Genomic DNA, 52746 nt, shown 5'->3' with positions numbered 1-52746 from the left:
CTGGCCTACACTCATGAGCGTGGCGACGCCGTCCTTCATCACCGGCAGGACATGTGTCCGCGACGGTAAAACCTCGGGTGTCAGCTCATCGATGCGGATCAGCGGGTATTCGACATCGCTCATCTTACGACCTCGCCGAGAAGTGCATCCAGAGATCCTGCGTATAGTCGCAGGCGACGGTCGAGGAGAGCCTATAGCGGTCGAGGTCGATCGCCGGCACATCGGAGATCGACAGCTGCGGAGGCGTGCCGACCGTCAGCGCCATCAGCATGTAATCGCTGTCGGGGCGGTCCGCATTGTTGACGAACTTGGCGGGATAGTAGCTGTGCGACGTCGGCCTTCTCGCCCAGTTCATCACATGGACGCAATCTGCGAAGGTCGGGTTGGAGTCCGAAGGCCGCAGGTTGGTTGCGTGGAGCAGCTGGTCGAGGGCGAGCGTCGCCTTGTTGGCAAGTTTGGTGATCGTTGCCACGTTGCTGGCATTGGTCACGATCCTTGCGATCAGCATGTCGTCGAAGCTGCTGTCGAACCCGACATGGCCTTCGGCCAGTGCGCCTGCATTATAGGCACCATCAGCGAGATCCTTGAGAGCAAGGCCGGAGCCTGGCGTCCAACGCAGGTGATAGGTCTTGTTGGCGGCAGTCGCAAAATCGGTCTGGACGGTGGTGACCGCATAGATGCCGCGATGCAGGAAGTCGTAGCTAGGTAGCACCCGTACCGTACCCGTCGACGGCTGTGTCACCTCCAGCCTGCCGTCGGCGGTAAGCACTTCGGGGAAAATCGGCAGGCGTCCGCGCGCCTGGGTCATCAGAACGTAGTTCGGATCCCCCTCCCCACCGGTAGCGGCCGCGATCAGTGCGTTGATCGCCTGCAGCAATTGCGTCAGGTCGACGTCTGAAGGCGGCAATCCCGCAGCCGTGATCACGGCCATGATCTCGCGCTGCGGATGCTCTATGGCTGCCGCTGGAGGGACGGATCCTCGCACGGCTGCCGCGGTGTTGCGGTCGACATAGGCGGCATTCGGATCCGGATTGCCGTAAGGTGCTTTGTATTTCATGACCGATCCTTAAAGGGGGACAAGCAGGGGGTTGCCGTGTTCGTCGGCAAAGGCATTGCCCGCGCCGTCGGAAAGTATGCCGTACGAGATCCATGGCTCGAGCACGGGAATGCTCCAGGCGGGCGCCATCTGCCGCAACAGGCAGAGGATCTGCTCCGCAGCTCCGAGATCGAACAGCGCGTCGTAGCCACACTCACTGAGGCTGACCTCGAAATAGCTGATCGCCGTATTTCGGATCCGGACGATCCAGTAGATTTCCTCGATATAGCTGCCGACAGTGTGCCGGCCGCCGCATTCGGAAAATCCGCATTCGAACATCGCCGGCTCTTCGATCTCGATTTCGAAACCGTAGTCGAGCGCCAGGCGCACGAAGTCTTCCGGATGATTGACAGCCGCCGCCATCACCTTGCGGCTAAGTGCCGTCATCCGCTGCGCCGTCGTCTGCTCGACGCCGGAAAAGCAATCATCCGGCAAGCCGTACTCCGCCTCCCACTCGTCGAGCGTCTCAGTGATGCCCTGGACGGTCGCCTGACGCGCGAGGGAAAAAGCGCGCCCATAGAGCCATACGAAGGGATCGAGCATCACTCGGGTGAAGCGCGCGAGTGTCGAACTGAGCGGCATGGCCTGCCCGTCCGGCGACCCCCAGGCGGAACCCTGCGGCCACAGAACTAGCGCTGCCGTGATCAGATCGTCGTTGGTGGGGGCGGCAAGCGGATCCTCGGGCGCCGGCAGAGCAGGACCGCCGATCGGGTCGCGGGCCGCACGCGTAACCGTGTTGAATGCCGGGTCACGCGCCATAGGTCACCGAGCCCAGCACCGGAAACTCGCCGTTGGTGAGCGTCACATCGTCGAGCGGCAGCGAAAGAACGTGCCGCTTCTCGCCGGATGCCTGCGAGATCGCTTCCGTTATCCACGAGCGAGACAGGGTGAAGGTATAGCCAGGTATCCCCGGCCGGCACTTCTCGAAAAACATGGCGGTGATCGCCGTCTCGATCGCATCGCGCACCGTCGCCGTATCGTTCGCCAGCCCGTTAATCACAAGATCGATCGGCCTCGGCGTCGGAGCGACGGCGACGCTGTCGTCGACACGGATCAGGCGCTCCGCATCGATCGCAGCCTGCACGACAAGCACATCGCCCGCTGTCGGTATCAGGTTCGGCCGCCCCTTGAACAGGAAGAAGACGGCGACAAAGCCAGGCGACAACGGCCGTCGGAAAGCCCACGCCTTGATCGCGCCGGGAACATCGAGAACGATCCCCTCGTAGTCAGTCAGCCTGCCGCCACCCGGTGGGTTGCGCTTGCGAAACAGCACCCGAGTTCTCAGGCTGTCGGTATCCTCAATGTCGGCGCCGCCGCCAAGCCCGTCGCTCCCCACGAGGAATTCTTCCTGCAAATCCGGCCAGAGCACCGGATCAGAGACAGTCAATATCCCGTCCGCATCCCGATTGGTCTGCGATCCTGTCGCCTCTGCTTGCACCGAGAAGGCGACCGCCCCGTAAAGGCCGGATGTCGCCGGGGTGACGGAGACGTAGGTTTGCGTTCCCGAGGCAAAGCGGATACCCGCCGGGAACGTCATCGACGGGGTCGCCAAGCCGGAGATTGTACCTGAGGCTGGCGCCGCGGGCTTTCGGTAGATCCCCACGTCGCTCGCATGAAGCGCCAGAAACGAGCCGGTCGCCGTCCGTGCAAATAGCTGCTTGGCGAGATACGCCATGCGCAGCTCGAACTCATGCGCAAGCCCGGCAAGCACCTTGCCGGTCACCGTCACGAAGTTGTTCTTGAGCGCCGAATCCGTGCCCGGCATATATTGCCGGAAAGCGCCGCGGACGCGGGAGGATGCGTCAGCGAGCGAGCGGATATTCCACGCCATGGACCTGTCTCCAGAGAAGTTCGAATTTACGATCGTAGATCAACGACCCGCTGCGGCCGTAGAGGCTCACCTGGTAGTCGACCCGATTGCCCGGGCGATCGACGGTCACCGCCACGTCGAGCGAGACAACGGCGCCTTGGTCGATGATCGGCTGCAGAGCCTCGCGGACATAGTCTTCCACAACGACCTGGATGCCCTCGAAGATCGAAGTTCGGCGCAGCAGCCAGAGGCGTGAGCCGAGCGGCGTTTCACCCTCCGCAAGGTCGAAGCTGTCGCCGATCCAGCCGCGGTTCTGGTCGCCTTCCCGCAGCTCTTCCGGCTCGACGCGGCGGTCGGTCATCAAAGAAATAAGAACCTGCGTCGCCAGGCCCTGTTCGGAACGGAGGTCACCGGGCGCGTCCGGGTCCGTCAGCGCGTTGACGATGATGTCGCCGGCCTGACCATCCCAGCCGATATCCGGGGCGCGGTATGGTTCACGCTCGTCGTCGACCGGGATGATCTTGAGCATGGTTTATTCAGCCGGCGTGAAGTCGAGGTAATAGGACTTGCCCGGCTCGAACTGAACCGCGGCGTTCGGGTTGTCGACGTTCATGCGCAATTCGCCCCAAGGGGTCGCCTTGGTGAAGCGGCCGTCCTCGGACTGAATGTCAGCGGAATAGACGGTATGCAGGAAGATGGTCGCGCCTTCCTTGCCGGTGCACATAAATTTGGCCCGAACCGTGGGCCTTGACTGTTCGCTCATGCGACTTCTCCTTTGATTAAGCGGAACGGCCGCTCGTCCGATCGAAGCGGGAATGCCCCGCTCAATGGCTGTGATGGTTGGTATTGCCACCCTCGTCGATGATCGAACCGGTGGCATGAATGTTCCCGTTGACTTCAAGGTCACCGTTGATCGTCGCGTTTCCGGTCAGGGTCCATGTCCCGGCCGTGATCGTGATCGACCGGCCAGCTACGTCCACGACGATCCCGTCACCGACCAGGCGGATGATGTTGCCGCCCGAGTCGTAGATCGCAGATGCGCCGGCAGGCAGGCCGGCCGGGCGATGCGTCGGATGCTCGCCACCGAGAACAAAGGCATGGTCAGGCCGCCCGGTTGGCGCTACGAGCAGGGCCTTTGCGCCCTTGATCGGGTTCGACATGAACCCGTGCGGCTCGATCCGATGCACCCGGGTGTATTTGTCCGAAAACAGCCCCTGCCCCGAAACGAACTGCTGGCCGCCCTTCTCCTCGATCGATCCGTCGAGTTCGATCCGCGCGCCCCTCATTGCTCGTTGTACTCCGCCACGATCTTGCCTGGCGCCGAGTACGATGCCGCCGTCTTGCCGCGCGGGTTATCACCACCAAGGGATCTGGGATCTGCGAGCGACAGCGTCGCAAGAGTGCCGTCCGTATCGTTCTGAATGAACGTGACGCTCTTTATGATCATCGTTCCCTCAATACCGAGCCAGTCGTCGAAAACGTCGACCAGGTAATTCGCCTGCCACAGTTTGCCCGCCGCGTCGCGCCACCCGCTGACGGGAATGCTGGCGGTCACCGACTGGCCGGCTGCCCTGTTCGACGCCCACTCGGCCCGCTTTTTGAGGCGATCCACCGTGACTTCGCCCTCGTGCCAAAGGACCAGCGGACGATGGCGGGGAATGCCGGGATCCTTCGCCGTCGCCTCCGGTCGCAACTGAGCCTTGCCAACGCCGTCGCTGGATTGGCCCCGCACCTTCACTTCGCTGTAGCGGTCCCGCTCCGTAAAGCTCGCCGACGCACCGACACGAATATTGACACCGCGCTGCAGGCGGCCCGCGTGCATCCCGTCAGGTTTCGTCGAGAGCTTCAGCCGGCCCTTCTCGGTGTCGTGGATAAGAATTCCGCGACCTCTGGCCCGCCTCTCGATCGTTGCGAAGGGACTCTCTCCGGGAATGAGGCGATGGACAGGCTCCGCCGGGAATTTGCCGTCCGCCTCGATGCCGACGCCGAACTTGTCGAGATCCTTGGCAATCGCCGCGATATCCATGTTCACCCATTCGCCGGTCGGATGGTCGGCGCTGCATTCCACCATGTCGATCGTCTTCGAAAAGATCGTCACGCCCAACGTCCGCATGTCCTGCGAATAGCCGGTATTGATGTCCCGCACGAACCCAGTCAGAACCAGGTCGCCGCTGGCCGTCAACGTGACGGGCTGTCCGATCGACACGGGAACGCCAGAGCCGGTAATGACGCAATCAACCGAAGCCGAGCGCGCGGCCTCCTCGGCAGAGACCTCTATGCTGACCTGCTTGATCGGCGGCAGGCCAGAGGCAACTACATTTTCCAGCATGGTCATTTTGCCAACGCGTCGAAGCCAGCGGGCATAAGCATGGGAGTGCCGCTGCGGGCGATGTCGACAAGCCCCTGCGCCCTCGCCGCGTCCCCATAGAGCTGGTACGCAAGAAACGTCGAGGGCAAGGATATGCCCGTCTCGACCCTCACGACCGGAACGCCGTTGGCCGCAATGTCGGAGATCACCCGAACCGAGGTCGCAACCACCGAGGAAATCCAGCCGAACAGGTCCGCACCGTCCGGCCCCAGAGATGAGGCGACGGCAAGTGCGGCGGCGCCTGCGTCAGCCACCCTCGAACGGGCAGCACGCGCGGCGGGCCTGGACGGCCAGGCAATCCTCGCGCCAGCGATCGACAAGCCGATGGCAACAAGCACCGCGGCAGCATCTCGCGTATCCCCCGCATCGACCTCAGGTGCAGCCAATCTCCCGAAATCGTCAGGCGACGAGGCGCTCTCCGCTATTGCGCGCATGATCGAAAGCGTCTCACCCGCAAGATCGGGCGGATCGAGTTCGAACCCTGACGTGATCCTCCGCGTGGTATCGGCAAGATCGATCGCATCGCCCATAAGGGCCGTCGCCAGATCTCCTAACCATGACAGAATGACATTGCGGTCGACCGCCATCAAAAAATACCTCCGAAGCCGGGAACGGCGAGTGGCAGTCCCGACACGAATACGGAGATGACATCTCCGGCGGAAAGCGAGGCACCTGCCGTGTTGGAAACCGGCACGGCACGGAAATCGAAAGCAATGTAGCCAGCCCTGTCCTTGTCGCGCATGCGCCGGAAGTTCTCCACATAGGCCATCATTCCACCGTCGAGCGGCAGGGTAAGCCGGCCGGGACCGGCCGAAAGGCAAGCCGAGACGAATGCGCGGGAACGACTGTCTGAATCATCTCCGATCAGATAGCCTGTGACGTCGATCGAGGACGTGGAAAGCCCCATCTCCTCGATCAACGTGACACGGCCGCCAGCGTATTCATGCAGCGCCAGCCGCTTCCCGCCGCTGAGATCGTCACTAAGGACCCAGAACGACACCCCTCTGAAGGAGGCCGCTCGCAGGGACCGTGCCCAATCACGCATGTCTTACCCCTAAATAGGTCCGCTACCCGCGGGACGATTGGCGCTCGGAGGCATGGAACGCCCCGGATCACCATTAGGCTTCGGCAAGGTGCCGGTTGCCGCTGCGGCCGCCGTCACGTTGAGGGAACCAAGTTTAATGGCCGCTTGCAGGAGCTTGTCTGCGGCGGACGTGATCGCCGCACCGACATCGACGCCGGCAACTTTCAGGAAGGCAGAGCTTTCCTCGATGTGTTTCCCGGCCTCGCGACCGCCCTCGGCAACCTTCTGTCCGGCCTCATCACTCGCTTGCTTGTATGCCGAGGTGTCGATCTTCAATGCTTCCTTGACCTCGTCTTGTGACGGAACACGGAAGAAATTTTTCACGGCATCCGGTACCGTCGGCACCATCGGAGCGATAACAGTGGGCGGGCGGACCAGATCCGGTGGAAGGCCTCGGAGCTGCGGCGGCAAATCTGGATAAGGCGATGGCCGTGGGGTCGGGATGGGAATAGATGAAGGCGATTCCTGCCGCCGCGAGGGCAGTTCAGGGCTTGCCGACATGGGTCCCTTGTCGCTATGAGGGGACGAACGCCATCCGCCCTCGTAGGCTGCGACGCTCGCTTCGTCACTACTGGAGAGCGCCCCGAAGGGAAGATTGCGGGCGATCCACGACTCTCGCTCCCAATACCCCATTCCCCGCTTCTCAAGCGTCTGCCTTAGCGCCTCGCCGTAATCGATGTCCGCCGAAACCGCGTCCATGGCGGCAGATGCAGGCTTCGCGATAGCGCCGCCGAAACTGCTTTTCAGCTTCTCCCAGCTCACGGACATCTTGTCGATCTTCGCCTGAGTATCTCCCAGAACCTTGCCAAGATCGCGAAAGACGGTCCCGCTGACGTCGGTCGAATTCATGATCTGCATAAACCTCTGCAGGCTCTCTTCCGATGTGATCAACGACTGCATGCCAAGCCGAAACTCCTGGTCACTAAAGAGCAACGGCAGCTTGCTCATGTCGCCCTTGATCGCTTCCTGGGAAATTCTGACGAACGCGGAAACGGTATCTTCACCTGCCTTGCGCGCAGCCTCCAGCTCCTTCCGGAGGTTGATGCCAAAGTCCTTGAACTTGTTGGCGGTCTCTTCCGAATAGATCTTGCCGAAGATGTTCTGGGCCTGCGTAGCGGCGCTGGATGCGTCCCCGGTGTCCTCACGGACAGTCTGCAGGATTGCGACGAGCTTCTTCAGGCCCTCCTCGCCCGAGTATCCAAGCGACGCGAAACTGTTCGCCAGGCCCGGAATGTACTGCGCCATATCTTTCAACTCGAACTGGCCGGCCTTACCGCCCACCACCATGATGTCAAACGCGCGTTGCATTTGATCGGCGCTGATCTTGAGCGCAGACGCGGCCTTCATTCCCGTGTTCGCGATGTCCTCGGTTGCGGCGCCCGTAGCCTGAGCGGTCGCCAGCACAGAAGGCAGGAAGGCCATCGCCTCCTTTAGGTTCATGCCCGATGCAACGAGTGTGTCGAGCGCGGCTATAGCCGGCTGAAAGTCGCTGAATGCCATGTCCTTAGACATACCCTTCAACGCACCCAGGGCCTCTTCGATATCCTTAGCGGATGCATCGGCGGTGATGCCGATTCTTGTCATCTGTCGCTCGAGCGCCGCGAAATCCGTCAGTGCCGCCTTCGCGCCATATGCCAGCACGGCAGGCGCTGCATAGCGGGCAATCGCCGCGAAGGTGGCGGCCGACGTCCGGGCAAGCACCGTCTGCTGGCGATTGAGGGCGGATGCCTGCCGGTTGATTTGCGCCATCTTCCCGGCAATGCTGGAAAACAGATTGCCGGTATTGTCCCGGCCGCTGATCTTCAGCCTGGCTTCGATTTCCCGGTTCATCCGTGTTCCCTGTGATGTTCGACGAGGCGGTTAATCCACCAGAACAGATCCGTGAGCGTCATTCTTCCGACGTCTGCAGCGCGCCATCCGAAGCGGAAGACGAGGACGTCTGCGAACTGGAGCGCATCGGATCTCCGATAAAAAAATCGCAGACGGCAGCCTTCAGCCGGATCGCGTCAATCGTTCCCAATCCGGAAAGGTATTCGTATCCCGGTTGCCTCACCAGGATCTGCATGTAGGCATCGACCCGTTCGGGATAGGTAAGCAAAGCTTGCCCGCCGGGAACCGGCTGCCACTCCTGTGGCTCGCCGATCCCCGACATGAAGATCTCGTTATAGGTGGGCTCCCGCAGCGTCACGCTGCTGAATGTCGCGCCCCCGGCGGAATAGGTCCGTGTCAAGGTTACGACCTTGTCGACCATCAGTTCGAGCCTTTGCTGTAGTCACCGTCGAGTGACAGGCCGGAGACTTCGCCGTTGAGGCGATTGATCTGCGGCCGGCCGACGAAGAACGCATTGGTCATGTAATGCGTGATGCCGGTGAATTCCTCGACGAGCGTGGCGTTGAACCGCGGACCGTTCATCAGCTTCTCGTAGTCGAAACCACCGTCGGCAACGACGATCTCGATCTTCGATGCCTGCGGGGTGGAAACGCGATCGGTCGAATTGTCCTGGTTGGTAACGGAGGAAATTTCCTGCCGTGTCGGGGAAACGTTGAACGTTCCCCGGAGCGAGATGAGTTCACCGCTCGAAAGGCGGAGACTCATCTTGCCGCCAAAATCCTTGCCCATGTCTGGCTCCTAGATCGGTTTGTTGGATTGATCAGCTGAACTGGCTGTAGACGCGCGCCAGGCCGGCGAAGATGTCCAGCGGGTTGGTGAAGTCGAGCAGCAACGTGATGTTGACGCGGTCGGCGTTATCGCTGTCCCGCACGACCCTCATGTCGAGCAGCGCCCTCTCGGAGTTCTCCAGCACACCCGCCATCCGGCGGTAACTGTGATAGAGCGTCGCCTTGATGTCCGACGGCGTGGTGATCGCATCGAGATTGGCTGGATTGTCGTCGGCGATTGCCTTGTTGGAATGCTCGAAGGCGAGATCCGCGCGGAACTTCTTCAGCGCATAGGTGATCTGGTAGACCTTCTGGATATCCCGGAAAGTAGTGTCCGGCGCCCCGTTCGTCGTCTGCTGATGCGTGATGACCTTGTCGATCGTCACCGCACCGTCTCGGCTCACGGACCAGGTCGAAACACCGTTCTTCAGCAGGGCTTCGCGCGTGGCATAGTCCATCCAGTAGTTGCGGTCACGCGGCGGGCTGATGCCCTGCACGACAAGGCCGGTCTGGTTGCGCGAGACATCGCCGTTGGCGCCGCCTCCAGACCACGGCGCGATCCGCCCGGCGTAAGCCGCGACCCAGAGATAATCCGGCTCGGCAAACCCGCCCGAAGTGAAACGCGGCACCATCGTCAGGTGCCAGTTGTCATGGGTCAGCGCCGAGGTCGCGAGGTTCGACGACGTGTCCGTCTTCGGATAGAAGACATGGCCGTAGAGCTGCTGCGCGTAGCTCCAGCGACCGGACACCTCATTGAGGAATGTCTTGAAAAGACCAAGGTTGGTCCCGTCGCCGAACGCGCTGACGATCATCTCGAAGGGGTCGTCGTTCATGGATGCCAATACCGCTGCGACGGACGGCACTCCGGCACCCGGCGTCGTGGTCGCGAACGTCAGGATACCCTTGAACAGGTTGCTGCTTTCGAGCACGGGAACGTAGATATCGAGACCGGTCGCGTAGGCGCCGGCATGACGGGCCGTGATGGTAACGACATTGGTCGCAGCCGTCGCGGTGAAGGGCAGCGACAGCTTCGAGGCTGGATTGAAATAGGCGTTGATGGCAGCCGCCAGCGCGGTCGCGACGGCGTTGGCACTGGTTCCTGCGGCGACCGAAAAGGACACCTGCTCGCCAGCGATTTCCAGCACAGCCTGGCCGCCTGCGGCGGGCACGCTGCCGATGGTGATCGTGCGGACTTCCGCCGTTCCGGTTGCGGCCACCCGGCCAATCCAGATTTCCTGTGCAGGCGCATTGACGCGCGTCCGCTGGAACATGCCCTCCAGCATCGATCCCGCGCCAACAAGAAGGCGGGCATCCTGGATGGTGTTGCAGAGTGCAATTCCGCCTTCGGCAAGAGTGCCGGTATCGAGGCCATGACCGAACAGGATCAGACGGTTTTCGGTCTCGAATGCACCGCCTGACGTGACGTCGAAGGCCAGCAGAGGTGCCGTTATGTTCGCGGGAATGTTGCTGACCATTACTTGCGGCCTCCTTTGCCGGCGCTGTCTTCGGTTTCGCGAGCCTCCACGAGATCGCCGTCGAGGACGAGACGACGCTCGAACGGGTTCGCGTCATCGATCGGCCGGCCGTCTTCAGGCCAGCCGCCAGGGATCTTCCGCCCCGGCGCGGGAACATAGTTCTTTGTCATGGGAGATCCTCCGGCCGACGGCCTTTCAGGTTTCACTCGTATTTTGGGCATCGATCTGCCCGCCGGTGAACGGCACAAGCGGTTCTCCGGCGAAGATGGCGGCGAGCTGTCCGAGCTTGGCCTTGGCGTAGCTGGCAGCCGGCAGCGCCTCATAGACACTGCGGATCGGCTCAGGTAGGCCGCCGGCGTCCATGTCGAAGTCGTCGTCGCGGATCTCGAGATGGAACCGCATGGTCACCCGCTGCCAGCGCAGACCGAGGGTCGGAACCGCGAAGGTCTGATATTCGACACGGACGATGCGCTTGACGAGCCGGCGCCAGATCCCGCCCGCTTGGCTACGTTCGAGCAGCATTCTCACCTGGGCACACAATGCCATCAGAACGATCCGCGCTACAGGATCGGTATCCGCCATCGCGTCCGCGAATTGCTCGCCATCCTCCTGCGCCGCTACAGCCAGTTCGGCGACGACATCGAGGACGGCACTCGCATCCGTGTCACCGACTGATGACAGGTCCCCGCGAAGCGAAGCCGAACTTTCCGGAGTATAGAGCGCGACGACAGGCGTGTAGTCCTGGTCCCGATCGAGATCCTCGAGTGCGGCCGCTCGGCTATCCAAGATCCTCTTGCCAGCAAGGGTCGGCAGGCTAGTTCCCGCTATAACCCTTGCTGTTGGGCATAGGATTTCGACGGCGAGAAGCCGGACAGCTTCAGCTGAAAGCATGATCAGGCCTTTATGAGATACCAGGCGGGACGAGCGGAGCCGTCCTCTTCCTTCGCGGCGATTTTCCACTTGGGGGCACCGCCCATCGGCCCGACCAGGTCGTTCCTTCGCGGCAGATACTGCCAGGCCGAGATGCGAGCAGTCAGCACTGCGTCATATGAAACGGTGCCATTTCGCACGCCCATGTCAGAAGACTGATGACGTGGCAAACGATCGCTCGGAGGCTCAAGATCGATTGTCCCCTTGAAGTCGAAGGAAACGCGATCCGGATCATCGGCATCCGGATGATTGGATGTCAGGCCGGCTTTGCGCGGATGCAGCGTCAGTTCGGTATAGTCGAAGATTTCGGCGCAGGCCTCTTCCGTGAATGCCCGCGCCGTTTCCCAGTCGATCATGAGCAGTCAGCCCTTCAGCGTTGCCAGCGCTGCCTGCGCATCGGAAAGCTCCTGTTCGGCGTCGGCCTTGGCGGCGATGTCATCGGCGGCTGCCGTGACCTTGGCCTCGGCGTCGGCGACGGCCTTCTCTGCGGCCACCATCGCTGCAGCGCCCTTGCCCTTCCTGTCGTCCTTGGCGGGCTTCTCGACGTCCTTCGCATAGGCGAACTTGTCGTCGATCAGATGCTGAGCGTAGTCGGCGGGGACTTCGATTGCATCATGCGGTGGAACGTGTACGTCCTTGTCCTTCTTCATGATCGCCGCTGGGATGATGCCGCCTTTGACGAAGGCAATTCCGATCTTCGATGCCATGACCTGTCTCCTTTTCCTGTTGCCGGAGGCCTGCAACAGCAGGCGACGGGAAACAGGAAGCCGGGCCAAGCCCGGCTCCCGCCTTGGTTCCTGATCGGAACAATCAGGTGAGCGTCAGCTTGCGAAGCACCTGCGGGCGGGTGCAGAGCGAAATTGCGTTCATCTGCACTTCGAGGTCGTAACCCTTGCCGTTGCGCTTCTCGATCGCGCGGGAATAGAACGGCAGGCCGGGCGTATTGACCGTCTCGTTGTAATCCGCCGGCGCGAAGCGGGTGATGAAGAGTTCCGGAACGCCTTCGACGACAAGGCGGCCTTCGTTGGCGGCGATGTAGGGCGCCCCGAGATCGGCCGTTGCCTTCGCGCCGGTCTTGTACCGCTCCCAGGTCGCGCCGCCGAAGTTAAACACGTCAGGCACGTCCTGCTTCAAAAGAACCGCCCCCGTGTTGATGACGAAGGTTTCGCGGACCTTCGGATGCATCCACAAGGCCTTGTGGAAGTCGCGGCCGGTGAAAACGCGGATACCGGTGTACTGTTCGTCGAGCGCATCTTCGACGCTGTAGACGACATCCTGGAAGAGCCCGGGAACGTTGGTCGCATCGCTATCAAGCTCAAGCGAAACGGCGGCAGGCACGGCAATACCGAAGGCTGCATAGAGGTCGATCAGCACCTTACCGGACTTCGACGTGACGTTCCCCTTGATGCCGCCGACGCGCTGATGCTCGAGCGTCATCGTCAGGTCGCGGGCATGGCGCTGCGCCTTGCGGTTGACGCGGCCTTCGATGGTTTCCAGCGTGCTTTCCGTCCCGAATTCGCGGACGTTCTGCACCTCATCGGCGGCAATGCTATCGTCACGCTGGTAGTGACTGACTTCGAAAGGAATCTTCCGGCGGTTTTCATCGTCTGTAGTTTCCCCGGGACCGCCGCGGGCGCTCGGCTCGACCAGTGCGAGCTTGCCATCACGAAGCTCGACGGAAACGATCGTCGTGGTGACGCTGTCTTCCTCAAAGAGGCCGGAGGCGCCGATCTGGCCCGGGCGATAGGGTTCTGAGTTGACGGCGGACGTCAGGCTTTCAAGACTGAACGGGTCGCCGGAATGGGCGTTGGGTGCTGGCATGGAGGCGCTCCTTAACGTGCCTTGATGTTGACGGCGCGAAGCTGGGTAAGCTTTGCGTTGCGCTTGGTGTCGTCGTCGACGGAGGAATGGAAGACCAGCATTGGATCCTTCACCTCGGCATCGTTGGCGACGACGACTGCATCGACGTCGGCGCTGGTCGCGTCGACGCCATACGCGAGGACGGCGATTGCGGTTTGGGAGCCGTCCGCGCCGGTGGCGGGGGACGGAACGTATTTGCTGGTCGCCGCGAGCTTGGCGAGCAACGTGCCTGGATCCAGTTTGCCGGAACCGGAGGCGATGGTGACGACGTCACGCGAGAGCGTGCCGGGAAGCTCGGTCAGGATGAAACCGAGATCACGAGGTCCTTCAGTGGCTGCGGCCATGGATCAAACTCCCTTTGCGGCTGCGCGGCGCGATGCGAAGATCGCGTTGCGGTCGATGGTTGCCTTTGGAGCGCCGGTGCTGGCAGCCTGGGGCTGCGCAAGACCGGCAGCCGCAAGACGCTGCTGCTCATAAGCCCCCGCCTCCTTGCCGGTCTTGGCCGGCTCGGGTGCGGATGCGGCGACGTTGGCAGTCACGAAGGCCGTGACGGCCTCCGCCGACATGTCCGGCGACTGCTGTGCGAGGTCGAGGGCTGCGGCCATGCGCTTGCCGTCGCCCTTGATGCCTTCGGCGCCCATGATGGCGCCGAGGCGTTCCGTTGCGGCCTTGAAGCCGTCAGCCTTGCCGCCGGTGGTCGCCGTGGCAATTGCCGTAGCCAGCTCGGCGCTCGCAGAGCCGGCCGGGGCATTGGATGGGGTCGTCATACTTGACTCTCCGGTTGGTGCCCCCGACGGAGGCGTTTCTAACGAGGGCGCTTCCGCGTCCGGCGTAATCCCTTCATCAAGGGAATGAAATTCCGCCGACGGCCGCACGGCAGCCAGGACGGATGCGATCAGACTGTTCATGATTTCAGCTCCGGTTGACGGCCTTGACGAAGGCCTCGAAAGCTACGGTCGGATCGCCGATGGCATCGACCAGGCCGAGTGCGACGGCATCCTTTGCTTCGAAGGCGTCTGCCTCCGTTGCGAGTGCCTTGGCCTTGGTGACGCGGCCGCGGCGACCCTTGGCGACCACCTCAGCAAACTTGCCGCGCATCGTCTCGGCCTGCTGCTCCCAGCGGGTGAGCAGGTCTTCCGGAAGCGGCTCGTAGGGATTGCCTTCGGCCTTCTTCTTGCCGGCGCGGACGATTGTCACCTTGATGCCGGCATCGTCGAGCGCCTGCGAATAATCGGCGTGCAGGATGATCACGCCAATCGATCCCGCGCCGCCGAATTCCGGCATGATGACCTGGCGGGCCTGTGATGCGAGCAGATAGCCGGCGGAATAGGCAAAGTCGGTCAGAATCGAGATCGTTGGCATCTCCTTCGACAATTCGGCGATGCCGGCCGCGGTCTCGAAACCGCCATTGACCTCGCCACCGAAGCTGTCGACCTCGAAGGCCGCGCCCTTGATGCGGCCGGCCCTTCCCGCTTGGCGCACAGCGGCGATCTGCGTCTGCAGCCCCTGATAGGATGTCTGCCCGGACTGGGAGCCAAGCCAACCGCCCTTGTGAACGAGGCTTCCCTCGATCGGAATGATCGCGACGTTGTCCACGACATAGAACGGCAGAACGTTGGCCGCCTGATAAAGCCGCCCCGTCCGGTCGCCAAGCTTCCCTGCCGACGGCCGGCCGGACTGAAACGCGACATGCTCGACAGCACCGACGGGGTTGGCGATGACGATCTCGTTTCCGGCGATGCGCCCGCCGAGCCCGTGCAAAAAGGCCTCGGCCTTCCGTTCGTCATACATCAGCGGCGTGTCGAACAGCCGCTGTGCGATGTGTCCGTAAGCAAAGCTCATCTGCGTTTCCTCAGTAGCGGAGAGACCAACGGCGTCCGACGCGGCACTGGCCATTCTTCTGGCGGCAGAGATCATCGAGCCGCAGAATTTCCGCATCGAGCTGCGCCAACGTCGACGATGCGACCTTGATGCGCTGATGCATGACCGGAGAACGAATCTCGCTTTCCTCGATCTGGCCGCCCGATATCCGCTTGTAGCGGACACCGCGCAGCGCCGTCGCAAGGGCACAAGGATCATCGATATCGACCAATGCGCCGTCGATCTTCACCATGGTCGGCATCAGGCGTTTTCCTTGCTCGTCTGACCATCCATCTTGGCGGGTTCGCTCCCGGTCTTGCGGGCGAACGGCGACGGCATCCCGGCATCGATGTAGCGCTTGTGCCAGCGGGCGTTGCTCTCGAAGACCTCTTCGGCATCCTGTCCGTTGGCCGAGGCCTCGACGTCGATCGAGCTCGTGCCGTTGAGCAGGCGCTCGCTCGATGCCTTCGCAGCCTTCTCGTCGTCCGCCGTCGGCTTCGACGGGCCGAGGCAGAGCGCCCAGAGGATAGCGTCGCGATTGGCCTGATAGACCTCGACGCCGCCCTTGAACTGGATTTCGCCCTCGCTGATCATCTCGTCGAGCCAGCTGGAATAGGGCACGAGTACATGCGGCGCCGCGATCCGATCGGTGCGGCGCGTCGCGATCGGCCAGATCGACGCATTCTCCATCATCGTCGAGGCGTAGGTCGCGGCCGTGTAGTCCAGCGTATAGCCGCCGAACGTCACGCCGAGCGCGCGAGCCGTCTCGCGATGCAGCGCGGCTGCGAACGGAAGGTAGTCACGGCCGGGAATTTTGGCGGTTTCGATACCAAGCTTCTCACCAGGTGCGAGATGAGACACACCGGCGCCGGCCCCGATCCTGATCTCCGATTCCGCTGCTTTGTCGAGCTGCGCCTTGAAATAGTTGACAAAGTCGTTGGCGATATCCTGCGCACCGTCCGCGCCGGTATCCTTCAGGCTTTCGAGCGCCTCGAAGGCATCGGCGCTCGGCCGATCGCTCGACAGGATGATCGCATAGATCGTCTGCAGGAACGCCATCTGCGCCGTCGCGTCGTCGAGGTTCTCGGCCATCAGGTACTTGCGGAACGTCGATGCCAACGGCGTGACGCCGCGAACGTCTTCGGCCGAGAACGGATCGAAGGCATGCATGACGAGCTGCCGGCCATCCGCGTCGCGCGCTGCATAGTCGCGTTTGACGACGATCCCGGTTTCGCGCTCCTGAAAGCGGTAATGCGTCGGGCGGCCGTTCGGATCATGAACGATCCCTTGGAAGAGACCCTCCAATTCGTTGGTGTCCTGCACCAGCTTCGAGGGCGATACCAGAAGGAATTTCGTGCCCGATTTGATGCCGTAGCGGCGGCGGACGCTGCGCGGCATGAAACTGACGATGCCGAGGCTCTCACCAAAGGAAAGCCAGTTGCGGATGCCGATATCGGTCATCTGCGGCAGCGTGAACTTGCCGCGAAAATCGCATTCGGCGGCGTTCCACGCCCAAATCTTGAAACGACCCTTTATCAGATTGATCAGGTCAGTCGCTTCTTTCTGGTCGTAGCCGAAGCGCGAAAGGTCCGGCTGCGGATTGAGTGTCAGCTCGACGCCGACAGTGTCGGCAATGATCTGGTCGGCGACTCCGCGCAGGCGGCCACTGTTCTGCATAAGATCGGTCGCGAGCCCTGCCGCACGCCACCAAACGCGGCGAACCTCGTCCCTGTGTTCGCGCAGGGAGGCCGGCCGCGACGCGATGACGCCGGACGGCGTATCACGGAGATAGCCGGCACTCCGGCCCGCCTTCACCCTGACGCGTGGCTTTACCGCCGCTTCTTCCATCGATTTTCAGCTTCCGTTTTCTTTTCAGGTGCCGCAACCGGAGCAGCGGCAGCCGCCGCGGTAGCGGCCATGATTTTGACAGGCGTTGGCGACAACAGGTCGATCGCGATTTCAGGCTCGCGATCGGCCCGCAGTGCAGCCCATTCAGCGGGCGACATGCGAGACAGACCGAGATGCTCGGCGATCGCCATCGCGTAGATCCGGCAATCGAGCCAGTGGTTATCAACCCGGAGCGGCATCCACTCTTCGAAGAGCTTGCCGCGCTGGATCTTCTGCACGAAGGCTTCCGCAGTGATCTGCTTGAAATACTCCTCGCCCAATTCCTTATGGAAATGGCAATATCCAGGTGGGTCCGTCGGCTCGCCTGCAGCCAGTCCCTGCTTGTGCAGGTTGCCGTAGAATTCCGCCTTCAGCGCCCAGGTACCGACCGGCCATGACATGGTGGACCCAAAACGCTTGCGCTTGCCCTTTTTCGTGATGGACTTCCGTTGCGGTTGGCTTATCGCCGGCCTACCACGACCGGGCTCACCCTTTACTGCAAAGGTACCAGGGCGCCGACGGCACCACTCCAACACTTGGTTGGTGCGATAGCCGGCGTCGACCGCGAGGGCATCGAGGCGTCGCAACACACCGTGAGCATCGCCAAACTCCCGCTTGTAAAGCTCATCGAGCAGCAGCCATGCGCCCTCCTGCGGATTATCGGTCGTGCCCGGCAGGTAAACAGCTATCACCGACCAGGTCTGTCGATCTTCCGCGAAGGCGACGGCCTCAAAATAGATGCCGTGTGACTGGATGTCGGCGCCAGCCGTGAATAGCAATCCGCCGGGAGGGATGACCTCAGGCTCGTAATCCTCGCGCCGCTCCATCAGCCTAACATGGTCGGGAGCGTTGCCGCGCATCTGGTATGGCAGCGCCAGCACCAGGTTATGATAGTCCTTTGCGCCGCTTTCGCCCTTGCCCTCAGAGGCGATCTTGTCTTCCGCTATCGCCTCGTAGGACATCATAAGCGACATGAAGGCATCGACATGAAAACCCGGATGCCGATCCGGCCCAGTTAGGGTCGGGATATACCGCCCCGCGCGCACCGCATGAACTCTTTCCGATTCCGAAATCATGTGGGTGCAATGCATGCATTGCATCATCGTGCGGTGCGGATGCGCCCTGTCGATCACGAGATACTGGTCTCGCTGCACCATTTCCCGTCCACATTCAGCGCACCGGATGTACCAGAATCGCTGATCCGACACGCGGAAAGAACGATCGATGCGGCAGTGGCCAGGTCCCTCACCCATTGCATCGCCGCTGTCGAGTTCCGGTGTCGACAGCTCAAGGATCTTGTAGGTTTTCTGCCGGCGGAATGCGGTGAAGCGGCCGAAGAACAGCGTCTCAGGATCGGAGCCATCCGGAAAAAGCTCCCATTTGGAGACTTCGTCCTTCACGCCGTAACGGACGGTCTTGCCGGAAAGGTCCTTCTTCGTGTTGGCATTGCCAAGATAGATGAACGTATCCTGGCCGATTTTCTTGGTGTACGTCGTCGATCCGGACGCATCGACAATCCGCTTGCCTGTCTCTTCCTGCCACTTGTCGATCAATGGCTGAAACTTGCCGCTGTTCAAATCCTGCAGCAGGTCGATACCAGGCGCGCCATACAGCGCGTTATCCGGGCACATCTCGGCGATGTAGAGCATCCAGGCCAGGGCGAGGATTGACACGCCAGTCTGCTGCGCCTTGCGGACCGAGACGCGATTGCAAGGATGCTCCTGGCTCAGGCATTCAGCAATTTCCAGAAGGTATGGCGCGTCTTCGCCCGACCAAAACTCTCCTTTCCGCGAGCCATCGACCAGCACAATGTTTTGCGGCAGCCAAAGCTGAAACGGCATTGGCGGCGTCGGACGAATGCCTTCCGCCAGGCTAATCGACTGAATGCGCAGCGCGCCTGGATGGGCGTTCAAGCGTCTAGATCCTCAATCAATTCGTCCGTCTCTGGCGCTTCGCCGGACAAGGCAACAAGCCTATCGGCGATTGCATTGCCGAGATCGAAAGCGATGGTCCGGAGTAGGACGCGGACGCCGTGGACGCCCTCCTTCGACACGGCAAGTGCGATCTGGTCGGCATTGTTGGGCAAGCGCTTGACGATGTTCTGGATCTCGCGAGCGATGATCCGGTTCGCCTCCTCAAGCTTGTCCTTACGCACCAGCTGCTTCAGGTCTTCTTGATGCTTGATGCGCTCCCGGCCCAGCTTCAGCCACTCGTTCTGCCGGCGCGCCTCGTCGAAACTATCGCTGGGGTCCACCGACCCGGCCCCGGTGCCCGTCGAGATCGACCTGATCGGAGCGGTAGCCTTCGCCGGGTTCACAAAACGCTGGCGATATTCATCGTAGTGCGCGAGTGAGACCTGCAGAACCTGACCCTGATTGCCTCGCACGACTGGCGTGTCAGGCCGCTCTTCAATCAGCTTCTTAACGGCCTTCGAAACGGCCTGTTTCGAAACTCCGTCGCGTTCAGCAATCTGCGCGACCGAATACATGACCAGCCTCTCGTCAGTCATGTCCCTAAGCGCCTCACGTCAACCGTCAACTTCGGGGCGTCAACCTCGTCAACCCCGTCAACCCAATATTTTTACACAAAAATCGGACCGGTTTCCGGGGTCGCCCCGGCCCGCAGGCCAAGGATTGCCTTGTACGGTCCCTTGATAGGGGGGGTGGGGTCCGGGGGTGCAGGCCCCTTCGAACCCCCTCCCTACCTCCAACGAACCTCACCTCATCGAGGAAGGATCTGCCCAAGCTCGTGAAGGAACCGGGGAAGCAGCGCTTCCTCAACCAACTCCGCAAGCACTTTGAGAAACACTTCCGGATTGTTGGTGATATCGTGCGCAGGGTTGGGGCCGAACAGTTCTCGGATGGGCAGGCGTTTCCGGCCTACCCTTTTCAGTACGGCGCGATGGCCACTATCCATCTGCGCTATGAATGCGGAACGGTAGGAGCCCCGGCCTCGAACCCGAACCCCCTTCCCCGTCTGCGTCGCGCCGATCTGGTAGAGTCCGATCCATCCGGACTTCTCGACTATCTCGACAGTATTGCCGCCGGCATTGAATACCGCCGTCGTAAGCTCTCTGACCATTCGCTGTGGGAGATCGGTCCGCTCGGCACTGCGTTTGACGACGCGCGTTCGCGCCATATCCCGCATGCGCCGCATCGCCCGAGCCATGGCCTTGGCTTTGATTTCACCGGGCAGTTTCATGATTGCCCGGGAAAGTGCCTCGATCTCGGAAGCATCGAAACGAAGTTCGGCGCTCACGGCTTGGTCGCCATTACAGCGACGGGGATCATGGCAACCTCCATCGAAAACGAATGTTGTGAGAAGCTTCTATCCGTAGAACACAAAAGGCGACCGTCAGGCCGCCTCGCAATTCATCTGGTCATAGCTTTCGCACTGGCCCTGAATCAGCGCCTCATGTCGAGGCAGTCAGGGCGGGGTCCTACCGGTAAGCAGCTCCGAGATTTCACCTCGTTTGCCGATGATCGAGCCATCGACTCAAAGCCCACACATGGGATCTAGGATTGTCCGTGGCGGATTCATGATCATACTTTTTCGATCTGCGCAATATCGAGATCGATTGGCGTCGATCTTCCGAAGATCGAGACCTCCACCTTCACCCGAAACTTTTCTAGATCCACCGCTGTGACGATTGCTGCGAAAGAGGCGAACGGGCCGTCGGCGACGCGCACCTCTTCTCCGACCATGAAATCGTACTTGGCCGGGACACGATGATCGTACTTTCCCTCATCAGCCATCTTCTTGAATCTAGCTATTGAATCGACGTCAGCCCTCCATGGCGAAACGCCTCCTCCGACCACATCAAGGACGTCCTTCACCGACATAAGTCCCATCACTGCGGCGGGGATAGCGAGGCAATAGACCAGCACGTAGCCAGCTATAACCGGCCTCGCCGCAATTGTCCTAACACGGCCTCTCCGGACGATTTTATAGGGATTGCTCCGCACCACGAGGCTCGTCACCTCCGCTTTGTCGAGCAGTTTTTCCACAGCGAATTCGCAGTTCGGCTTCACCTGCAGACAATACCAGTGGGGTTTCATGTGCGGATAGTCCGCTCTGATTCGCTCGATCACCGGCCGCGAGGCCATCGACAGATGATCGATCCTGATCTTCATCTCGTCGGCGACATGATCACACTTGAGCATCGAAACGCCGCGGATCATCACTTCGCCGCCTTCCTTTCTCGGAATGCTGACGTAACTAGCGATGTCGATCCCCGAAAAGCTGCCCTTCCTATGCTGCATCGTCATCGCCTTTGCCCTCTCTAAGCCTCGTCTCAAACGCTCTCAACGCCTCTTCCACCGCCTCCTCGACATCCTCCAAGGTCTCGAAATCGCGCAGAAGTCGTGGGAACTGCATCCATTCCAAGCCATCCGGTGCGGGCAACCATGGCCAGCAGCGGCGCCTGTGCAGCTCTCGCCATGCATGCCAAATCGGCCCATCGACCTTTACCTTGTCGAAATCCTTGGCCAGCGAGACGATATGCGGTGGAACGTGGAATCGCTTGCGCTGCATCGTGGCTTCGATCAGCCGTACAGCTTCGGGCCAGCCCTGCTTCTCACGCTTGTCCCGCCAGATCATCTCGGTCTTGTCGGGATCTGCCGCGATTATCCGTTCTTCGATCGCATTGAGCTGGATAGGCCTCATGGGGCGCAGGAGCTCGGTCAGCAACAGCCCGCGGCCCGCCCTTGAATATGCGGTGTAGGGCTCTGGGCTCGCTGTTGGCGCAGCTTGCGCCTCAAGCTTCGTCCAGCGCTTTTCCTTGAGGTACTTCGCCGCCGAGCACAGATACTTCCGGCCTGTCGACAGAGCCGCGACCTGGTAAGCCTCCGAACCGTCCAAGGCCTCTCGCCGCTCATCCGGCGAGAGCTGCCACCATTCGCGGCGGGCATCCGGTTCGCTGTCGTTCACCGCCGTTTTCCAGCCAACGAAGAATTTCTTGAATGCCCTCTCGATTGCGCCAGGGCTTTCCTTTCCTTCCTCAATCGCTTCAGCCGCGCGCGCTCTCTCTTCCCGTTCAACAGGAGGCGTTAGAGGAGAGGCGTTAATAGGTGCCGGTCCAGAACCGGCAGGGGGTGCCGACCCAGGACCGGCAGGGGGTGCCGATATACCGGCAGGGGGTGCGGGAATTTCGTGCGGATCGATAGGATCAAATTCCTCTCCATCCTCTTCGTCCCATGCATTAAACGCATCGCTCGGCACCTCGGAATCGTAGATAACCCGGTACCAATGAGCACTGTCCCGGCCGCTGGAACTGACCACCTCGCGACGTTCGACCGCCCCGATCTCGACCAACCTATCGATTGCCGCCTGCACCGTGGAACGTGCGCAGCCCAGCGCCGCAGCAAGTTTCACCTGGCTACGGCGGCACCATCCGTGGCGCGTGTTGGCGTTCCGGCCAAGCATGCACAGCACCTGCAGGTCCTTACCCTTGAGACGCGGGTCGGTGATGATCCACCCGGGAATAATGGAAAGGCGGGGTTCACTCATGCCGCCTCCCTGAGCGCCGCAAGGTGCCCGCAGTTCGCCGCAACGATGGCGGCATAGGGATAGGGAGAGACGGAGTTGCCAACGCAGGACACCTGCACGGATTTCGGGAACGGCACCCACACGGGCTCACCGCCGCCCGCCGGTTCGGCCCATCCGCCATCAATAATGTAATCTGGCGGGAAACCTTGGGCGTTATAAAGCTCCCGCGGCGTCAGCATTCGCATGCCTATGTCGACGATCACAAAGGTCTCGCCGCCGATATCGAGCGTCACGATTTCGCGGTCATCCCAGAAGCCATGTGCCCGCAGGAAGTCCGCGACCTGGCGCGCGCGCGCTATCTGGTCCGCAGTAAATGGCGGGACATCAAGACGAGCCTCGACGTGGCCGTGCCGGTCCTTCGTCGTGATCGTCCGCGTCGGCTGGTTTTCCTCACCGCCATCACCTGTGCCGTAGTAGGCCTGCAGGTAGGGAGCGACGAGGACCGACTTTCCGCCGCCATCGGCGGTGATGGTCGCCGAAGGCTCGTCGATCGCATGTCCAGTCGAGGTTCCGAACTGGCGGGATATGAAGGCGCTGATCACGCCCTGTTGCGCGCCCTTGGCCGTCACGGTCGACAAGGGTTCATCGGCCGCGCGCCCCGGGTTTCCGAGGCCGCTGTGGCCATCAATGTTGTGCTGAGCAATGAAGGCAACCGCCGAGCATACGTCTGCCTTGGACGTGATCGTCGCCATCGGCTCGTCACCGCCACGCGGACGGCTCTGTCCGGCACGGCCACCGCATCCAACGAGCGTCGGGATGATGACCGAGTTCTGGTCTTTCTTGCTTGCCGTGATCGTGTGGTGAGGCTTCTCGACGCTGCGCACCGAACCGCCTTGTTGTGCGTGGGTTAGCACGGGAGCCACGACAGAGAGCCCGGCGCCGCCGGCGGTGATCGTGTGCGTAGGCTCGTCCGCGCCATTGTAGGGCTTCGCCGAGTTCCGCATCGTCATCAGGTGCGGCGCGATCACGCCTAGAGGCGCAGCACCCCCGGGCTTCTTGATGAAGCTGTTCGCCGTGATCGTCGATATCGGCTCCCTGAGATCCTGTCCCGTCGCGCCGGTATTGAACCGGATGACGGACGGGGCGACCAGCGCGTGGCGGTTCTCGCAGGGGATGGTCGCGACCGGATCATTGAGATCATGGGTCCGCTCGGTACGCCTTTCACCATGTCCGTAGTAGCTTACGAGATGCGGAGAAACGATAGCATGCCCGATTCCACCTGCAGTGACGACGCCATAAGGCTCGTCGAGCGGATATTCGCGCCTCCCACCGCTATCACCATGGTTGATACTCACCAGAAACGGTTTCTCCGCATCAAGCACGTATCGCTTCATGCCACGGGCGACGCGGGCCATGGTGTTATCGGCCAGCGGGCGAATAGCTCGCAATCCATGCTTCGCCATCACCTCTGCGCTGCTGTCGAAGATCGACGGGCAAGCGATTGACCAGTCGATGATCTCCGCTGCAGTCCGCCAGGGCAGTTTGCGACCGGCAAGAACCTCCGGATCGTCCGGCGCACCGTGCGTCGGCTCCGGCCAGATGATCTTCTGTCCATCGAAACGAATAATCATGAACAGGCGCTTGCGAATCGTCGGTGCGCCGTAGTCGCAGGCTCGGAGCTCGCGATAGGAGATTTTGCCACCCAGCTTGCGCAGAGCCTTGCACCACTTCTGGAAGGTCTCGCCCTTGCGTTCTGGGTCGGGCATCAAGCCGCGTTCTGTTTCGATCAGCGGCCCAAAGTCTTTGAACTCCTCGACGTTCTCCATGGTAATCACGTCGATCTTGCCGCCGCTTTTCTGGATACGCTCGACCCAGCCAGGAATGATCCACGCGAGATCGCGGATATTGCGCTCGACTGGTTTTCCGCCCTTTGCCTTCGAGAAGTGCTTGCAGTCCGGCGAGAAGTGCATGAGGCCGATATGCCGGCCCGCTAAATAATCGAGGGGATCAACTTTCCAGACATTCTCCGAAAGGTGCAGCGTCTGGGGATGGTTCGCGGCGTGAAGAGCAAGTGCCGCCGGATTGTGGTTGATGGCGATGTCGGGCGAGCGGCCCAACGCCATCTCGATACCTGTCGACGCGCCACCGCCACCCGCAAAACTGTCGACGATCATCGGCGGGATGGTGCCGTAGTCCCGGATCAAAGCGGCCGTACTTGTGTCGCCGAAAAGCGTTCCCGCGTACATGTTCATTCGATTTGCCCCCCCTGTTTCACGGCTTCCCACATCAGGAGCCGCGCGTGTTCGGTCGCCATGAGAACCGTTTGCGGATACCGCCCGTCCGGCAGCCGCCTTGCGTTGTTTTGAGCTGACAGCGCGCCGAGGTAGGCGCGGCCCGCCACGAAACCGGCAAGCTCCAGGATCTCGCCGATCACGAGGTGATCGCGCTGGATGACGCCCATCGGCACGGCAGAGAGCCATTCGGCCCTTGCTTGGTTGCTGGTCGCCTCGGTGAGGATTTCGACGATCGGCAGAAGGTCTCTCACGTGCGAGCCTCCGGTGTTTCACGTTTGCCGATTGCTGTAACAGCTTGATTTTGCTTCCGACGTTCCGTGAAAATCAGATACCGAAGCGGGTCCCGCTGCATCACGCGGCAGAGCGTCAGAAGGCTCGCGGCCGAAAGTACCTGCTCGGTGCAGGCGCGGGAGACCATGGCCGGGTTCAGCCCCGGAAAGCTTGCGGAAGCGCTGCGGGTCGAAAGATTGTTGTCCTTGAGCCACTGCAGAGTGTCGACGGAAAGCCGGGCGCGATCGATATCGGGGATCATTGTATCGGCTCCTGTCCGCCATTGTTGAGGCGCAGGCCGAAGACGGCGGGATCGATCCCGAACGACATCCACAGCTTCAGGCGAGGCAGCGGCCGGTCCAACCGCCCCATCCATGCCATGTTGAATTCGAACTCGGTAACGGCAGCCGCCTTGCGGATGGCGACCTTCGCCGCCCGCTCCTGGCTTCCTCGCGGCGCAGGGAACGCAATGTTCGCGGCATGCGCTACGCGTGCGCGGATGAAGAATTTCAGCATCGCCGGGGAAAAGTCGGGCGTCATGGCCGCACCCCTTCAACCGTCAACACCAGTCCGGTCGCCGCATCGATCCGCAGAAGGTGAGCAGGGCACGTGATTACACCGTCGACCGGCGGATGATCGGCGAGCGGAATGTTGCGATGCGGACAAACCCATCCCCGCCCATCGTGCTTCGCCTGCTTGCCAGCCCATTCGCGGAAATGGCATTGCCAGTTGCCGTTTTTCGAAGTGAGCTCCAGCATCTTGCCAACATGCGGATTGCCGAGCCTGTGACATTTGCGTCTCATCCAGACCGGCTCCGGCAATCCGTCCGGATTCACCCCATTGCCGGTCATCAGTGGTCGGGCCTGAATATCCCGCCAAAACAATTCGAAGCTCGACGGATGCTTGAACGGGGGAGCCCGGACGAAGCGCGGGTCCAGGTGGTAGTGCTCGTGATCGAAGTTGAGGCAATGCCGGTCGTGGTGCTTCGGCCCGATAACCGGAACCGTCGCCAGCGAACCCCGCCACCAGGCCGTGACGGTCGGCACGAGGTAATGCTTGCCGACCTCGACAGGTCCAGTGAGTTGGTCCAGCCGCGTGATCATTCCGCCTCGCTTCCGGTCGGGACAAGGCCAGCATTCTTCAGAAAATTGGCGAAGGCCGCCTCGACGGCGCGACGAGCGAGTGCTTCCGTGTGGAGCGAACCTTCGGACGGACGGCTGCGGCCGGTTACCCAGCACCGCCAGCGCCAGCGAAGTCCGGGCCGCACGGGTGGAAACACCGCTCCCACTGCGATCCCGCCGCTCATGTATCTTTGCCGGGTTGTTTCGATCTCCCACCTCATGCCAGCACCTCTTCGAGCGGCTTGCCGGCGCGGATCTGCTTCGTCATTTCGACGGCGCCGACCGTGGCGATCATGTTCAAACCCTTTCCGGTTGGCAGGTAGAGCCCATCCGCGCTCGCCTCGATGAGGCCCTCGGCCGCGAACGCGCCGATCAATGCCTCGGCGACGCTGTTGCGCAGCCCGACGCCCTTTCGGAAGGAGGTCACATCGAAAGGCTCTAAGGCCTTCATCCAGAGCAGCGCACGGGAAAACTCTTCCTCGACCCGTTCGTCGACAGTCTTGCGCGGCGTCGTGCGGGTGAAATCCTGGTCGGCATCAATGAACACCATGGGCGACCGGTGACCGCCCTCGCCCGGAGGAAGCGAATCCGCCGCCTGGTACTTCTCCCAGTCGACGCGGATCGTCGTCCACGTGCCGTCGCCACTCCCGTAGCTGCCGTCTTCGTTCCGTTCCCAGATGAAGAAGCCGGTATTCATCTGGCTGGAGGCAATGTTCCCCTCCCAGCCGTCCCGATGCATCATCGGCAGGCGCCGGGTAAATACATAGACCCGGCTTGGCGGATGCTCATCCATCACGTAGCGGCGGTCAGGATCATCGAAGCCGCACATGAAATTCAGGTTCAGCAGCGCCGCCATCTTGCCCGGTTTGTGGACGCGAAGCGCGTGCGCGAGGCAATCATTGGCGAGATCGCCGTAGGGCGGGTTGGTGACGATATCCATGCCCTCGGTCTCACCGGGTTCGGACAGCAAGAAATCGCCCACCTGCTGGAGCTCGCCATACTGGGTCGCGATATTTCGGTCGACGAGATCGGAAATAACGGCGTCATAACCGGCCGCCTCCAGCACGCGCAGGATCGCACCGCGCCCGACAAATGGCTCTTTCACCGTGGCCGAAAAGCTTTCCAGCGCCAGCACCGTGCGCGTCGCCTCGGCCGGCGTCTCATAGAGTTGGTCGCCCTTCTCGGCATTGCTGGCGCTACGGGTGCCGATGGCGTGGCCTAGGCCGCGACGGCTGGGCTCCAGCCCCGCTTCGATGCGCGCCTCAATCGCCCGCTCGACGATACCAGGTTCACTTGCCTCAGCGTCGCGGAGCTGGCGCGCGTCGTGCAACTGCTTCTTACTGAGGCCGATATCGTCGAGGTATAAAAGGTTCTCGTCGGAAACCTTTTTTGGGCGGCCCGGCGCGGCAACCATGCCGGCCGCCTGCGCCTCGTCCACCTGGTCAGCGAGCGCGATCTTCGCGTGGCTTTCGATCAGCAGCGCGTCTGCCTGCAGTCGCCGCGCTTTGCCTATCAACGCCTCGCCGGCTCGGATACGACTTGCATAGCTGGCCGCTGCCTTGGCCTGGTCATAAGTCCCTGAAGACAGCATCAGCGCGGTTTGATAATCGCCGTCATTCAGAAGACACCGGGCTCGGTCGACCGTCGCCGCAAGGTCGGACTGGTCGCGGATCACAGCCGGCACCCGCTCCAGCTCCGCCACCGTCGTCTCGACAGTTTCGACGCCTGCGGAAATGGTGACGCGAACATCTTGCATCACCCCGCCCTCCGGTATTCGCGCCAGCCAGCGAGGATCTTCTCAACCGTCGCTTCCGGCACCCCGAGGCCCTTGGCGATCGACGCAGAATCCCAGTCGCCGCGGCTCCACAGAAGCAGCGTCGCGCCGGCGATGGCATCGAGATCTACATCCGTGATCGGCATGGATTTTTCGCGGGCGCAGACGGCCGCGAAGCCGATATCGAACACCTGCCCGGCCCAGACCGACGAGGCGGCTCCACGCGCGGCAGCCTGGCGGTCGAGCGTCTGCTTGGCTCTTTCCGGGACGTTGATGGTCAGGCCGACCAGCTTCTGGATCGATCGGGCCATCTCTCAGCGCTCGCCTCCGAGCTTGAAGGGCACCACAGAAACTCCCCCCGCAGCCATCGCGGCAGCGTGGATGCGGATCAGCTCGTCGACCTGGTCGCGGAGCGCCTGCAGGTCTTTCACCGCCTGGGCCGATTCAGCCCGTGTGACATTGAGATCGGAAAGCGCGATCGCAGCGTTGCGGCCATACTCGGCGTTCAGCCGCTGAAGCTCCGCATTTTCGCGCATCAGGCAGCTGCCGTCCGGACCGCTGGACTCGGGATCGGTGATCTTGCGGCCATGCAGACCGGCCATTACCCGCGTAACGCACGGATCACCGCATTCGGCCTCGAGCCTCAGAATGGCCGGGATCGGCAAGAGCTCGGTGTCGCCATCATTGTTGCAGCGGCCGATCTGGCTTTTCGACAATGACGTGAGTTCCGCCGCGGCTTCGATCCCGCCGTTCTTTTTGATCAGCAGACGGTTCGCGGCTTTGAGCTGGTAGAACCAGGCATTCGTAAGAGAATCTTGCATTGCTGCGTCTCCGGGCAAACGTTTTCCCGCGCTGGGAAATGTTCCCGGCGTTTCCCGTGGTGGGAATTGATCGAAAATGTGATTTCCAGCGGGTCACGAACTCATGGGGGACCGCATGCACGCTCAATCAAAAGGGTATCCGGCCGGAACGGTCCGCAAGACAAAGTCTGTCCCGGCCGGAGGGTGCGTTTCACCTGGGAGGAGAGGTTACGCGCCGGCGGCGAGCAGGGAGGAGCTCCGCTCGCCGATTCGTGAAGAGAAAGGCCGCCGAGATGCGAAGGTCGGGCATCCCGGCGGCAGGTGGCGCCGCTCTTGCGAGCAGAGCGCGGGGGAACGGTATCGAGGCGCGTCATTCAGCAGCCTCAGGTATCTCTGCGGCCGGTTTCGGACGCGGCACATCTTCAGGCCAGACGCAGCCTTTCGGCCAGTTTTCGGAAAGCCACAGCGTTGCGGTCTCAAGGCGTCGGGAACCGACATCAGCTCCGCTACGGAGTTGGCCGATCCGCTTACCGTCATTGAAAACGCGCGATGAGAGCGTCGCCTCCGCAATACCTGCCGCGCGGCAATAGGTTTCAGCAAGAATTAGGAATGAGGAAATCACAGCCATGGCAGACACCATGCGGGACATATACCGCACTTGTCAACGGCACATGTCCCGCTCGCAAGTACGTGAGTTTGCGGTAATAATACCGCACATGAAGAATATGCTGAAATCTCAAATCCTTGGGCGCGTCGAAGAACGCTTAAAAAAATTGGGAATGAGCGAGCGTAGGGCGGGCGTCCTCGCTGCCGAGCAACCCGATCTCCTACGTGGGTGGCGCGTCAAGGACGCACTTCCTCGGATCGACAGTCTCATCCAGATCGCGCCCGTCTTGGAAACCACGCCGGAATATCTCGCGTTTGGCATCGAAAACGATGCTCGCCAAAGCGTCCCAAAGATCTCTTGGGTAAATGCCGGAGCGTTCGGAACCGCAGAAGCCGTCGTAGACATCTCGGACGCGCCACGCATTGAAGTGGCAGGCTTAGGAGATGGCGAATTCTATGCGCTCGATGTGCAGGGGGATTCTATGGATCGCATTTCTCCGGACGGTTCGACAATCGTCGTCAACCGCAAGGATACTCGCCTGGTGCAGAATGCATGCTACATCGTTCTGGATGGCGAAGGTGGCGCAACTTACAAGCGTTATAGGCAAAGCCCAACCCGGTTTGAGCCAGTATCAACAAATGCCAGTCACGAGCCAATCTTCCCGGACAACGACAATATCCCGGCAATTTTCGGTCGGGTGGTTTTGAGCATTCTTAAGATGTGATTTCGACTGCACGCTCCGATTGGTGAAAATTTACCGACTGAGATTATGATCCGATCGGTACGATCGCTGCGGCGATCCGAGAAATCGCAAAGGGTCCTTATTGACGCCGTGCGTGGTCAGGGTAATTGTGGGTTGTATCTGGGGGTGTGCTATGAAAAGTCAGTTGATGGTTTCTGTCGCTTTGGCGGCGTCGGTTGTCCCTGCCTGGGCGGGGTTCGGAAGCTGGTCCGTGGAGATCGAAGACGATCCATTCTCGGGGGGACGGCAGGTCGCCGTCTCGATCTCGACCTCGATCCGCTCGGGCGTTCTTATCCTCTGTGATTCATCAAAGGACGGCGTGGTAGTGCGTGCCATTCCGGGCTTCGCTTTCAATGGAGACATATCCGGCTTCGTGCCGAGCATTGAAATCGCGATCGACGGCAAACGATTGATTTCAACGGAGGGCGAGACGGGCTCGGTAGGCGACAATCTGGCGATCTCGCAAGTATCTCTATCCGTCGACGACACGAAAATCTTCGTCGATGCATTTGCCAAGGCAAAAAAACAAGTCGCTATTAAGGATGGGATCAGCGATCGACCGCATCTGATGGCCGCGAACGGGACAACCAAGGCAGGCACCGCCCTGCGCGATTGCCTTGCAAGGCAGCCAAGCAGCAAAGGCTGAGTTTAAGTCCAATGATTGGTCCCGTCTGGGAGGGCACGATGCTGAACTATTGCAAGATGCTGGCGGCAACAGCCGTGTTCGTCGGACTTTCCGCAATCCCAAACACCGCCTCGGAAAATCTTACACAACTTGCAATGACATTCGGGGATGTTCTGGGAGCTGAGAAAACCTGCGGCCTCAGGTTCGATTCTGAAGCAATTAAGGCATTCGTCAAAGCAAGGGTGCCGGCCAACGACATCGACTTTATGTCAACAGTCGCAACCTCCGTGAAGATCGCTCCCATGCAATTCAACAAAATGCCGGCCGGACTCCAGGTGGCACATTGCACACAGATGGAGCGCCTCGCCGCTCAGTTTAAGATCCTCGCGAAATAGATCTCAACACCACGGCCTACGACGCCCTTCCCAGGTCCGCGCCAGCTCCTTCTGACAGGCTGATCGCCCCGATCGAGCTTCCGTTGCGCATGACTAGGCGCAATTTCTATCCATACCTGTCTTCAACTCTGCCTTTCCAGAAAACCAGCAGGTATGGGCCAGCAGCGGCTCCTTAACCCTCCAAGCAGCTTGCAATCCAAGAGCCCATTCTGCGGTGCATTTTCCCGACTTTCGACCGGCACGAATACCCCCCGCAGTCGCTAGCGCGGCCGCGAAGCAAAGACGGCTCAGCATGTCAAACTCCGAATCAATAGCGAGGTACTGAACATATCCCGCGCTATGTGCATTTGGAACGAAACATGAAAATCGCGGTATTTATCCCGCACACGACTTGACGCGGGATATATACCGCATTATCGTTTCTCCATCCGACCCCCGCCCCCCGGTCGGATATCCCCGCCGCAGAGGACCTGCGCACCACGCGGTGCGCAGGTCCAGCGGCCTAACCGGATGGAGAAAACCATGCAGCAGCAGACCGCCCACAGCCCCGCCGTCGCCCGCAACGTGCGCGCCGAGATGACCAGTTTCATGCTGGAAAATCCCAACTGCACTAAGGAAGACCTGAAGATCACCGGCGGCTTCAACGAGCGCGAGATCACCATTCACGCCGGCCCCGCCTCCGAAGCAGCCGACAAGCGCTCGAAGCGCCGCATCGCCTGATCGACGATCCGATTTCGGTGTCCGGCCGGACCTGCAGCCTGCAGGCGATCACAACGGCCGGCATCCGAAACGGATGGAAGGATCAGGGCATGAGCAATACCGAAACGTTCGAATCCTGGGCAATCGTCGAGCTTATGGGACATCGCACCCGCCCGGGCCTGGTGAAGGAAGTGGAGATCGCCGGCGGCAAGATGCTGCGCATCGACATCCCCATCTCGGAAACAGAGACGGTGACCGAGTTCTACGGAACCCCGGCGATCTATTCGATCCGGCCGGCTACCGAAGAACTTGTCCGCGACCAGGCCGGTTATTCCTATCGTGATCCGCGCCCCATCCGTCCGGTCGATTATCGCCCGCAGCCGGCCATTGCCGCCGACGATTGCGAGGACTGACCATGATCCATATTACCCCCATGACGCCGGAGAGCTGCGAGCTAGAAGCCCGCCGCAAGGATCACGGCACGTTCCGCGAACAGCTCGTCGAGGCGCACGGCCCGGTTTTCGACGGGATGGCCGGTCTGATGCTGCTGATCGTCATCTGCCTTCTCTGGGTCCAGGTCTTCGGGAGCCCGCTATGAGCGCCGATGTCCTAAACTTCCCCGCAACAGGCCGTCCCAGGCTGCGCCTCGTTTCGGATACGCGGCAGGAATGCCGCGACCACGTCAGGCAGGAGCTTACGGCGATCGCCATGCACCTTCAGAGCGCGACGGCTCATTTCGGCATGCTCGCTGAAGGCCGCCTGAGCGATATCGACATGGCGAAAGGCGCCGACGAACTCGAAGCCGCGCTCTTCTTTGCTCTCACCCTCAAAGGCTGCCTGCAGGGTGACCGCTCGCTCCGCAACATGCTGCTGTCCCGGCTCGAAGAACGGGAGATCGGCGACCATGGCTGAAATCATCTTCCGGGTTCATTTCGCGGACGGCACCAAGCTCGACATTCCCGCAGCCAATGCCAAGGCGGCCGGCGAGGCCGGCGAGAACCGCAACCCTTCCAAGATCACCAAGATCAAACGCGTGAGGGGATAACCAATGCCCGACATCACCCTATGGAAACCCGAACCGGATCTGATCCTGCATCAGGCTCTCGGTAAGCTTGCCGAAGAAATCGGCGAGTTGAACACGATCGTCGCCAGGATCCTTATCCAGGGAGCAGACGGCCGCGACCCGAAGACCGGAAAGCCGAACGCCGAGGCTCTGCAGGAAGAGATCACTGACGTCTTGTCCGCTGCCACCTGGCTGCAGCAACTCGGACACGGCGCGGTCCTCACGGATCGAGCAAATCGCAAGCTGCAAGGCTATCTCGAATGGCAGGCGATGCTCGAGGCGGATCGAGACGGCACGGCGGCCAACGAATACGGCGCGCCATGTGACGAAGCCCCGCTGCAGGAGCCCGCCGTTCATGGTTGATTTCTCGATTAGCCCCCTCGCCGTTTTATCCGCCTTCGCCGATCGGCAGGTAAAGCTGCCGCTCCGCCTGTCCGACAACGACGTCGGCGTGATCCTCGACGATCTGGGCGCGGACGTCATCACCATCGACGTCAACAGCTATCGCTCTGATGCCGATGCGGAAGCGATCGCGGCGCTGCTCGTAAATGCGGTCAACCACGTCGCCGGCCTGAAGCCATGGGAGATCTCCCATGGCTGACGGAAGCAAGATCGAATGGACCGACGCCACCTGGAACCCGATCACCGGATGCAAGGTGGTCTCGCCCGGCTGCACCGACTGCTACGCCATGAAGCTCGCCGGCACGCGGCTGAAGCATATTCCCAGCCGCAAGGGCCTGACGATCGACACAAAGGCCGGCCCGGTCTGGACGGGCGAGGTCCGCTTTAACGAGGAGTGGCTTTTGCAGCCGCTCACATGGAAGCGCCCGCGGATGATCTTCGTGGTCGCCCATGGCGATCTCTTCTCCGAGAACGTGCCTGACGAGTGGATCGACAAGATCTTCGCCGTCATGGCGCTGGCGCCCCAGCACATCTTTCAGGTCCTGACCAAACGGCCAGACCGGATGCGGGCCTATCTGACCCGGCCGGCGGGTGATGGCAAACAGGACGTCCGCAACCATCTCGCCTGGGAAGTGACCGGCCAGATCATGAACGCATGGCATCCGAATTGGAAGAGCGAGGACATCAACGGACCGCACCGATCGCGGGCGATCGGCGCATTTTCAAAGTGGCCGCTTCCGAATGTCTGGCTAGGCATCTCCGCCGAGGATCAACCGCGGGCCGAGGAACGCGTTCCGCCGCTCCTGGACACCCCGGCCGCACTTCACTGGATCAGCGCCGAACCATTGCTTGGACTGATCGAGCTCCACAAGCTCCGTCACGGAGCAGGCTGGATGGACGCCATCGCCGGCTATGACGACCACAACAGCCGTTACGGAGCTGTGACGCGTCGCAGGCTCGGCTGGATCGTCGCAGGCGGCGAAAGCGGGCGACGCGCGCGGTCTGCGCACCCGCAATGGGTCCGCTCACTCCGGGACCAGGCCGCATCGGCTTCGATCCCGTTCCTGTTCAAGCAATGGGGCAACTGGGCGCCGTCGTCCCCTGATCAGGCAGCCGGTAATCTCCACTCCGGATGGGTCGCCCTTTCCGGCAGACGCCCAGCCAAGGCCCACGAACTCTATCCCCAGGCCGGCGCCGCCTTCATGGAGCGCATGGACAAAGGCGATGCCGGCCGGCTGCTCGACGGCGAGCTCCACAACCAGTTCCCCGAAATCCAAAGGATGTCACGATGACCGGAGGCAATCGTAAACTGCCCGACGACGAGAAACTGCGCCGCGATGCGGCAGCCGGGTACGGCCTGGCCCAGATCGCGGCGCGCTACAGCGTCTCGACTGACCATCTCAATCGGCACCTGCGGCAGCTGAAAATCAAGGTTCCGAATAGCGCGTTGCCGGCGGAAGATCGCTCCGATTTCGCGAAGTATGTCATCGAGCGCAAGGTGTCCGCGACCGAATATGGCGGCTCGATTGTCCAGCGCATCAGCTTGCCGCGCATCTCGATGCATGTTGCAGCCAGGGAAGGACGGCCATGACGGACCGCCAGCCCGTACTGGGCGTTCACGAGAACTTTGCAGCCGAGGCGGAGGGCACGCCGCCCAAGCCGGTGGGCTGGGCGCAGTTTTATATCGACGGTACGATCCTCGACTTTTCAGATGATCCCGACGAGGTCGCCAGCTGGGAGGGTGACGGTCTGCCGGTCAAGCCGCTCTTTGAGCATCCGCCAGTTGCGGGGGTCGCTTCGGCTGCTCCCCCACCACCCCAGTCACATGTGCGTGGTGACGAATGACCACTCAAACGCACAAATGCAAAGGCGTCAGGGTGATCTACGAAGCCTCCTGCGAATGCGGATGGCGCTCTGACCCACACTATGGCGGAAAGTTTGGCGATGGCGGTCGAGCAGCCGCCTACGCCGATTGGCGGTCGCACAAGCTGAAATGCGAAGAGGAAAAGTCATGAGCAAGACTGCATCCCCATCGCCCCAACCGAATGTGGTCGGCCATTGGCACCCGATTGCGCAGGTGGACAAGAGCATCGATCGTGTCATCGACCTGCCGGACCTCGGCTTGAAGATCACAAATTCAGAGAGTTACTGGATGCGCGACGCCGATGGCCGAACCTATCGTGCGACATGGGCCGACGATGGCAAGCGGGCTTACTGGTGGGACTTCGATAACGAAAGCCCCGTCGATCCGGTCGAGTTTATGCCGCACCCCCTGGACCCGCGCTTTGCCACTACGGCAACGGAGGGCGGCGCCGATGGACGGTAAGCAACTCCACATCCTGCAGCACTCGCTCGGCTTGGATCAGCACGGACGCGGCACCTTCTATCGGAACCGCTTTGTCACCGGCGAAGGTAGCAAGGACCACGCCGACTGCATGGCTCTGGTCGAGCAAGGGTTCATGACCCGGATCGCCGACGTCAAGATGTACGGCGGCGATGATTTTTTCACCGTCACCGACGAAGGGAAGCGCGCGGCCGTCGAGCACAGCCCGCCGCCGCCGAAACTCACCCGCAGCCAACAGAATTACCAGGACTGGCTGAATTACGACAGCAGCCTGTCTTTCATCGAATACGTGAAAATGAAAACTCACCTTCGCGCGAAGGAGGCCGGACGAGCATGACAAATTCTGTCACCGCAGCGCCCCAACCGAATATGCTGCAATGGAAGGCAGGCGGCGTGCCGCAGCGGTTCGTGGCTGAAGCCGACGGCCGGTTAATGTATGAGGTCGGGCTCCACCAAGGTGAATGGTACTGGCTTCACAACTGGTATGGCCTTCACAAGGCGCCCGCCGAATCCGAGCAACACGCAAAGGAATTGGCGCAGGCGGATTTCTCGTCTCGCCAACCATCGCCCCAACCGAATGGGCCGGTGGCTAGAATTGTGCGCGCCGCTGCTGACGACAAGCCTGGCTTGGTTGCGGAATATCTCGACGGCCCGCGACTGCCTTTCGGCACGCTGCTCTACACCCACCCCGCCGGCACCCCGCCCATATCGAGTGAAGGTCCTGCCTATTTGGACTTCATCACTCCCGACGAGATCTTTGATAAGGGGCCGGATGCGGTCAAAAAGTGGCAGGAGGCCAAGCGCGCCAAACTGCGACCTCTCGGGGCATCACCCCAGAATAATTTGGAGGACTCGAAATGAGGACCCCAAAATTTCTTCCGAAGCCCGTGAGGAAGCAAGGTGGCGCGAGGCCAACGAAGCTTTCCGACCAGATGGCAAACCAAACTGCGGAGTTTGCGGCTAGCAGCGCTGCACATTTCGACAATCAGTCTGTCGCGGCATTTTCCTACGCCATGCGCGTCAAGCTCGCCGTTAAGCGGCTGGATGGGCGCGGCGGTTGGCAGGACAAAGAGCAGTGCTCCGGTGAATACCTGTCGCGCCTTCTGCGCGAGCACGTCGAGAAGGGCGACCCGATCGACGTCGCCAACTTCTGCATGATGCTCCACCAGCGTGGCGAGCGCATCAGCCCATCACCCGAACCGATTGCGGAGGCGTCAAGATGAAGACACCCTGCCTAGATGTTCACTCACACAGGCGCACAGGTGCATCGCTCGTGAACGAAGGTGCCACGGGCATCGGTGATCGTTGTAGTCGTGCACAGTGGCGCCCAACCGGCCTTTGGGCAAGCAACCGGTCCAATGCGGATGTGCCCGCCCCGGCGGCTCTTTATCGTTTCAGAACGCTCCGTTTGCGGCAGGTCGGCCGCAAACGTCGCCGGGGCCGACATCAGCAGCACCGCAAAAATTCCCAATATTCTCATATCTTCCCCCTTGTTCGAACCGAATTGGCTCCGACGGCATTCTGCGTAGTTCGGAGGAAAACTAGTTTAGGCCGCCTTGAAATGCAACCCAAGAGGGAGGTGATTGACGAAGGTCACCTTCGGCGAGGCGACAACCGTTTTGCCACCGCGACGGAGGGCTGCCGATGAGCATCCTCACCTTCGTAGTCGTCTGCTTAGTATGTGGGCTGTTCTGCGCATTTCTCGCCACATTCGTGCATTTCGCCGCCAGGTGGCGCGATCCCGCTCCGGCTCTGGACGCCATCATTGCCGAAGCCGTCAGCGAGACAATCATCAAGGTTATCGACGATTGTCTGCCTTCACTTGCCGAAGAGGTTCTTACCAAGAAATTCGAACGCGAACCCGATCTGGAACTCACCAATGCCGGGTTCGGATGGGCTCTCTCGATCGCCCTGCGGAAACACTGGCCAGACCTCGACGGCGAGACGGCCTCACGGTGGCTACGGGAATACATCGCCGTTCCGCATGGCCGCAAAGGCTACACGTGGACTTATGCCACCGCTTGCGAGATCGCAGCTCAATACGTCTCAGATTTCGGAGAAGCAGCATGACCATGACAAATTCTGTCACCCCTGACGATAAAGACCGCTGCCCGATCTGCACCGAGCCGTTGAGGCCAGAAGACCTGTGCGCCACCGACATCGAGCTTGGCACTTGTCATGCTGAATGCCTGCAGGGTTCGCCCGTCGTCAATCTCGATACCGGCGACGAGCTGTCGGACGGAAAGGTCGATACCTACCGTTACAGCGAGGTCATGGGCCCGCCAGCGCCCCAGATGAGTCTCGTCATGATGTCAGCGGCGGGTTTCACCGATCGCATCTTCGACATAGGCGATGAAATCCAACGCGATCTCCCTGCAATCGTCGGCGTACCCCGCCAAGTTCTCACAGATGACGAGCATAGTGAGTGCATAGTGGCGATATTCCTGCGGGCTTATCTCATCATCGCCGATTTTGCTGATGTGGTCGGTGACTTCCTGAAGGCGACTATCGACGTCGAAAAGCAGATCGGACCATGCCCGTCCTGCCCGTCGATCAATCCGCGCTTCGAACTCTGCGAACTGCTGATTATCAAAAGCAGCCTTGAGCAGCATCAGATAGCTGCGGAAAGCCTCCAGAGGATTGAGCTGCGGAACGTGGCCTTCCTCCAAGCTCCAAAAAGTCGCGACCAATTCGCACCTCATTTTCAGCGAATCACAGACGGTCATCACATGCCGTGCCAGGGAAAAGTCGCGGCGAAGTCCGAGCCTCAGATTTTCACGCTGGAAGTGATAAGCTTCGCGGACTTGGCGGGCGACATAGTAAGCCGTCGGAATGCCGGCGAGGATCGCAGCCCATGTGCCCAGTGGCGACAGCCATTCTCGCAGACACTGTTCGTCCTTGGCGCCCGTACAGAGCTTCTGATCGAAGAAACCCGTCAGCAACAAAAAGACGAACCAGCCTCCAAGAAAACAATAAGCAACAATCCAGCCAAGGTCCTGGAAGGATATTCGGTCTCGGCTCGCCAAAGTACAGCTCCTGATCATCGGTTTGTGTACGTTACCGATGCGGACGATGAGTCGGCAATGGTGGCTGCGTTTTCCCGGCACCCCGCTCCCCCACAGGGGATGACTAAATCAGCCGGCGGGGATTCTTGCTTTATGGCCCTCCGGGAGCTCACACAGTTTCTTGTAGTGGTAGCCCTCGAACGCCCAGACCTGACCCCATATCCGATGCCAGGCGGGAATGAAAATCCGCTCGCTTTGGGGGTAGAACTCAGTCGCACCGATAGCGTCGTTGTACGCCTTGCAGTCAAGTGCACGCAGCGTCGGCGGTTCATCCCCGGTAATGCGGAGCATCTTACCTTTCCAGCCACTCAGTTGGTCGATGGTGGGCTCATCGCATTCCTCGATCTCGGCAAGAAGCGCGTAATAGTCGCGCTGGAGGGCCTGATGGTCGCGGGCTCTGCCTGCGAAATCGAATACGAGTTGCGAGGCGCCGATCAGCGCCGTCGCGCCCCCGGTATAAACAGCAGATTGGCCGATGCCGAAATTTCGAAAGAAATCTGCCATCGCCACTGCCCCGAGGACAATGACTGCGAAGTTGCACCACCGGTTCCACCGATCGAACGTCATGCGTCTGCCTGTGTGATACAGCGCATTGCGCAAGACGTTAAAAGCTACATTTTCACGATCGGTGGCCATCTCTTCCTCTATTTCTTCGGACCCACCGGTGCAGAGGGTCGAGGTGCTACAGGTTGGCGTGGACCGGTACCGGCGCCAGGGTTCGGTACAAATGTAGACGCTTGCGCCTGTGGTTGCCTGACGCCTGCGCTTCGCTGCTCAAGCGAAGGTTGGCGTGGACCAGCGCTGTCAGCACCCGTCACCACTTTCTTCTCAGTCATCATCGTCTCCATGTGGATCGTTCGCGTGGGGATGTCAGGTGCTGGATCGCGTTCCCGCGCGGTTCAGCACCGCTTATTCGAGGTTGAATGTGCGCCCTCCTGCTCGCCGACGTCAATCTGGTTTTGGTCGCATCCACCAATCAGTTTACAGCGCACGAAAGGCGATCGGTGATGACCATCGTCAAGCACGAAAGCAAGATGGAGATCACCTGCAACTCCTGCCCGGTCACCTACTGCCGCTCCTACGCCGAGGAAGATTTCAGCATCCTCTTGGAGGACATCAAGGCAGAGGGCTGGCGCATCAAGCGCGAGGCCGCCGAATGGACGCATCGCTGCCCGGATTGCTCCAGGTGGACGGAACGGAGGCTGCTGTGACCCGCCGCCCCTCGCCCGGTCAGGAGAAACTGGCGCAGATCCGTGCCCGGCACCAGTCGGCAAGCGCCGTCTGGCTACTGGTTCCGGAGGGCAACCGCCTGGCGCTCGCCGTGCCGGCGGCAGATGACGCGGAACCGGACCTGGTCGCGGTCTTTACCGAGACGGCCGGCCATGACGAACTTGAGTTCTTCCGCCATGCGCATGGGGACCTGTCGTTCGTGCTGCGCCAACTCGATCGGGCAACAGGCAGGATCGAGGATCTTTATCAGAGGTATCCGGACGCCCGCCCGAAGACCCCTCCGGACTACGCAGGCGAGTGCGCGATGCTCTGCCGCAACGATCTCGCGTTCCGACGCTGGTTGATGAAATGCCACGACCTGGAAGACGCGAGTGACTTCGAGCGGATCAAGACCCACGTCCGCTTCCGCCTCCGGATCGAAAGCCTGGGGCAGTTGAACACTGACCCGGCCGCGGCAGAAATCTGGAAAAAATTCCGCAATGATTTTCGCGCCTGGGCAGGGAGAATGCGATGACCGAGCTCGACCTCCTCACTCCGGCCGAGGCGGCCGCCATGCTGACGATCAGCGTGAAGGTCTTGCGCGAACACGTCGATGCAGGCGAGATAGCCTTCATTCCGAAAGGGTCCGGTAAGAAACGACCGCGTATGGCTTTCGATCGGAAGGATATCCTCGACTTCATCAACCGCCGCAGGATGCGTAAATGTCCACCTACAAGCCCAAAAACTCGCCGTATTACCACTTCGACTTCCAACTTGGGGGTCATCGGTTTCATGGAACGACGGGAAAAACTTCTCGCCGAGAAGCGGAAAAGGTAGAGAAGGACGAACGCGAGAAAGCCAGAAAGTCGGTCGAGGCAGCGAAGAACGCCGATGGCGGCCCGCTGACGATCAATGCCGCAGCCGATCGCTATTGGCTGGAAAAGGGCCAGCTGCATGCGAACGCCGACACGACCTCAACCGATCTCGCCAGGCTCATCGCATACTTCATGCCCGACACGCTGCTAAGCGACATTAGCGATGCGGAGGTTGCCAAACTCGTTCAGTGGCGCCGCACCCAAACGGCATGGGGCAAGGCGGAGACTGCCGATGGAAAGCCGATGAGATTCGTTTCGGCTGCCACGGTAAACCGATCCACCACCCTGGTCCTCAAAAAGCTCTTCACGCGCGCTAAGCGCACATGGAAATACACCTTCCCGAATGAACCTGATTGGAAAGAGCACTTCCTTCCAGAGCCAAGAGAGCGCATTCGCGAGGTGCACGAGCACGAGGGCAAAGCTATCGACGCGAAGATGAGGTCCGATTACGAGCCGATCTTCGCGTTTGCTCGGGCGACCGGCCTTAGGCTCGACGAGTGCCTGATCGAATGGTCAATGGTGAACTGGCAGACCGGATGGATAACGCGTGACGGCAAGGGCGGGCGGCTGGTCAAGACCGCGATCACGTCGACCGTGCGCGACATCCTGCGGCCGCTGATCGAACATCACCCGAAGTTCGTCTTTACCTACCAGGCCAAGCGGGCTCGCAAAGCAGACGCATCTTACAAAGGTGACGGGCAAACACGCGTTCGCGGCCAGCGCTATCCAGTGACCTACTCGGGCCTGAAGGCGCAATGGAAGAAGTTGCGCAAGGATGCCGGCCTTGTTGATTTAAAATTCCACGACTTTCGCCACGACGTCGGCACCAAGCTTCTGCGCAAGACCGGTAACCTTAAAACCGTTCAGAAGGTGCTCAATCACGCCGACCTCAAGACGACCACACGCTATGCCCACGTCCTCGATGAAGAGGTTGCAGCAGCGATGGAGAACCTTCACTCGGAGCAGAAGCGCAGCAAAGAAGCCCCGAAAAAGTCCCGAACCCCGAAGAAAGGGGCGGCGTAAGATGTTGCGGTAGAAGCATAATTCAGCTTTGGCGTATTTTCCTGGGGGTCAAGGGGTCGTCGGTTCAAATCCGGCCGCCCCGACCAATTAAATCCCCTTGAAATCTCAGTCAGATCAGAAGCCTTTTCCGAGAACCGGGACTCCCCACGCAATTTACCCGCCCCACCGGATGGGCAGGGCGGGCTTCAGGTTTTCATCCGCTTCCACGACGGATATCAGTAGGGCGAATAGCACTGCTGGCGCGGGCCGTAATAGGGCTGGAACGTGTTGTCATAGGCCCTGTAGGACCGGTAGCGGGCATAGCACCAGTTCACGTGCGCATTACCGCGGCCTACATAGCGCCGGGGCGGATAATAGCGCGGTGCGTATCTCCGCTCATAGCGCGGCTGGGCCAGCGCTCCGCCGATGATCGCGCCAAGGGCAAGCCCTCCGATGATCGCCCCGGCATCCGGACCTCGGCGATGGCGGCGATAGTAACGGTCGCCATAGTAACGGTCGCGATAATATCGACGTCCCTCCCAGCGGTCACGATCGCGCCAGTAGTATTGCACCTGCTGGACATCCCGGGATGTTTCGATCCCGGGGGCGCTGATCGACGGGAAAGCCTGGGCGGGAGCGATGCCGCTAAAAGCCGTAATCAGGGATAAAGCGACGACGGCGAGCTTCTTTTTCATAATTCACCTCCTCTGATTTCCTTATGAAGAAATGATCCTCCATTTCTCCTGAACCAGAGGTGAATGGTAAATTTTGCTTAACATTGCCGCGAGTTGAATTAGCGAACCTGATCCAAGAGGCGCTTGCATTCCAGGAGATCGAACAGCGCTTCCTGCAACAGGGCGCGGTCCTCCTTGCCAACGCTGGACTTGCCGATCGACACTTCCATGTCGTCTTCATGCGAGGCACCGAAACCGAAAAAGCGGCCGCTCGGCTTCACCTTGGGGCGGCCGACGATCTGATCCTCTTCGGCCGTGCTGATCTTCGGTTCGGCCTGCTTTTCGCTGTTTGCCGCCATGATCGCTTCCATCGTGGCGAGATCGCCCGAGGCAATCGCCGAGACGAACTTGTTGCCGTTCGTCTTCAGAAGCTTCTGCACGCCTTTTATGGTGTAACCGTGATCGTAGAGCAGGTGGCGGATGCCCTTCAGCAGGTCGACGTCTTCGGGACGATAATAACGCCGCCCGCCGCCACGCTTCATCGGCCGGATCTGCGGAAAACGCGTTTCCCAGAAGCGCAGCACATGCTGCGGCAGATCGAGGTCGTCGGCGACCTCGCTGATCGTACGAAAGGCGTCCGGGCTCTTCTCCAAAGTTCATACTCCAAACGGCAGGCTGCCCATGCCCCAAGGGCAGACTCATAGCCTCCGATACATGCGCGGATTATGCGCCGAATCGGACATATCTCAACGGTTTAAGCCGAGAGATTCAAGCATGTTCACAGGATTGCGGAAAGGCTGCGGACTTCAGGCGACCGGGCTTGCCGGCTTCAGTTTCGCCTTGCGCGCCGTGTGCGCCTTGAGGATACGGCTCTTCAGCACGTTGGAGGCCTTGAACGTCATCACCCGGCGCGGAGAGATCGGCACTTCCTCGCCGGTCTTCGGATTGCGGCCGATGCGCTCGTTCTTGGAACGCACCTGGAAGGTCGCGAAGGAGGAAAGCTTGACCGCCTCGCCCCGCACGATCGCATTGCAAATTTCATCGATGACCGTCTCGACGAGCTCGGCCGATTCCGTCCGCGAAAGTCCGACCTTGCGGAAAACCGATTCCGCCAGATCCGCGCGTGTTACTGTCTTGCCGGCCATGATCCCCGCCCAATTTTCGAAATTGATCTTATCAAAGCCGATAGAGAGTATTTTGCTTGAGCGTGAGGGTCAAGCGCCTGTGCTCAATCGCTTATTTACGTTTCGGCCGACCGTCGGCGCCTTACCAGCGGACCAGCAATGCGCCCCAGGTAAAACCGCCACCCATGGCTTCGAGCATCACCAGATCACCCTTTTTGATGCGCCCGTCGGAGGCGGCAACCGAAAGGGCCAAAGGAATCGATGCAGCCGAGGTATTACCATGCAGGTCGACCGTCACGACGACCTTTTCCAGAGGAATGCCGAGTTTCTTCGCCGAACCGTCGATGATGCGGCGGTTGGCCTGGTGGGGCACCAGCCAGTCGAGATCGTCCGCCGTCGTGCCGGTCGCGGCAAACGCGCTGTCGATCACGTCGGTGATCATGCCGACCGCATGTTTGAAGACCTCGCGGCCCTCCATGCGCAGATGCCCGACCGTGCCCGTCGAGGACGGACCGCCATCGACATAGAGCTTGTCCTTGTGCGAACCGTCGGAACGCAGATGCGCGGTGAGTATGCCGCGATCGGCAATCGTCCCCTCGCCTTGCGCCGCTTCGAGCACCAGCGCGCCTGCGCCGTCGCCGAAAAGCACGCAGGTGGTGCGGTCCTTCCAGTCGAGAATGCGGGAAAAGGTCTCGGCGCCGATCACCAGGACGCGCTTTGCCATGCCGCCGCGGATATGCAGGTCGGCGGTCGCCATCGCATAAACGAAACCAGTGCAGACAGCCTGCAGGTCGAAGGCGTAGCCATGGGTCATGCCCAGCCGGTTCTGGATATTGACGGCGGTCGCCGGAAAGGTGTTGTCGGGCGTCGAGGTCGCGACCAGCACCAGATCGATGTCATCAGGCGTCAATCCGGCATTGTCGAGCGCCGCGCGTGCCGCCTGCTCGCCGAGGGAAGCGGTCGTCTCGCCTTCTCCGGCAATATAGCGCTGACGAATGCCCGTGCGCTGCACGATCCATTCATCGGAGGTCTCGACGATGTCTTCCAACTCGCGATTGGTCACCACCCGCTTGGGGAGCGCTGCCCCGTAACCGCGAACCACTGAACGGATCATTCTTAACTCACATCCTGTCGTCATGCCGCTTCGGGGCCAGCCGGCGGCTGGCGACGCGCATGGTAAATTGCGAGATCCTGCCGGATCTTGGCGTTGAGATCATTGCGTGCCATGTCATAGCCGACATCGATCGCTGCCGCAAAACCGTCGGCATTGGCACTGCCGTGGCTCTTGATGACGATGCCGTTCAAGCCCAGGAACACTCCGCCATTGACCTTGTTCGGATCCATCTTCTCACGCAGCCTGTCGAAGGCGGGCTTGGCGAGAAGATAGCCGATCCTGGCCAGGAGGGTGCGCGACATCGATTCGCGCAGAAGCGTGGCGATCTGCCGGGCTGTGCCCTCCGCCGCCTTCAGCGCGATATTGCCGGTAAAGCCTTCGGTCACCACCACATCGACGGTGCCCTTGCCGATGTCGTCGCCTTCGACGAAACCGTGATAGGCGATCGTCGGCAGGTTGGCCTCGCGGATCAGCCGCCCGGCCTCCTTGACCTCTTCCTGGCCCTTCACCTCTTCGACACCGACGTTCAGAAGCCCGACGGTCGGCCGGTCCACTTCGAAGAGGGAGCGTGCCATGGCGCCGCCCATGATCGCAAAATCGAGAAGCTGCTGGGCGTCGGCGCCGATCGTCGCGCCGACATCGAGGACGATGCTTTCGCCCTTCAAGGTCGGCCAGATGCCGGCGATCGCCGGGCGTTCGATATTGGCCATGGTGCGCAGACAGAACTTCGCCATCGCCATCAGGGCGCCGGTATTGCCGGCAGAAACCACGACCTCCGCCTCGCCGAGTTTCACCGCCTCGATCGACCGCCACATGGTGGAGATATAGCGGCCGCGGCGAAGGGCTGCACTCGGCTTCTCCTCCATGCTGACGGCGAGTTCGCATTCGTGGAAGACCGACTTATCCCGCAGCTTCGGATATTTCGCCAGAACCGGCTCACACTGGGCCTTCAGGCCGTAGATGAGGAAGGTCACATCCGGGTGGCGTTCCAATGCCTTGGCGGCACCGGCAATGACGACCTCGGGACCAAAATCGCCGCCCATGGCATCGATAGAAATTCTGATCACGCGTCCCTGATCCTTATCTTCGCCGAACGCACCACCCCTGTAGGTCATGCGCCAGTTCTCACGTCTCCAACGGCCTTTCGCTCCTCATGCGGGGCCGTGTCGGCGAATTCGTGGCCAAAATATAGTTTTTGCTGCCGCTTACAACCCGTCCTCAATCCTTTTTCCAGTCCTTAAGGACGGCGAAGGGATTGGGGCGTCCGGACTTTTCATCCGCATCGCCTTCTAAGTGATCGGCAAACTCGGCGCCCGGTTCGCGCGGATAGGCATCGATCGCGAGAGCTGCGAATTCGGCCACCACTTCGCCGACATCGATCGTGTCGCCGACAAACATTTCGGGAAGATCGGGACCATCAGGATCGATCACCATCTCTGCGGTATCGCTGGTGACAATCCGCGCGAGCTTCGATCCTTCAGGCACGAAGATCTGCTCGAACTCTTCGTTTATCTTGGATACCACCGGATCGAGCGTGACGACCGAGGACTGGACGATATCGGCCTGGACGCGGCCCTTGAGACGTACACCGTCCTTCTTCCATCGGGCGATCTGCAGTTCCGCTTTCAGCGAACCGACCGAAACGACCTGCCACAGCTTCGCCAGGCCCTCGAGTTCGCGCGCATCCGCTTCGAGCTTCACCGTCACCGCATTTGCGGAAATGTTCCCCACCTTGACGGGATAGGAAAAGGGAGGCTTTTCGCCTGGACCGTTGTCGTTCTTCATCAAACCTCACTCCTCTCGCGGCAGCGGGCCCGGCAGGGGCAGAACCGCGTGGCCGCGAGAAATCTCATCTTCGGAAATGCCGGCGAGCGCCGTCTCCGCAACAATCATCCAGTCCGCCAGCCCTCGCATTCCGGGCACATCCTCCGCCTTGGGGTAGATATTCCGCCCGAGGGCCGCGGCAAGCGCCTCGGTGTCCTTGGCTTCGAGAGCAGCGGCATAGGTTTCCACTCGGCCGTAGAACATGCCGGCCAGTTTTTTCATGCGCTTCGGCACGCTCTGGTCGCCGATGCCGAGTTCCCGGATCGAATGATCGATATCCTGAAAAAACGCGTCGACGATCTCCTGGGCCAGTTCCTGACCGCTCGAATCGGATTTCGCCGTTCGCCTGAAGAACAGGATCATCACGATCGAAAGCATCTCGAAACGGCCCATGACCGTGTCCGGTACGTCCAGATCGCTGTAGAAGAACGGAACGCGCGCCACCGACGTCAAGGTCGAATACTGGCGGTCAACGATCGCCTGGTTCTGGTTTTTCTTCTTGAAAAGACCGAAGATCATCTGAATTCCCGTTATTTGCCCCCAGGAACGCCCTGGCCTGCCACCGGCCATGTTGCATGGAAACGAAAGCTGGTTTACCGAAGCATGCACGAATTGCAATGCCGTTCCGCCGGATCAGCGAACGGGCTGGGATGTTCGCGGCCTTAACATCGGGGTCGGGATCGGTCTTATGTCCCTGAATAGCCACAATGGTAGGGTCAGCAGGGGCAGGTTGAGTTGGGGGATGCCGTTGAACAAGCGGGTTTTCGGATACGAGATGACATTCTTGAGTAAAACCGCGATGGCAATGGTCGTCGCATCCATCACCGTCTCGGGTTGCACGTCCATGCAGATCGGCGACACCATGTATAACGGCTACGTGGTCGACCAGAAGTCGCTGGAGCTTATTCCGGTCGGGTCGAGCCGCGAGCAGGTGTTGCTGACGATGGGCACGCCCTCGACGACGGCGACCTTCGATACCGAGGTGTTCTATTACATCTCTCAGAAGCGCACGCGCGCTGTGGCCTTCATGAAGCCGAAGATCGTCGATCAGACGGTGCTCGCCATCTATTTCGACAAGGACGGCGTCGTCGCACGCCGCGCCAACTATACGATGCAGGACGGCAAGGTGTTCGACACGATTTCGCGCACGACGCCGACCGGCGGCCGCGACCTCACCTTCCTGCAGCAGCTGCTTACCGGCGGTTCCAGTGCCGGTGGGGCAGCAGCCCGCAGTATCCTGTCGAACTTCGGCAGGTAAGCACCTCGAGCGAAACAAAAAGCCCGCGGAGATCGCTCCCCGCGGGCTTTTTTATTTCACTTTGGGCCAGATATCAGCCGGCAAGAACCGCCAGCAGCAGAAGCGCCACGATATTGGTAATCTTGATCGCCGGGTTGACGGCCGGGCCTGCCGTATCCTTGTAGGGATCACCGACGGTGTCGCCGGTGACCGAAGCCTTGTGGGCCTCGGATCCCTTCATGTGGCGGGTGCCGTCCTTGTCGACGAAGCCGTCCTCGAAGCTCTTCTTGGCATTGTCCCAGGCGCCCCCGCCCGAGGTCATGGAGATCGCCACGAAGAGGCCGTTGACGATGACGCCGAGCAGCGATGCACCGAGGGCTGCGAAGGCCGAGGCCTTGTCGCCGCCGGAGATCAGAAGGACCCCGAAATAGACGACGATGGGGGCGAGAACCGGCAGCAGCGACGGAACGATCATCTCGCGGATCGCAGCCCGGGTGAGAATATCGACGGCGCGGCCGTAATCCGGCTTTTCAGTTCCCGCCATGATGCCCGGCTTTTCGCGGAACTGCTTGCGCACTTCCTCGACGATCGAGCCCGCGGCGCGGCCGACGGCGGTCATGGCGATGCCGCCGAACAGGTACGGGATCAGGCCACCGAAGATGAGGCCCGCGACGACATAAGGGTTGGAGAGGTCGAAATCGATTTCGCCGACGCCGTTGAAATACGGATACTGGGCACTGTTGGCGACGAAATATTTGAGATCGTTGGAATAGGCGGCGAAGAGCACCAGCGCGCCGAGGCCGGCAGAACCGATCGCATAGCCCTTGGTGACGGCCTTGGTGGTGTTGCCGACCGCGTCGAGCGCATCGGTCGACTTGCGCACTTCCGGCGGCAGGTGCGCCATTTCGGCGATACCGCCGGCATTGTCGGTGACCGGACCGAAGGCATCGAGCGCCACGATCATGCCGGCCAGACCGAGCATGGTGGTGACGGCGATGCCGGTGCCGAACAGGCCGGCGAACTGGTAGGTGGCGATGATGCCGCCGACGATGACGATCGCCGGAAGCGCGGTCGATTCCAGCGAGACCGCGAGGCCCTGGATGACGTTGGTGCCGTGGCCGGTTACCGAGGCCTGGGCGATCGAGTTCACCGGACGCTTGTTGGTGCCGGTGTAGTATTCGGTGATGACGACGATCAGCGCCGTCACCACGAGGCCGAGCAAGCCGCAGATGAAGAGGTTCGTACCGGTGATCGGTTTGCCGGCAACAGTGCCGATCGTGCCCCAGCCGATAGTGAGCGAGGTTGCCGCGCCAAGGCCGAGGATCGACAGCAGGCCGGTAACGATCAGGCCCTTGTAGAGAGCGCCCATGATCGAGCCGTTGGAGCCGAGCTTGACGAAGAAGGTGCCGATGATCGAGGTGATGATGCAGGCGCCGCAGATCGCCAGCGGGTAGACCATTACGGTTGCGAGGATCGGGGCGCCGGCGAAGAAGATCGCCGCAAGCACCATGGTGGCGACGACGGAGACCGCGTAGGTCTCGAAAAGGTCGGCGGCCATGCCGGCGCAATCGCCGACGTTATCGCCGACGTTGTCGGCAATGGTTGCCGGGTTGCGCGGGTCGTCTTCCGGAATGCCGGCTTCGACCTTGCCCACGAGGTCGCCACCGACGTCCGCACCCTTGGTGAAGATGCCGCCGCCGAGACGGGCGAAGATCGAGATCAGCGAAGCGCCGAAGCCGAGCGAGACGAGCGCGTCGATGACTTCACGCGAGCCGCTCGGATGGCCGAGACCGGAAGTCAGGACCCAGTAATAAATCGAGACGCCGAGGAGAGCGAGGCCTGCCACCAGCATGCCAGTGATGGCGCCGGATTTGAAAGCGATGTCGAGACCGGCCGCAAGGCTTTGGGAAGAAGCCTGGGCGGTGCGCACGTTGGCGCGGACCGAGACGTGCATGCCGATGAACCCGGCGGCACCCGAAAGCACGGCGCCGATGACGAAGCCGACCGCAGCGGTGCCGGACAGCAGCACCCAGGCCAGGATGGTCACGACGACGCCGACGATCGCAATGGTCATGTATTGGCGCGCCAGATAGGCCTGTGCGCCTTCACGGATATATCCGGCGATTTCCTGCATGCGGATACTGCCCTGATCAGCAGCCAACACGGAACGCGTCGCCCAGACGGCATAAATGATCGATAGCAACCCGCACACGATCACACCCAGAATTACGGTCATTCGCTTTTCCTCTCCCTTAGCGCCGGGTGGTCCATACCCTCCGGCCGTGCACCCCTGCAGCGGCGCACATCCACGAGATGAGCAAGACCGCCGCAATACTCCATAGTGTGCATTCCCGCGCAGGCAACCGCTCCCCTCCCAAGGAATCCGGGATCGCCTACGCGGACGGGAGATTGCGGTGGAGATGAATTGGCGTCAAGCCCCGAAGGGACAAGAGTCTAGGCCGATTTCACGGAAGAGCGTTTGAACATCAGCGCCAGCACCAAACCGAGGCAGACGATCGTCACCGGCCAGATGATCAGGTTCATGAAGGACCAACCGTAGGCCGTGAACACCTTGCCCGAGGAGAAGGAGGACAATGCCACCGTGGTGAACAGGATGATGTCGTGAAAACCCTGCACCTTGTCGGCCTCATGCGGGCGATAGCTGGAGGCGACGATGGCAGTCGAGCCGATGAAGGAGAAGTTCCAGCCGATGCCGAGTAGCACCAGCGCGCCCCAGAAGTTCCAGAGCTCGATGCCCATATGGGCGATCACGGCGCAGCCCATCAGGATCAGGAGCCCGGCGGCGACGATCTTCTCGACGCCGAAACGTGAAATCAGCATGCCGGTGAAAAAGCTCGGCGCGAACATGGCGAGCACGTGCCACTGGATGCCGAGCGTGGCCATTTCCGATGGGAAACCGCAGCCGATCACCATGGCGAGCGGCGCACCGGTCATCATGAAGGTCATCAGCGCATAGGAGGAGATGCCGCAGATCATGCCGGTCAGGAACCGCTGGGTGACGACGATCTCGCCGAGCGGACGGGCGGACGCGGAAGCCACGGTGCTGCCGCTCATCTGCGGCAGTTTCAGCGGCGTCAGCATCACCAGAGCGACCAGATAGAGCGGAATGACGGCGACGAACGCACCGGCGAACAGCACAGGCGACAGCAGGTCCTTGGTCCAGATCGCAAGCTGTGGCCCGAGGACCGCCGAAACTATGCCGGCCGCGAGGATCCAGGAGATCGCCTTCGGCTTGTAGAACGAGGGCGACGCATCGGCGGCGGCAAACCGGATCTTCTGGCTGAAGCCGTTGCAGAGTCCGATGAGAACCAGGCCGATCGCGAAAAGCCAGAAATTGGAATGGAAGAGCGCGATCGCCGCAATGGCGGCACCGAGCGCCCCGAGGATTGCACCCAGCATGAAACTCGCCTTGCGGCCGAGGAACCGGGAGGCGATGGCAACCGCGACGGCGCCTGCCGCCATGCCGATATTGAAGCCGGTCAGCGGAGCGGTGGCCAGCGACTTGTCGTCGCCGAGCAGCTGGTAGCCCACGAGGCCGCCGAGCGCAAAAACCAGGGGCGGCGCCGAACCGAGGACCGCCTGGGCGCCGGCCAGCAGCGCGACACTGCGCCGGGCGGTTTTCATCTGTGTCTGAAGACCGTCCACCGCGCCGTCCATGCTGCCCCACCCTGACTTATCGTTGGTTTGTTATTTCTTGGCTTCGCCGCGCACCTGCTTGGCGATGCGGTCGAGGACGGCGTTGACGATGCGCGGCTCTTCCTCGCCGAAAAAGGCGTGGGCAATCTCGACATATTCGGTGACGATGACGGCGACCGGCACGTCCTTGCGCTCGAGAATCTCGAAGGTGCCGGCACGCAGGATGGCGCGAAGGGTCGAATCGAGACGCGACAGCGGCCAGTCTTCCTGCAGCGAGGCGCGGATCAGCGGATCGATCTTCACCTGGTCACGCACGACGCCGGCAACGATCGAGCGGAACCATGAGGCGTCAGCCTTCAGATAGGTGTCGCCGTCGAGTTCCTGGCCGAGGCGATGGGCCTCGTATTCGGCCACGACCTCCAGGACGCCGGTTCCGCCGACATCCATCTGGTAGAGCGCCTGCACGGCCGCCAGGCGGGCAGCGCCGCGCTGATTGGCCGGCTTCACCGGGTGTTCGCCTTCCTTGGCCATCAATCAACCACCGTTCAGCTTGTCACGCAGCGCGATCATGGTCAGCGCCGCACGGGCGGCAAAACCGCCCTTGTCCTTGTCCGAACGGCGGGCGCGCGCCCAGGCCTGTTCGTCGTTCTCGCAGGTGAGGATGCCGTTGCCGATCGCAAGCGATTCCGACACTGCGAGGTCCATCAGGGCACGGGAGGATTCATTCGAGACGATATCGAAATGATAGGTCTCGCCACGAATGACCATGCCGAGCGCGACGAAGCCGTCGTAATCGGTGCCGCCCTCTTCCGACGCATCGAGCGCCATGGCGATCGCCGGCGGGATTTCGAGCGCACCCGGAACGGTAACAACATCGTAGGTCGCCCCGGCCTCCTTCAGCGCATGGGTCGCGCCTTCGAGCAGCGCATCGGACATATCGTCGTAGAAACGCGCCTCGACGACGAGGAGATGTGGAGCGGTTTCGCGTGACATGGTTCACCTTTGTTCAAAATCGGCCCAGCATGACCTCGTATCGCCTTCAAGGCGGGCCGAAAGGCATATGGGTCTCGGGCAGGTGGCGGTCAAAACACGCTCTGAGGGGAATGGCAAGCAATTTTCGCTGAACGCAGCGATGCGAATCGGGAATAGCTGAGCGAGCGGCGATATAGATCACCATCATCGCCACCGCCCGGAGCCCGCCATGACCACTATCCCGATCCTCGAAACCGAACGGCTGATCCTGCGCCCGCACCGGCTGGAGGAGTTTGAGACCTATGCGGAATTCTGGGCCGATCCGGACGTGGTGCGCTATATA

76 protein-coding genes (2 of these 76 cut by a window edge) are annotated in these 52746 nt (G+C 61.1%); 24 read left to right on the top strand and 52 right to left on the bottom strand.

Features of this window, described 5'->3' with window-relative positions; all coding sequences use genetic code 11:
• The 39 genes from J2857_RS17965 to J2857_RS17775 all read right to left on the bottom strand — a co-directional run.
• Positions 1-123: the 5' portion of a hypothetical protein gene (locus J2857_RS17965; protein WP_210011437.1), read on the bottom strand. Its footprint begins 669 nt before the window's first position; 123 of the gene's 792 nt are visible here — the first part of the coding sequence; it begins with the start codon at positions 121-123; the stop codon falls past the left edge of the window.
• 1 nt (position 124) lies between these two features.
• Positions 125-1057 carry a hypothetical protein gene (locus J2857_RS17960; RefSeq protein ID WP_210011436.1) on the bottom strand — a complete coding sequence of 311 codons (933 nt, stop codon included), beginning with the start codon at positions 1055-1057 and terminating at the stop codon, positions 125-127.
• Positions 1058-1066: 9 nt separating this feature from the next.
• Entirely contained in the window at positions 1067-1855 is a 789-nt protein-coding gene (locus J2857_RS17955) for a putative phage tail protein (RefSeq protein ID WP_210011435.1), read from the bottom strand.
• The gene (locus tag J2857_RS17950; RefSeq protein ID WP_210011434.1) at positions 1845-2927 is read right to left on the bottom strand and encodes a baseplate J/gp47 family protein; all 1083 of its coding nucleotides are present in this window, start codon (positions 2925-2927) and stop codon (positions 1845-1847) included. The genes J2857_RS17955 and J2857_RS17950 overlap by 11 nt, the downstream gene beginning before the upstream one ends.
• Positions 2899-3435: a phage GP46 family protein gene (locus tag J2857_RS17945; protein ID WP_210011433.1), complete on the bottom strand. Its 537-nt coding sequence runs from the start codon at positions 3433-3435 to the stop codon at positions 2899-2901. Before J2857_RS17945 ends, J2857_RS17950 begins: the two co-directional genes overlap by 29 nt.
• Positions 3436-3438: 3 nt before the next feature.
• A complete protein-coding gene (locus J2857_RS17940; RefSeq protein ID WP_210011432.1) occupies positions 3439-3669 on the bottom strand; it encodes a hypothetical protein in 231 nt (76 codons plus the stop codon).
• A 61-nt stretch (positions 3670-3730) separates the two neighbouring features.
• Entirely contained in the window at positions 3731-4192 is a 462-nt protein-coding gene (locus J2857_RS17935; protein ID WP_210011431.1) for a phage baseplate assembly protein domain-containing protein, read from the bottom strand.
• The gene (locus tag J2857_RS17930; protein WP_210011430.1) at positions 4189-5235 is read right to left on the bottom strand and encodes a phage baseplate assembly protein; all 1047 of its coding nucleotides are present in this window, start codon (positions 5233-5235) and stop codon (positions 4189-4191) included. Before J2857_RS17930 ends, J2857_RS17935 begins: the two co-directional genes overlap by 4 nt.
• 2 nt (positions 5236-5237) lie before the next feature.
• Positions 5238-5861, bottom strand: coding sequence for a hypothetical protein (locus J2857_RS17925; protein WP_210011429.1), 624 nt, complete (start codon positions 5859-5861; stop codon positions 5238-5240).
• Positions 5861-6319 carry a DNA circularization N-terminal domain-containing protein gene (locus J2857_RS17920; protein ID WP_210011428.1) on the bottom strand — a complete coding sequence of 153 codons (459 nt, stop codon included), beginning with the start codon at positions 6317-6319 and terminating at the stop codon, positions 5861-5863. The genes J2857_RS17925 and J2857_RS17920 overlap by 1 nt, the downstream gene beginning before the upstream one ends.
• Positions 6320-6328: 9 nt before the next feature.
• Positions 6329-8188 (bottom strand): phage tail tape measure protein, encoded by a 1860-nt coding sequence (locus J2857_RS17915; protein ID WP_210011427.1) that lies wholly within the window; start codon positions 8186-8188, stop codon positions 6329-6331.
• Between the two features lie 58 nt (positions 8189-8246).
• Positions 8247-8609 carry a phage tail assembly protein gene (locus tag J2857_RS17910; RefSeq protein WP_210011426.1) on the bottom strand — a complete coding sequence of 121 codons (363 nt, stop codon included), beginning with the start codon at positions 8607-8609 and terminating at the stop codon, positions 8247-8249.
• Positions 8609-8977 (bottom strand): phage tail tube protein, encoded by a 369-nt coding sequence (locus tag J2857_RS17905; RefSeq protein WP_210011425.1) that lies wholly within the window; start codon positions 8975-8977, stop codon positions 8609-8611. Before J2857_RS17905 ends, J2857_RS17910 begins: the two co-directional genes overlap by 1 nt.
• Before the next feature lie 31 nt (positions 8978-9008).
• Positions 9009-10490 carry a phage tail sheath subtilisin-like domain-containing protein gene (locus tag J2857_RS17900; protein WP_210011424.1) on the bottom strand — a complete coding sequence of 494 codons (1482 nt, stop codon included), beginning with the start codon at positions 10488-10490 and terminating at the stop codon, positions 9009-9011.
• Positions 10490-10660 carry a hypothetical protein gene (locus J2857_RS17895; protein ID WP_210011423.1) on the bottom strand — a complete coding sequence of 57 codons (171 nt, stop codon included), beginning with the start codon at positions 10658-10660 and terminating at the stop codon, positions 10490-10492. The genes J2857_RS17900 and J2857_RS17895 overlap by 1 nt, the downstream gene beginning before the upstream one ends.
• 25 nt (positions 10661-10685) lie before the next feature.
• The gene (locus J2857_RS17890; protein WP_210011422.1) at positions 10686-11276 is read right to left on the bottom strand and encodes a hypothetical protein; all 591 of its coding nucleotides are present in this window, start codon (positions 11274-11276) and stop codon (positions 10686-10688) included.
• Between the two features lie 107 nt (positions 11277-11383).
• On the bottom strand, positions 11384-11776 hold the full coding sequence (locus J2857_RS17885) for a hypothetical protein (protein ID WP_210011421.1): 393 nt from the start codon (positions 11774-11776) through the stop codon (positions 11384-11386).
• Positions 11777-11782: 6 nt separating this feature from the next.
• On the bottom strand, positions 11783-12127 hold the full coding sequence (locus tag J2857_RS17880) for a hypothetical protein (RefSeq protein ID WP_210011420.1): 345 nt from the start codon (positions 12125-12127) through the stop codon (positions 11783-11785).
• A gap of 103 nt (positions 12128-12230) precedes the next feature.
• Positions 12231-13241, bottom strand: coding sequence for a major capsid protein (locus tag J2857_RS17875; protein ID WP_210011419.1), 1011 nt, complete (start codon positions 13239-13241; stop codon positions 12231-12233).
• Between the two features lie 11 nt (positions 13242-13252).
• A complete protein-coding gene (locus J2857_RS17870; RefSeq protein WP_210011418.1) occupies positions 13253-13624 on the bottom strand; it encodes a head decoration protein in 372 nt (123 codons plus the stop codon).
• Between the two features lie 3 nt (positions 13625-13627).
• Positions 13628-14047, bottom strand: a complete 420-nt coding sequence (locus J2857_RS17865) for a hypothetical protein (RefSeq protein WP_210011417.1) — start codon at positions 14045-14047, stop codon at positions 13628-13630.
• A 145-nt stretch (positions 14048-14192) separates the two neighbouring features.
• Positions 14193-15122 (bottom strand): S49 family peptidase, encoded by a 930-nt coding sequence (locus tag J2857_RS17860; RefSeq protein WP_210011416.1) that lies wholly within the window; start codon positions 15120-15122, stop codon positions 14193-14195.
• Positions 15123-15132: 10 nt separating this feature from the next.
• Positions 15133-15402, bottom strand: a complete 270-nt coding sequence (locus tag J2857_RS17855; RefSeq protein ID WP_210011415.1) for a hypothetical protein — start codon at positions 15400-15402, stop codon at positions 15133-15135.
• Positions 15402-16988 (bottom strand): phage portal protein, encoded by a 1587-nt coding sequence (locus J2857_RS17850; RefSeq protein ID WP_210011414.1) that lies wholly within the window; start codon positions 16986-16988, stop codon positions 15402-15404. The genes J2857_RS17855 and J2857_RS17850 overlap by 1 nt, the downstream gene beginning before the upstream one ends.
• Complete coding sequence (locus tag J2857_RS17845; RefSeq protein ID WP_210011413.1) at positions 16970-18940, bottom strand: terminase gpA endonuclease subunit; 1971 nt, start codon at positions 18938-18940, stop codon at positions 16970-16972. Before J2857_RS17845 ends, J2857_RS17850 begins: the two co-directional genes overlap by 19 nt.
• Positions 18937-19515: a MarR family transcriptional regulator gene (locus J2857_RS17840; RefSeq protein ID WP_245363402.1), complete on the bottom strand. Its 579-nt coding sequence runs from the start codon at positions 19513-19515 to the stop codon at positions 18937-18939. Before J2857_RS17840 ends, J2857_RS17845 begins: the two co-directional genes overlap by 4 nt.
• Before the next feature lie 233 nt (positions 19516-19748).
• Positions 19749-20285, bottom strand: coding sequence for a hypothetical protein (locus tag J2857_RS17835; protein ID WP_210011411.1), 537 nt, complete (start codon positions 20283-20285; stop codon positions 19749-19751).
• A 284-nt stretch (positions 20286-20569) separates the two neighbouring features.
• On the bottom strand, positions 20570-21295 hold the full coding sequence (gene nusG, locus J2857_RS17830) for a transcription termination/antitermination protein NusG (protein ID WP_210011410.1): 726 nt from the start codon (positions 21293-21295) through the stop codon (positions 20570-20572).
• Positions 21279-22535 carry a helix-turn-helix domain-containing protein gene (locus J2857_RS17825; RefSeq protein WP_210011409.1) on the bottom strand — a complete coding sequence of 419 codons (1257 nt, stop codon included), beginning with the start codon at positions 22533-22535 and terminating at the stop codon, positions 21279-21281. The genes nusG and J2857_RS17825 overlap by 17 nt, the downstream gene beginning before the upstream one ends.
• The gene (locus J2857_RS17820; protein ID WP_210011722.1) at positions 22532-24760 is read right to left on the bottom strand and encodes a DNA cytosine methyltransferase; all 2229 of its coding nucleotides are present in this window, start codon (positions 24758-24760) and stop codon (positions 22532-22534) included. Before J2857_RS17820 ends, J2857_RS17825 begins: the two co-directional genes overlap by 4 nt.
• 2 nt (positions 24761-24762) lie before the next feature.
• Positions 24763-25059 (bottom strand): hypothetical protein, encoded by a 297-nt coding sequence (locus tag J2857_RS17815; RefSeq protein ID WP_210011408.1) that lies wholly within the window; start codon positions 25057-25059, stop codon positions 24763-24765.
• Positions 25056-25340 (bottom strand): hypothetical protein, encoded by a 285-nt coding sequence (locus J2857_RS17810; protein ID WP_210011407.1) that lies wholly within the window; start codon positions 25338-25340, stop codon positions 25056-25058. Before J2857_RS17810 ends, J2857_RS17815 begins: the two co-directional genes overlap by 4 nt.
• Complete coding sequence (locus J2857_RS17805; protein WP_210011406.1) at positions 25337-25618, bottom strand: hypothetical protein; 282 nt, start codon at positions 25616-25618, stop codon at positions 25337-25339. Before J2857_RS17805 ends, J2857_RS17810 begins: the two co-directional genes overlap by 4 nt.
• Positions 25615-26181 carry a Rieske (2Fe-2S) protein gene (locus J2857_RS17800; protein WP_210011405.1) on the bottom strand — a complete coding sequence of 189 codons (567 nt, stop codon included), beginning with the start codon at positions 26179-26181 and terminating at the stop codon, positions 25615-25617. Before J2857_RS17800 ends, J2857_RS17805 begins: the two co-directional genes overlap by 4 nt.
• Positions 26178-26384 (bottom strand): hypothetical protein, encoded by a 207-nt coding sequence (locus tag J2857_RS17795; RefSeq protein WP_210011404.1) that lies wholly within the window; start codon positions 26382-26384, stop codon positions 26178-26180. Before J2857_RS17795 ends, J2857_RS17800 begins: the two co-directional genes overlap by 4 nt.
• 32 nt (positions 26385-26416) lie before the next feature.
• Positions 26417-27901 carry a hypothetical protein gene (locus tag J2857_RS17790; protein ID WP_210011403.1) on the bottom strand — a complete coding sequence of 495 codons (1485 nt, stop codon included), beginning with the start codon at positions 27899-27901 and terminating at the stop codon, positions 26417-26419.
• Positions 27902-27954: 53 nt separating this feature from the next.
• Positions 27955-28284, bottom strand: a complete 330-nt coding sequence (locus J2857_RS17785; RefSeq protein ID WP_210011402.1) for a hypothetical protein — start codon at positions 28282-28284, stop codon at positions 27955-27957.
• A 3-nt stretch (positions 28285-28287) separates the two neighbouring features.
• Positions 28288-28794 (bottom strand): hypothetical protein, encoded by a 507-nt coding sequence (locus J2857_RS17780; protein ID WP_210011401.1) that lies wholly within the window; start codon positions 28792-28794, stop codon positions 28288-28290.
• A gap of 349 nt (positions 28795-29143) precedes the next feature.
• Positions 29144-29401, bottom strand: coding sequence for a hypothetical protein (locus J2857_RS17775; RefSeq protein ID WP_210011400.1), 258 nt, complete (start codon positions 29399-29401; stop codon positions 29144-29146).
• Between J2857_RS17775 and J2857_RS17770 the strand changes: the two genes are divergently transcribed.
• From J2857_RS17770 to J2857_RS17685, 18 genes are all read left to right on the top strand, one after another.
• Positions 29400-30104 (top strand): LexA family protein, encoded by a 705-nt coding sequence (locus J2857_RS17770; RefSeq protein WP_245363400.1) that lies wholly within the window; start codon positions 29400-29402, stop codon positions 30102-30104. The two genes, J2857_RS17775 and J2857_RS17770, sit on opposite strands and share 2 nt — an antisense overlap.
• A gap of 151 nt (positions 30105-30255) precedes the next feature.
• On the top strand, positions 30256-30768 hold the full coding sequence (locus J2857_RS17765; protein ID WP_210011399.1) for a hypothetical protein: 513 nt from the start codon (positions 30256-30258) through the stop codon (positions 30766-30768).
• Between the two features lie 38 nt (positions 30769-30806).
• Positions 30807-31142 (top strand): hypothetical protein, encoded by a 336-nt coding sequence (locus tag J2857_RS17760; RefSeq protein WP_210011398.1) that lies wholly within the window; start codon positions 30807-30809, stop codon positions 31140-31142.
• Positions 31143-31664: 522 nt separating this feature from the next.
• Positions 31665-31862: a hypothetical protein gene (locus J2857_RS17755; RefSeq protein ID WP_210011397.1), complete on the top strand. Its 198-nt coding sequence runs from the start codon at positions 31665-31667 to the stop codon at positions 31860-31862.
• An 89-nt stretch (positions 31863-31951) separates the two neighbouring features.
• A complete protein-coding gene (locus J2857_RS17750) occupies positions 31952-32254 on the top strand; it encodes a hypothetical protein (protein ID WP_210011396.1) in 303 nt (100 codons plus the stop codon).
• A gap of 2 nt (positions 32255-32256) precedes the next feature.
• The gene (locus tag J2857_RS17745) at positions 32257-32439 is read left to right on the top strand and encodes a hypothetical protein (RefSeq protein ID WP_210011395.1); all 183 of its coding nucleotides are present in this window, start codon (positions 32257-32259) and stop codon (positions 32437-32439) included.
• Positions 32436-32753 carry a hypothetical protein gene (locus J2857_RS17740; RefSeq protein WP_210011394.1) on the top strand — a complete coding sequence of 106 codons (318 nt, stop codon included), beginning with the start codon at positions 32436-32438 and terminating at the stop codon, positions 32751-32753. The genes J2857_RS17745 and J2857_RS17740 overlap by 4 nt, the downstream gene beginning before the upstream one ends.
• Positions 32746-32886, top strand: a complete 141-nt coding sequence (locus J2857_RS17735; protein ID WP_210011393.1) for a hypothetical protein — start codon at positions 32746-32748, stop codon at positions 32884-32886. Before J2857_RS17740 ends, J2857_RS17735 begins: the two co-directional genes overlap by 8 nt.
• Before the next feature lie 3 nt (positions 32887-32889).
• Entirely contained in the window at positions 32890-33267 is a 378-nt protein-coding gene (locus tag J2857_RS17730; RefSeq protein WP_210011392.1) for a hypothetical protein, read from the top strand.
• Positions 33260-33505: a hypothetical protein gene (locus tag J2857_RS17725; RefSeq protein WP_210011391.1), complete on the top strand. Its 246-nt coding sequence runs from the start codon at positions 33260-33262 to the stop codon at positions 33503-33505. Before J2857_RS17730 ends, J2857_RS17725 begins: the two co-directional genes overlap by 8 nt.
• Positions 33498-34598: a phage Gp37/Gp68 family protein gene (locus J2857_RS17720; protein WP_210011390.1), complete on the top strand. Its 1101-nt coding sequence runs from the start codon at positions 33498-33500 to the stop codon at positions 34596-34598. Before J2857_RS17725 ends, J2857_RS17720 begins: the two co-directional genes overlap by 8 nt.
• A complete protein-coding gene (locus tag J2857_RS17715) occupies positions 34595-34897 on the top strand; it encodes a hypothetical protein (protein ID WP_210011389.1) in 303 nt (100 codons plus the stop codon). The genes J2857_RS17720 and J2857_RS17715 overlap by 4 nt, the downstream gene beginning before the upstream one ends.
• Entirely contained in the window at positions 34894-35151 is a 258-nt protein-coding gene (locus J2857_RS17710; protein ID WP_210011388.1) for a hypothetical protein, read from the top strand. Before J2857_RS17715 ends, J2857_RS17710 begins: the two co-directional genes overlap by 4 nt.
• Before the next feature lie 166 nt (positions 35152-35317).
• Positions 35318-35632 carry a hypothetical protein gene (locus J2857_RS17705; RefSeq protein ID WP_210011387.1) on the top strand — a complete coding sequence of 105 codons (315 nt, stop codon included), beginning with the start codon at positions 35318-35320 and terminating at the stop codon, positions 35630-35632.
• Entirely contained in the window at positions 35622-35987 is a 366-nt protein-coding gene (locus J2857_RS17700; RefSeq protein WP_210011386.1) for a hypothetical protein, read from the top strand. Before J2857_RS17705 ends, J2857_RS17700 begins: the two co-directional genes overlap by 11 nt.
• Entirely contained in the window at positions 35984-36511 is a 528-nt protein-coding gene (locus tag J2857_RS17695) for a hypothetical protein (protein WP_210011385.1), read from the top strand. Before J2857_RS17700 ends, J2857_RS17695 begins: the two co-directional genes overlap by 4 nt.
• A gap of 71 nt (positions 36512-36582) precedes the next feature.
• Positions 36583-36873 (top strand): hypothetical protein, encoded by a 291-nt coding sequence (locus J2857_RS17690; protein WP_210011384.1) that lies wholly within the window; start codon positions 36583-36585, stop codon positions 36871-36873.
• A gap of 421 nt (positions 36874-37294) precedes the next feature.
• Positions 37295-37720, top strand: coding sequence for a hypothetical protein (locus tag J2857_RS17685; RefSeq protein ID WP_210011383.1), 426 nt, complete (start codon positions 37295-37297; stop codon positions 37718-37720).
• A gap of 242 nt (positions 37721-37962) precedes the next feature.
• Here J2857_RS17685 and J2857_RS17680 read toward each other — a convergent pair whose 3' ends face one another.
• Positions 37963-38676, bottom strand: a complete 714-nt coding sequence (locus J2857_RS17680; protein WP_210011382.1) for a hypothetical protein — start codon at positions 38674-38676, stop codon at positions 37963-37965.
• Between the two features lie 108 nt (positions 38677-38784).
• Positions 38785-39351, bottom strand: coding sequence for a hypothetical protein (locus tag J2857_RS17675; RefSeq protein WP_210011381.1), 567 nt, complete (start codon positions 39349-39351; stop codon positions 38785-38787).
• A 371-nt stretch (positions 39352-39722) separates the two neighbouring features.
• Between J2857_RS17675 and J2857_RS17670 the strand changes: the two genes are divergently transcribed.
• From J2857_RS17670 to J2857_RS17655, 4 genes are read left to right on the top strand one after another with little or no spacing between them, the layout of a single operon-like run.
• On the top strand, positions 39723-39926 hold the full coding sequence (locus J2857_RS17670; protein ID WP_210011380.1) for a hypothetical protein: 204 nt from the start codon (positions 39723-39725) through the stop codon (positions 39924-39926).
• Positions 39872-40459, top strand: a complete 588-nt coding sequence (locus tag J2857_RS17665; protein ID WP_210011379.1) for a hypothetical protein — start codon at positions 39872-39874, stop codon at positions 40457-40459. Before J2857_RS17670 ends, J2857_RS17665 begins: the two co-directional genes overlap by 55 nt.
• Positions 40456-40761: a helix-turn-helix domain-containing protein gene (locus tag J2857_RS17660; protein ID WP_210011378.1), complete on the top strand. Its 306-nt coding sequence runs from the start codon at positions 40456-40458 to the stop codon at positions 40759-40761. The genes J2857_RS17665 and J2857_RS17660 overlap by 4 nt, the downstream gene beginning before the upstream one ends.
• Positions 40647-41822 carry a tyrosine-type recombinase/integrase gene (locus tag J2857_RS17655; RefSeq protein ID WP_210011377.1) on the top strand — a complete coding sequence of 392 codons (1176 nt, stop codon included), beginning with the start codon at positions 40647-40649 and terminating at the stop codon, positions 41820-41822. Before J2857_RS17660 ends, J2857_RS17655 begins: the two co-directional genes overlap by 115 nt.
• A 215-nt stretch (positions 41823-42037) precedes the next feature.
• Here J2857_RS17655 and J2857_RS17650 read toward each other — a convergent pair whose 3' ends face one another.
• The 7 genes from J2857_RS17650 to J2857_RS17620 all read right to left on the bottom strand — a co-directional run bounded on the left by J2857_RS17650 (position 42038) and on the right by J2857_RS17620 (position 47056).
• The gene (locus tag J2857_RS17650) at positions 42038-42496 is read right to left on the bottom strand and encodes a BA14K family protein (RefSeq protein ID WP_210011376.1); all 459 of its coding nucleotides are present in this window, start codon (positions 42494-42496) and stop codon (positions 42038-42040) included.
• Positions 42497-42594: 98 nt separating this feature from the next.
• Positions 42595-43128 (bottom strand): MerR family transcriptional regulator, encoded by a 534-nt coding sequence (locus tag J2857_RS17645; RefSeq protein ID WP_210011375.1) that lies wholly within the window; start codon positions 43126-43128, stop codon positions 42595-42597.
• A 153-nt stretch (positions 43129-43281) separates the two neighbouring features.
• Positions 43282-43620: an integration host factor subunit alpha gene (locus J2857_RS17640; protein ID WP_210011374.1), complete on the bottom strand. Its 339-nt coding sequence runs from the start codon at positions 43618-43620 to the stop codon at positions 43282-43284.
• A 121-nt stretch (positions 43621-43741) separates the two neighbouring features.
• Positions 43742-44713 carry a beta-ketoacyl-ACP synthase III gene (locus J2857_RS17635; protein ID WP_210011373.1) on the bottom strand — a complete coding sequence of 324 codons (972 nt, stop codon included), beginning with the start codon at positions 44711-44713 and terminating at the stop codon, positions 43742-43744.
• A 20-nt stretch (positions 44714-44733) separates the two neighbouring features.
• Complete coding sequence (gene plsX, locus J2857_RS17630; RefSeq protein ID WP_210011372.1) at positions 44734-45780, bottom strand: phosphate acyltransferase PlsX; 1047 nt, start codon at positions 45778-45780, stop codon at positions 44734-44736.
• A gap of 151 nt (positions 45781-45931) precedes the next feature.
• On the bottom strand, positions 45932-46498 hold the full coding sequence (locus J2857_RS17625) for a YceD family protein (RefSeq protein WP_210011371.1): 567 nt from the start codon (positions 46496-46498) through the stop codon (positions 45932-45934).
• Between the two features lie 6 nt (positions 46499-46504).
• Positions 46505-47056 carry a ubiquinol-cytochrome C chaperone family protein gene (locus tag J2857_RS17620; protein WP_210011370.1) on the bottom strand — a complete coding sequence of 184 codons (552 nt, stop codon included), beginning with the start codon at positions 47054-47056 and terminating at the stop codon, positions 46505-46507.
• 223 nt (positions 47057-47279) lie between these two features.
• On the opposite strand from J2857_RS17620, the gene J2857_RS17615 reads away from it, so the two are divergent.
• On the top strand, positions 47280-47795 hold the full coding sequence (locus J2857_RS17615) for an outer membrane protein assembly factor BamE (protein WP_210011369.1): 516 nt from the start codon (positions 47280-47282) through the stop codon (positions 47793-47795).
• A gap of 73 nt (positions 47796-47868) precedes the next feature.
• Here J2857_RS17615 and J2857_RS17610 read toward each other — a convergent pair whose 3' ends face one another.
• The 4 genes from J2857_RS17610 to ribH form a co-directional block, all read right to left on the bottom strand.
• Entirely contained in the window at positions 47869-50010 is a 2142-nt protein-coding gene (locus J2857_RS17610; RefSeq protein WP_210011368.1) for a sodium-translocating pyrophosphatase, read from the bottom strand.
• A 218-nt stretch (positions 50011-50228) separates the two neighbouring features.
• Positions 50229-51452, bottom strand: a complete 1224-nt coding sequence (locus tag J2857_RS17605) for an MFS transporter (protein ID WP_210011367.1) — start codon at positions 51450-51452, stop codon at positions 50229-50231.
• Positions 51453-51482: 30 nt separating this feature from the next.
• Complete coding sequence (nusB, locus tag J2857_RS17600; RefSeq protein WP_038549009.1) at positions 51483-51962, bottom strand: transcription antitermination factor NusB; 480 nt, start codon at positions 51960-51962, stop codon at positions 51483-51485.
• A gap of 3 nt (positions 51963-51965) precedes the next feature.
• Positions 51966-52424 (bottom strand): 6,7-dimethyl-8-ribityllumazine synthase, encoded by a 459-nt coding sequence (gene ribH / locus J2857_RS17595; RefSeq protein WP_037080658.1) that lies wholly within the window; start codon positions 52422-52424, stop codon positions 51966-51968.
• 208 nt (positions 52425-52632) lie between these two features.
• On the opposite strand from ribH, the gene J2857_RS17590 reads away from it, so the two are divergent.
• Positions 52633-52746 carry the beginning of a GNAT family N-acetyltransferase gene (locus tag J2857_RS17590; protein ID WP_210011366.1) on the top strand. The gene runs 408 nt beyond the window's last position, so only the first 114 of its 522 coding nucleotides appear in the window; the start codon lies at positions 52633-52635; its stop codon lies beyond the right edge, outside the window.

The organism is Neorhizobium galegae, assembly GCF_017877055.1.
In the GTDB taxonomy this organism is placed as follows: Bacteria; Pseudomonadota; Alphaproteobacteria; order Rhizobiales; family Rhizobiaceae; genus Neorhizobium; species Neorhizobium galegae_D.
Note: the sequence above shows the minus strand (reverse complement) of the source record. Positions and strands in the feature narration are given on the sequence as shown.

Coding starts and splice junctions, on each gene's coding strand:
- J2857_RS17960 (WP_210011436.1), bottom strand. CDS start 1,057: ATGAAATACAAAGCACCTTACGGCAATCCGGATCCGAATGCCGCCTAT.
- J2857_RS17955 (WP_210011435.1), bottom strand. CDS start 1,855: ATGGCGCGTGACCCGGCATTCAACACGGTTACGCGTGCGGCCCGCGAC.
- J2857_RS17950 (WP_210011434.1), bottom strand. CDS start 2,927: ATGGCGTGGAATATCCGCTCGCTCGCTGACGCATCCTCCCGCGTCCGC.
- J2857_RS17945 (WP_210011433.1), bottom strand. CDS start 3,435: ATGCTCAAGATCATCCCGGTCGACGACGAGCGTGAACCATACCGCGCC.
- J2857_RS17940 (WP_210011432.1), bottom strand. CDS start 3,669: ATGAGCGAACAGTCAAGGCCCACGGTTCGGGCCAAATTTATGTGCACC.
- J2857_RS17935 (WP_210011431.1), bottom strand. CDS start 4,192: ATGAGGGGCGCGCGGATCGAACTCGACGGATCGATCGAGGAGAAGGGC.
- J2857_RS17930 (WP_210011430.1), bottom strand. CDS start 5,235: ATGCTGGAAAATGTAGTTGCCTCTGGCCTGCCGCCGATCAAGCAGGTC.
- J2857_RS17925 (WP_210011429.1), bottom strand. CDS start 5,861: ATGGCGGTCGACCGCAATGTCATTCTGTCATGGTTAGGAGATCTGGCG.
- J2857_RS17920 (WP_210011428.1), bottom strand. CDS start 6,319: ATGCGTGATTGGGCACGGTCCCTGCGAGCGGCCTCCTTCAGAGGGGTG.
- J2857_RS17915 (WP_210011427.1), bottom strand. CDS start 8,188: ATGAACCGGGAAATCGAAGCCAGGCTGAAGATCAGCGGCCGGGACAAT.
- J2857_RS17910 (WP_210011426.1), bottom strand. CDS start 8,609: ATGGTCGACAAGGTCGTAACCTTGACACGGACCTATTCCGCCGGGGGC.
- J2857_RS17905 (WP_210011425.1), bottom strand. CDS start 8,977: ATGGGCAAGGATTTTGGCGGCAAGATGAGTCTCCGCCTTTCGAGCGGT.
- J2857_RS17900 (WP_210011424.1), bottom strand. CDS start 10,490: ATGGTCAGCAACATTCCCGCGAACATAACGGCACCTCTGCTGGCCTTC.
- J2857_RS17895 (WP_210011423.1), bottom strand. CDS start 10,660: ATGACAAAGAACTATGTTCCCGCGCCGGGGCGGAAGATCCCTGGCGGC.
- J2857_RS17885 (WP_210011421.1), bottom strand. CDS start 11,776: ATGATCGACTGGGAAACGGCGCGGGCATTCACGGAAGAGGCCTGCGCC.
- J2857_RS17880 (WP_210011420.1), bottom strand. CDS start 12,127: ATGGCATCGAAGATCGGAATTGCCTTCGTCAAAGGCGGCATCATCCCA.
- J2857_RS17875 (WP_210011419.1), bottom strand. CDS start 13,241: ATGCCAGCACCCAACGCCCATTCCGGCGACCCGTTCAGTCTTGAAAGC.
- J2857_RS17870 (WP_210011418.1), bottom strand. CDS start 13,624: ATGGCCGCAGCCACTGAAGGACCTCGTGATCTCGGTTTCATCCTGACC.
- J2857_RS17865 (WP_210011417.1), bottom strand. CDS start 14,047: ATGACGACCCCATCCAATGCCCCGGCCGGCTCTGCGAGCGCCGAGCTG.
- J2857_RS17860 (WP_210011416.1), bottom strand. CDS start 15,122: ATGAGCTTTGCTTACGGACACATCGCACAGCGGCTGTTCGACACGCCG.
- J2857_RS17855 (WP_210011415.1), bottom strand. CDS start 15,402: ATGCCGACCATGGTGAAGATCGACGGCGCATTGGTCGATATCGATGAT.
- J2857_RS17850 (WP_210011414.1), bottom strand. CDS start 16,988: ATGGAAGAAGCGGCGGTAAAGCCACGCGTCAGGGTGAAGGCGGGCCGG.
- J2857_RS17840 (WP_245363402.1), bottom strand. CDS start 19,515: ATGTATTCGGTCGCGCAGATTGCTGAACGCGACGGAGTTTCGAAACAG.
- nusG (WP_210011410.1), bottom strand. CDS start 21,295: ATGACGATGCAGCATAGGAAGGGCAGCTTTTCGGGGATCGACATCGCT.
- J2857_RS17825 (WP_210011409.1), bottom strand. CDS start 22,535: ATGAGTGAACCCCGCCTTTCCATTATTCCCGGGTGGATCATCACCGAC.
- J2857_RS17820 (WP_210011722.1), bottom strand. CDS start 24,760: ATGTACGCGGGAACGCTTTTCGGCGACACAAGTACGGCCGCTTTGATC.
- J2857_RS17810 (WP_210011407.1), bottom strand. CDS start 25,340: ATGATCCCCGATATCGATCGCGCCCGGCTTTCCGTCGACACTCTGCAG.
- J2857_RS17805 (WP_210011406.1), bottom strand. CDS start 25,618: ATGACGCCCGACTTTTCCCCGGCGATGCTGAAATTCTTCATCCGCGCA.
- J2857_RS17800 (WP_210011405.1), bottom strand. CDS start 26,181: ATGATCACGCGGCTGGACCAACTCACTGGACCTGTCGAGGTCGGCAAG.
- J2857_RS17795 (WP_210011404.1), bottom strand. CDS start 26,384: ATGAGCGGCGGGATCGCAGTGGGAGCGGTGTTTCCACCCGTGCGGCCC.
- J2857_RS17785 (WP_210011402.1), bottom strand. CDS start 28,284: ATGGCCCGATCGATCCAGAAGCTGGTCGGCCTGACCATCAACGTCCCG.
- J2857_RS17780 (WP_210011401.1), bottom strand. CDS start 28,794: ATGCAAGATTCTCTTACGAATGCCTGGTTCTACCAGCTCAAAGCCGCG.
- J2857_RS17770 (WP_245363400.1), top strand. CDS start 29,400: ATGGCAGACACCATGCGGGACATATACCGCACTTGTCAACGGCACATG.
- J2857_RS17775 (WP_210011400.1), bottom strand. CDS start 29,401: ATGGCTGTGATTTCCTCATTCCTAATTCTTGCTGAAACCTATTGCCGC.
- J2857_RS17765 (WP_210011399.1), top strand. CDS start 30,256: ATGAAAAGTCAGTTGATGGTTTCTGTCGCTTTGGCGGCGTCGGTTGTC.
- J2857_RS17760 (WP_210011398.1), top strand. CDS start 30,807: ATGCTGAACTATTGCAAGATGCTGGCGGCAACAGCCGTGTTCGTCGGA.
- J2857_RS17755 (WP_210011397.1), top strand. CDS start 31,665: ATGCAGCAGCAGACCGCCCACAGCCCCGCCGTCGCCCGCAACGTGCGC.
- J2857_RS17750 (WP_210011396.1), top strand. CDS start 31,952: ATGAGCAATACCGAAACGTTCGAATCCTGGGCAATCGTCGAGCTTATG.
- J2857_RS17745 (WP_210011395.1), top strand. CDS start 32,257: ATGATCCATATTACCCCCATGACGCCGGAGAGCTGCGAGCTAGAAGCC.
- J2857_RS17740 (WP_210011394.1), top strand. CDS start 32,436: ATGAGCGCCGATGTCCTAAACTTCCCCGCAACAGGCCGTCCCAGGCTG.
- J2857_RS17735 (WP_210011393.1), top strand. CDS start 32,746: ATGGCTGAAATCATCTTCCGGGTTCATTTCGCGGACGGCACCAAGCTC.
- J2857_RS17730 (WP_210011392.1), top strand. CDS start 32,890: ATGCCCGACATCACCCTATGGAAACCCGAACCGGATCTGATCCTGCAT.
- J2857_RS17725 (WP_210011391.1), top strand. CDS start 33,260: ATGGTTGATTTCTCGATTAGCCCCCTCGCCGTTTTATCCGCCTTCGCC.
- J2857_RS17720 (WP_210011390.1), top strand. CDS start 33,498: ATGGCTGACGGAAGCAAGATCGAATGGACCGACGCCACCTGGAACCCG.
- J2857_RS17715 (WP_210011389.1), top strand. CDS start 34,595: ATGACCGGAGGCAATCGTAAACTGCCCGACGACGAGAAACTGCGCCGC.
- J2857_RS17710 (WP_210011388.1), top strand. CDS start 34,894: ATGACGGACCGCCAGCCCGTACTGGGCGTTCACGAGAACTTTGCAGCC.
- J2857_RS17705 (WP_210011387.1), top strand. CDS start 35,318: ATGAGCAAGACTGCATCCCCATCGCCCCAACCGAATGTGGTCGGCCAT.
- J2857_RS17700 (WP_210011386.1), top strand. CDS start 35,622: ATGGACGGTAAGCAACTCCACATCCTGCAGCACTCGCTCGGCTTGGAT.
- J2857_RS17695 (WP_210011385.1), top strand. CDS start 35,984: ATGACAAATTCTGTCACCGCAGCGCCCCAACCGAATATGCTGCAATGG.
- J2857_RS17690 (WP_210011384.1), top strand. CDS start 36,583: ATGGCAAACCAAACTGCGGAGTTTGCGGCTAGCAGCGCTGCACATTTC.
- J2857_RS17685 (WP_210011383.1), top strand. CDS start 37,295: ATGAGCATCCTCACCTTCGTAGTCGTCTGCTTAGTATGTGGGCTGTTC.
- J2857_RS17675 (WP_210011381.1), bottom strand. CDS start 39,351: ATGGCCACCGATCGTGAAAATGTAGCTTTTAACGTCTTGCGCAATGCG.
- J2857_RS17670 (WP_210011380.1), top strand. CDS start 39,723: ATGACCATCGTCAAGCACGAAAGCAAGATGGAGATCACCTGCAACTCC.
- J2857_RS17665 (WP_210011379.1), top strand. CDS start 39,872: ATGGACGCATCGCTGCCCGGATTGCTCCAGGTGGACGGAACGGAGGCT.
- J2857_RS17660 (WP_210011378.1), top strand. CDS start 40,456: ATGACCGAGCTCGACCTCCTCACTCCGGCCGAGGCGGCCGCCATGCTG.
- J2857_RS17655 (WP_210011377.1), top strand. CDS start 40,647: ATGTCCACCTACAAGCCCAAAAACTCGCCGTATTACCACTTCGACTTC.
- J2857_RS17650 (WP_210011376.1), bottom strand. CDS start 42,496: ATGAAAAAGAAGCTCGCCGTCGTCGCTTTATCCCTGATTACGGCTTTT.
- J2857_RS17640 (WP_210011374.1), bottom strand. CDS start 43,620: ATGGCCGGCAAGACAGTAACACGCGCGGATCTGGCGGAATCGGTTTTC.
- J2857_RS17635 (WP_210011373.1), bottom strand. CDS start 44,713: ATGATCCGTTCAGTGGTTCGCGGTTACGGGGCAGCGCTCCCCAAGCGG.
- J2857_RS17625 (WP_210011371.1), bottom strand. CDS start 46,498: ATGAAGAACGACAACGGTCCAGGCGAAAAGCCTCCCTTTTCCTATCCC.
- J2857_RS17620 (WP_210011370.1), bottom strand. CDS start 47,056: ATGATCTTCGGTCTTTTCAAGAAGAAAAACCAGAACCAGGCGATCGTT.
- J2857_RS17615 (WP_210011369.1), top strand. CDS start 47,280: ATGCCGTTGAACAAGCGGGTTTTCGGATACGAGATGACATTCTTGAGT.
- J2857_RS17610 (WP_210011368.1), bottom strand. CDS start 50,010: ATGACCGTAATTCTGGGTGTGATCGTGTGCGGGTTGCTATCGATCATT.
- J2857_RS17605 (WP_210011367.1), bottom strand. CDS start 51,452: ATGGACGGCGCGGTGGACGGTCTTCAGACACAGATGAAAACCGCCCGG.
- nusB (WP_038549009.1), bottom strand. CDS start 51,962: ATGGCCAAGGAAGGCGAACACCCGGTGAAGCCGGCCAATCAGCGCGGC.
- ribH (WP_037080658.1), bottom strand. CDS start 52,424: ATGTCACGCGAAACCGCTCCACATCTCCTCGTCGTCGAGGCGCGTTTC.